This is a genomic window from Pseudomonas sp. R28(2017), from assembly GCF_002112505.1.
In the GTDB taxonomy this organism is placed as follows: Bacteria; Pseudomonadota; Gammaproteobacteria; order Pseudomonadales; family Pseudomonadaceae; genus Aquipseudomonas.
Genome location: NZ_NEHW01000001.1, coordinates 57,672 through 115,016, shown reverse-complemented (window position 1 = coordinate 115,016; position 57,345 = coordinate 57,672). Strand labels below are relative to the sequence as shown.

Here is a 57,345-nt window from a genome sequence, read left to right as displayed (position 1 = left end):
AGCAGGATGGCCAGCAGGCAGCACAGGCCGCACAGGGGGTTGCGCAGCAGCAGCACCTGGCTGAAGCCGTTGAGCAGCGCCGTGGCCCAGTCGGGGCACGGGTTGACGAAATTTTTGGTGTACATCGGGGCAGTCAGCAAGGTTGATGGAAGAGCGGTGGGCCTCTTTGGGCCTCGGTTTTCCGCCGTTACGGGGCGCGGCACCATCTCTGTGGGAGCGGGCTTGCCCGCGAAGAGGTCAGCAGATACAACGGCGTTGACTGAGCTGACGCATTCGCGGGCAAGCCCGCTCCCACAAGAGAGATGGAGATCCTTAGACCAGGGTCTCGATCCGCAAGGTATTAGTCGAGCCCGGCTTGCCGAAAGGCACACCGGCGGTGATCAGCAGCGTGTCGCCACGGCTGGCCATGCCTTGCGCCTGGGCAATCTCCAGGGCGGTGGACACCACCTCGTCGACCTGGCGCAGGCGGTCGTTGACCACCGAGTGCACACCCCAGGCCACGCTCAGGCGACGGGCGGTGGCCAGGTTCGGCGTCAGGTTGAGGATCGGCGCACGCGGCCGCTCGCGGGCGGCACGCAGGGTCGAGGCGCCCGACTCGCTGTAGTTGACCAGCACCGCCACCGGCAGGATGCCGCTGATACGGCGGATCGCGCAGCTGATGGCATCCGACACGGTGGCCTCGGCCTTCGGCCGGCCGACGTCGAGCTGGGCCTGGTAGTCCGGGCCATTCTCCACCTGGCGGATGATCTTGCTCATCATTTGCACCGCTTCCAGCGGGTAGTCACCGGAGGCGGTTTCCGCCGACAGCATCACCGCATCGGCGCCTTCGGCCACGGCGTTGGCCACATCGGTGACTTCGGCGCGGGTCGGTGCCGGCGAGAAGCGCATCGATTCGAGCATCTGCGTGGCCACCACCACCGGTTTGCCCAGCTGGCGGCAGGTGCCGATGATGCGCTTCTGGATCTGCGGCACGCTTTCGGCCGGCACTTCCACACCCAGGTCGCCACGGGCCACCATGATCGCATCGGCCAGTTCCGCGATGGCTTGCAGTTGTTCGACGGCCGATGGCTTCTCGATCTTGGCCATCAGGTAGGCGCGGTCGCCGATCAGCTGGCGCGCCTCGACGATGTCTTCCGGGCGCTGCACGAACGACAGGGCTACCCAGTCCACGCCCAGCTCCAGGCCGAAGGCCAGGTCGCGGCGGTCTTTCTCGGTGAGCGGGGAGAGGTCGAGCACCGCTTGCGGCACATTGACGCCCTTGCGGTCGGACAGCTCGCCACCGTTGAGCACTTCGGTGTCGATGGCGTCACTGTGCTTGGCGGTTACCCGCAGGCGCAGCTTGCCGTCGTCGAGCAGCAGGTCCATGCCGGGTTCCAGCGCGGCGATGATCTCCGGGTGCGGCAGGTTGACCCGGCGGTTGTCGCCCGGGGTATTGTCCAGGTCCAGGCGCAGGGCTTGGCCGCGTTGCAGCTGGACCTTGCCTTCAGCGAAGCGGCCGACGCGCAGCTTTGGCCCTTGCAGGTCCATGAGGATGCCCAGCGGGTAGTTGAGCTGCTGCTCGACCTCACGGATCCACTGGTAGCGCAGGGCGTGGTCGGCGTGTTCGCCGTGGCTGAAGTTGAGGCGGAAGATGTTCACCCCCGCTTCGACCAGTTGGCGGATGTCGTCGATGCCTTTGATCGCAGGGCCGAGGGTGGCGAGGATCTTTACTTTTTTATCAGGCGTCATGATTGGGCAGTCTCGAGGATCAGGATGGCGCGGAAGTCGTTGACGTTGGTGCGGGTCGGTTCGGTGACGATCAGCGCGTCGAGCGCGGCGAAGTAGCCATAGCCGTTGTTGTTGTCCAGTTCGTCGCTGGCCGACAGGCCCAGGGCTTGGGCGCGGGCGTAGCTGCCCGGGGTCATGAAGGCGCCGGCGTTCTCTTCCGAGCCGTCGATGCCGTCTGTGTCACCGGCCAGGGCATAAACGCCCGGCAGGCCCTTGAGGCTTTCGGTGAGGCTGAGCAGGAACTCGGCGTTGCGCCCGCCACGGCCATTGCCGCGCACGGTGACGGTGGTTTCACCGCCGGAGAGGATCACGCAGGGTGCCTTCAGCGGCTGGCCGTGCAGCACGATCTGCCGGGCGATGCCGGCGTGCACCTTGGCCACTTCGCGCGATTCACCTTCCAGGTCACCGAGGATCAGCGGGCTGAAGCCGGCCTGGCGGGCTTTGACTGCGGCGGCTTCGAGCGATTGCTGGGGCTTGGCGATCAGCTGGAAGTGGCTGCGGGCCAGGGCCGGGTCATCGGCCTTGACGGTTTCCGAGGCGGGGTTGTTGAGCCAGTCGATGACGGCTTGCGGCGCTTCGATGTTGTAGCGCTTGAGGATCGCCAGGGCATCGGCCGAGGTGCTCGGGTCGGCCACGGTCGGGCCGGAGGCGATGACCGTGGCCAGGTCGCCAGGCACGTCGGAAATGGCATAGGTGTAGACGGTGGCTGGCCAGCAGGCCTTGGCCAGGCGGCCGCCCTTGATCGCCGAGAGGTGCTTGCGCACGCAGTTCATCTCGCCGATGGTGGCGCCGGATTTGAGCAGCGCCTTGTTGATCTGTTGCTTGTCCGCCAGGGTCAGGCCTTCGGCTGGCAGTGCCAGCAGGGCGGACCCACCGCCAGACAGCAGGAAGATGACGCGGTCTTCTTCATTGAGGTTGCTGACCAGGTCCAGCACGCGCTTGGCCACGGCCAGGCCGGCGGCGTCGGGGACCGGGTGAGCGGCTTCGACCACCTCGATCTTCTGGCAGTTGGCGCCGTGACCGTAGCGGGTCACGACCAGGCCGCTGACTTCGCCCTGCCAGCTCTTTTCGACCACTTCGGCCATGGCGGCTGCGGCCTTGCCGGCGCCGATGACGATGACCCGGCCGCTACGGTCGGCGGGCAGGTAGGGTTCGAGGACTTGGCGCGGGTGGGCGGCGGCGATGGCTGTGTCGAACAGGTCGCGGAGAAGTTTTTGCGGATCGACCGACATGGCAGGCTCCCATTTATTGTTGTTCTGCAGAATCAAAAACGCCCCTGGAACTGCCTCCGTGCAGGCCGAACCAGGGGCGGGTGTTGCTCGGGTTCACCGTTGAACCTGTGGTCGCAGGTTCAGCGGGGTTGGCCTCATCGCGGATGAATCCGCTCCTACAAGGGGTAACGTGTAGGAGCGGATTTATCCGCCAAGGGCCAGTACAGGCTTACTTGTCGTCGCGGATCGAGAAGTTGGCCATGTGCTCCAGGCCTTTGATCAGCGCCGAGTGGTCCCAGTTGCCGCCGCCCAGGGCCTGGCAGGTGTTGAACACTTGCTGGGCATTGGAGGTGTTGGGCAGGTTGATGCCCAGTTCCTTGGCGCCTTGCAGGGCCAGGTTGAGGTCCTTCTGGTGCAGGTTGATGCGGAAGCCTGGGTCGAAGGTGCCTTTGATCATGCGCTCGGCGTGCACTTCGAGAATCTTCGACGAAGCGAAGCCGCCCATCAGCGCCTCACGTACCTTGGCCGGGTCGGCGCCGTTCTTGGCAGCGAACAGCAGGGCTTCGGCAACGGCCTGGATGTTCAGGGCGACGATGATCTGGTTGGCGACCTTGGCGGTCTGGCCGTCACCGTTGCCACCGACGCGGGTGATGTTCTTGCCCATGGCTTCGAACAACGGCAGGGTGCGTTCGAAGGCTTTCGGGCAGCCACCGACCATGATGCTCAGGGTCGCGGCCTTGGCGCCGACTTCACCGCCGGACACCGGGGCGTCCAGGTAGGCGGCGCCGGTGGCCTTGATCTTCTCTGCGAAGGCTTTGGTGGCGGTAGGGGAGATCGAGCTCATGTCGATCACCACCTTGTTCGGGCCCACGCCTTCGGCGACGCCGTTCTCACCGAACAGGACGCTTTCTACCTGTGGGGTGTCCGGGACCATGACGATGATGAACTCGGCTTCCTGGGCCACTTCCTTCGGGTTGGCCAGGGCCACTGCGCCAGCAGCGATCAGGTCAGCCGGGGCGGCGTCGTGGTGGGTGGAAACGAAGATGCTGTGGCCTGCTTTCTGCAGGTTCTGCGCCATGGGCTTGCCCATGATGCCAGTGCCGAGGAATCCGATTTTAGCCATGACAATGTGCCTCTTTGTATTTGTAATGTCTTAAGCAAACCTCGGCCCCTGTGGGAGCGGGCGTGCCCGCGAAACAGGCGACTCGGTGGATGGCACCGGCTATGCCGGTGTTCGCGGGCATGCCCGCTCCCACAGGGGTTGCGAGTGTTTTCTTAGATTGCGTTATGGGTTTTCAGCCAGCCCAGGCCTGCTTCGGTGGTGGTCAGCGGCTTGTACTCCGCGCCCACCCAGCCCTGGTAGCCGATGCGGTCCAGGTGCTCGAACAGGAAGCGGTAGTTGATCTCGCCGGTGCCGGGTTCGTTGCGGCCTGGGTTGTCGGCCAACTGGATGTGGTTGATCAGTTTCAGGTTGGCTTCCATGGTGCGAGCCAGGTCACCTTCCATGATCTGCATGTGGTAGATGTCGTACTGCAGGAACAGGTTGTCGCTGCCGACTTCGGCCTGGATTTCCAGGGCCTGCTTGGTGGTGTTCAGGTAGAAGCCTGGGATGTCGCGGGTGTTGATCATTTCCATGACCAGGCGGATCCCGGCGGCTTTCAGCTTGTCGGCGGCGTAGCGCAGGTTTTCCACGAAGGTCTTGCGTACGGTGGCGCAGTCCGGGCCTTGTGGGCGAATGCCGGCCAGGGCGTTGACCTGGGTGTTGCCCAGCACCTTGGCGTATTCGATGGCCTTGTCGACACCGGCGCGGAATTCCTCGACACGGTCAGGGTGGCAGGTGATGCCGCGCTCACCTTTCGACCAATCGCCCGCCGGCAGGTTGAACAGCACCTGGGTCAGGCCGTTGGCGTCCAGCTGCTGCTTGATTTCGGCAGCGCTGAAGTCATACGGGAAGAGGTATTCGACGCCGCTGAAACCAGCGTCGGCGGCAGCCTTGAAGCGGGCCAGGAAGTCCTGTTCGGTGAACAGCATGGACAGGTTGGCAGCGAAGCGAGGCATGAGTTGTCTCCTTGCGATGAAGGCCCCCGGCGCCCTCAGGTTGGGGCGGGCGCGGGGGCGTCAGGCGATCAGTCCAGCAGCGAGATGGCGGTTGGCGCGTCGTTGCCGACCAAGGCCAGGTCTTCGAACTCGTTGACCGCGTTGATCTCGGTGCCCATGGAAATGTTGGTCACACGCTCGAGGATCACTTCGACCACGACCGGCACGCGGAACTCTTCGGCCATCTTCTGTGCCTTGAGCAGGGCAGGGGCGATCTCTGCCGGCTCGAACACACGGATGGCCTTGCAGCCCAGGCCTTCGACCACGGCGACGTGGTCGACACCGTAGGTGGCAGCGTCGGTCGAGTTGATGTTCTCGAACGCCAGTTGTACACAGTAATCCATGTCGAAGCCACGCTGTGCCTGACGGATCAGGCCCAGGTAGGCGTTGTTCACCAGCACGTGCACGTAGGGCAGGTTGAACTGCGCGCCTACGGCCAGCTCTTCGATCATGAACTGGAAGTCGTAGTCACCCGACAGCGCGACGACCTTGCGTTTCGGGTCGGCCTTGACCACACCCAGCGCAGCAGGGATGGTCCAGCCCAGCGGGCCGGCCTGGCCGCAGTTGATCCAGTGGCGTGGTTTGTACACGTGCAGGAACTGCGCGCCAGCAATCTGCGACAGGCCGATGGTGCTGACGTAGCAGGTGTCCTTGCCGAATACCTGGTTCATCTCTTCGTACACGCGCTGCGGCTTGACCGGCACGTTGTCGAAGTGGGTCTTGCGCTGCAGGGTGGCCTTGCGCTCCTGGCAGTCTTGCAGCCAGGCCTTGCGGCACTTCAGCTTGCCGGCGGCTTTCCACTCGCGGGCCACTTCGAGGAACACGTCCAGTGCCTTGCCGGCGTCGGACACGATACCCAGGTCCGGGGTGAACACGCGGCCGATCTGGGTCGGCTCGATGTCCACGTGCACGAACTTGCGGCCTTCGGTGTAGACGTCGACGGAACCGGTGTGGCGGTTGGCCCAGCGGTTACCGATACCGAACACCAGGTCGGATTTGAGCAGGGTGGCGTTGCCGTAGCGGTGCGAGGTCTGCAGGCCGACCATGCCGACCATCTGCGCGTGGTCGTCCGGGATGGTGCCCCAACCCATCAGGGTCGGGATCACCGGTACGCCGGTCAGTTCGGCGAACTCGACCAGCTTGTCGCTGGCGTCGGCGTTGATGATGCCGCCACCGGCTACCAGCAGTGGGCGTTCGGCGTCATTGAGCAGGGCCAGGGCTTTTTCGGCCTGTACGCGGGTAGCGGACGGCTTGTGCACCGGCAGCGGCTCGTAGGCGTCGATGTCGAATTCGATTTCGGCCATCTGCACGTCGAACGGCAGGTCGATCAGCACAGGGCCTGGGCGGCCGGTGCGCATTTCATAGAAGGCCTTCTGGAAGGCGTAAGGTACCTGGCCTGGTTCCAGAACGGTGGTGGCCCACTTGGTGACCGGCTTGACGATGTTGGTGATGTCGACAGCCTGGAAGTCTTCCTTGTGCAGGCGGGCACGGGGTGCCTGGCCGGTGATGCACAGGATCGGGATGGAGTCGGCCGAGGCGCTGTACAGGCCGGTGACCATGTCGGTGCCGGCTGGGCCGGAGGTGCCGATGCACACGCCGATGTTGCCTGGGTTGGCACGGGTGTAGCCCTCGGCCATGTGCGAGGCGCCTTCGACGTGGCGAGCGAGGACGTGATCGATGCCACCGACTTTCTTCAGGGCCGAGTACAACGGGTTGATGGCAGCCCCCGGGATGCCGAACGCGGTATCTACACCTTCACGGCGCATGACCAGAACGGCTGCATCGATTGCTCTCATTTTGCTCATGGTTTGTGCCTCATCGATTTTGTAATTGTATACAACTTGCTTTGTGCCAGAGTGTATTCACGGCTGGCCGCTCAGGTCAACGGGTTTTCGTCGGACAAGGTCGCTTTCGTTCGAGCGCCCGTGAAAACGGCGGTTTGCGATCTCGCATACGATCGTTTCAATTTATTGTATACAAAAATAGATTCAGTTGTGTTCTATTGGCTTATCGGTTTTTCACCTGCCCTCAGGGCTTCTCACAACAAGAAGAGGACCTTTCCATGAACGCTTTGAACCTGAAAGTCGCTGTCAGCCTGGTGAACGCCGCGCTGGCGGCGGGCCGCAAGATCAACGCAGCGCCACTGACCGTGGCCGTGCTCGATGCCGGTGGGCACCTGTTGGCCTTGCAGCGCGAAGACGGCGCCAGCCTGATCCGCCCGGAAGTGGCCACCGGCAAGGCCTGGGGTGCGATCGCCCTGGGCAAGGGCTCGCGCCTGCTGGCCCTGGATGCGCAGCAGCGGCCGGCGTTTTTCGCCGCCTTGAACGGGTTGGGCGAGCGGCCGGTGGTGCCGGCGCCGGGCGGCGTGCTGATTCGTGATCAGGACGGCAAGGTGCTGGGAGCGGTGGGGATCAGCGGCGATACGTCGGATATCGACGAGCAGTGCGCGATCAGTGCGATCGAAGAGGTGGGGTTGAAGGCGGATGCGGGTGTAGCAGCTTAAATCGCTACTGACTGTTCTGGCCTATTCGCGGGCAAGCCCGCTCCCACAGGATAACCACAGGTCCGAAAGCTGTGTGAGTCCTGTGGGAGCGGGCTTGCCCGCGAATGGCCCTCAAGCCACCTCCGGCTCACAACCCTTGAGCACCATGCGGATGATGGTGTCGGCCGCAGCGTCGTAATCGCTGTCGGCCAGCTTGGCCTTGCCGGTCACTGCCGAAATCTGCCAGTCGAAGTCGGCATAGGTCTGGGTCGCAGCCCAGATGCTGAACATCAGGTGGTGGGCATCGACATGGGCGATCTGCCCGCGGTCGATCCAGCGCTGGATGCACTCGATGTTGTGCCGGGCCTGCTCGTTCAGCTGATCCACCTGGCTCGGCGACAGGTGCGGTGCGCCGTGCATGATTTCGCTGGCGAACACCTTCGAGGCATGCGGCAGGTCACGCGAGATGCGGATCTTCGAGCGGATGTAGGCACTCAACACTTCTTTCGGGTCACCGTCGGCATTGAACGGCGTCGAGGCCTGCATGATCGGCGCGATGATACTCTCCAGGACCTCGCGGTAGAGGTTGTCCTTGGATTTGAAGTAGTAATACACGTTCGGCTTGGGCAGACCGGCCTTGGCGGCGATGTCGCTGGTCTTGGTGGCGGCGAAGCCCTTGTCGGCGAATTCTTCACTGGCTGCGCGCAGGATCAGTTCCTTGTTGCGCTCGCGGATGGTGCTCATGGTTGGAACGGTCCTTTGACGCTGCAAGCGGGAATGTTAGCAAAGAACCGTAGGACAGAGCACCCGTCGTCGGATTGGCACTGTTCATGGTGGTGGCCGGGTGGTGGTGTTGGGCCGCTTGTTGAAGGCGGTGATGCAGTGAAGGCTGAATAGGATCACCACTGTGCCTAGCCAGAACCCTGTGTTGGGTATCGTGCTCCACAGCAGCCAGTCAGCCAACGCTGAAAGAATGACATTGATGAAGATGAAGGGCGTAATTTCGCTGATTTCCGCCAACGCCAGGGCTTTGGTGAGAAAAAACTGGAAGCCCAGGCCGAACACGCCAACGCCAAGCAGGAGCATGGCCTCGTAGGCTGACGGCACGGCCCAGTCGGCGCTGTAGGTCAGTGGCAGAACGAGTGTTCCGCTCAGGTAGAAGTAGAAAATCACGTTCAGCGCGGAATGCCTGCGGGTCAGTGACTTTACGCCCAGGTAGGCGAGGGCGGCGAGGGATGCGCCCAGTAAACCGGTGAGCAGGTAGGGTAACGGCAGCTGACGGGTATTGGCATCCAGCAGCACGATGCAGACTCCCAAGAAGCCACCTGCGGTGCAGAGCAGCGTCACCCATGAGGTTTTCTGCCGGTAGAGGATGAGCACGAACAGCGGGGCAAAAAGAGCCGATGTGTTGGCGAGCAGGATGGCGCTCGACAGCGGCAGGTATTTGAGGCTGTAGAACATGAACAGCATGCTCGCCAGGCCGGCACCGTTCCGCAGAAGACTGGCGCTGCGATCATGGATCCGCCAGTTGAATTTCGGCCCCCTGAGAATCAGGGGGGCTGTGAGCATCAAGCCGATGAAAAAACGGAAGAACAGCGTTTCGTCGGGCGCAATGCCCTGGTCGGAGGCCAGTTTGACCAAGCTGCTCATCATCACGATGCTGACATAGGCCATCACCATGTACAGAATGGCTTTTGGCCTGTCTTGGGCGGGTTGCGAAGGATGCTTGGCGGGAACTGAAGTCATGGAAGTCACCGTGTCAGTTGCCATGCATCAACATATGGTGAATTTCGCTGACGCTCATGCCCTCAAGAAAATCCTCGGCAAGATTTCGCCCGTTGGAAAAGAAACGGCTGCCGGTCAGCATCGATGCCAGGTCGATGAAGGCTTTCATGACGTCGGACTGATACCGGGCATGCTGGCCAAGGCTGTACCAGGGTAGCATCACATACGGAATGTCCTGGGTGAGATAACGGGTGTTGATCGACGGCGGGCAAAGTTTCAGGGCATTGTGGACCGTGGACTGGGTGAAGAAGTCATGGATACTGGTGAAGTCATACCCATAGAAACTGTTCATGTTTTCCAGGTAAGTGGGTAGTTGCAGGCCGAAGCGCTGGCCAATGCTGATCCGGTCGTTATCCAGTGCCTGGATGAGGTTTGCGGTACTGGTGCTGATGCCTTCCTTGTAAAAGTAGAATGACGCCTGGCCTTCACCAATGCGGCCGGCGTTGGTGATCATGATGGCGGGGTGGCTGATGGCGCTGGTGATATTGAGGCCAAGTTCCAGGACTGATGTGCTGGCGCTCAGCTTGCACGGGAAACTAGCCGCCAGCCTGGCCATGATGAAGGGCGTGCTGTGGCCGGGCATTGCTGCCAGTTGCATCGACTGCTTGATTTCGATGATCTCCACATGGCCGGGGCGATGCGCCCGGCAGGCGTACGGCAGTGAAGCGGTATCTGCTATATGAATGGACGGTGGGTGCGGGTGTTGCCTGAGTTCCCTGTACAAGTAAAGTGCGCTGAAGTTGCCGGCTAGCGAGACGACGATCTGGTTGTCGACCAGAAATGGCAACATCTTGCGAAACTGCGGCAAGTGCGCGTGGGTTGGCAGGGACAGATAGATGATGTCTGCGCTTCGCACGGCCAGTTCGATATCGGTGGTCAGGGCGGTGAGCGTGGTTGTTGCCTTGACCTTGCCCGTGAGCGTGATCGTGTTGGCATGGATGCCATGCAGGTCGCCGGGATGTTGTTCATCTGCATAGAGTGTGATCGAGTGGCCGAGCAAGGTGAGGTGCGCGGCCAGCGCCTGGCCGCCATGGCCGCAGCCGATGATGCTTATGTTCACTGGATTGCTCCGTTTGTCTAAGGTGAGGGCAGCGGGTTGCGCGAGTGATTCTAGGTTTGCCGGCCGAAGGCGTGATTAGGCGCAACTCTCCTGAGGTGTGGTCCCGTTCCTTTTGATCTGTAGTTCGTTTGCGGCTGGCCGCGACCGGGCGCGCTTTCGCAAACTGATCAAGGCCGGTTCGGTCAGTCAGCAGACCTTCGATACCCGGGCCTCCAGCACGCAACAGCAAGCGAGTACGCGAGCAGTGCCTGCGTGATGCCCAGGGCCGGCAGTGCCAGGGCGGTGGCTGGGCACCTTGAACGGCGCGGGGTATGCTGCGGTTTTTGAACCGTAAGGAAGCGTTATCCATGGCCGCAAGCAGTCTGCTGGTATTGATCGACGACATCGCCACGGTGCTCGACGATGTTTCGGTGATGACCAAGGTCGCGGCAAAGAAGACCGCAGGCGTGCTGGGCGACGACCTGGCGCTCAATGCCCAGCAGGTCACCGGCGTGCGCGCCGAACGCGAGATCCCGGTGGTGTGGGCGGTGGCCAAGGGGTCGCTGCTGAACAAGGCGATCCTGGTGCCCGCGGCGCTATTGATCAGCGCGTTCATCCCCTGGGCGGTGACGCCGCTGCTGATGCTCGGCGGCGCCTACCTGTGCTTCGAAGGCTTCGAGAAGCTGGCGCACAAGTTTTTGCACAGCAAGGAAGAGGACGACGTGCAGCACGAGGCGCGCAAGCAGGCCGTGGCCGATGCCACTGTCGACCTGGTGGCGTTCGAGAAAGCCAAGATCAAGGGCGCGGTGCGTACCGACTTCATCCTTTCTGCGGAAATCATCGCCATTACCTTGGGCATCGTCGCCGACTCGCCGTTGACCCAGCAGATCGTCGTGCTGTCGGGCATTGCGGTGGTCATGACCATCGGCGTGTATGGGCTGGTGGGCGGTATCGTCAAGCTCGACGACCTGGGGCTGTGGCTGACCCAGAAGTCTTCAAGCCTGGCCCGTGCGGTCGGTAACGGCATCCTGCGCGCCGCACCCTACATGATGAAGAGCCTGTCGGTGATCGGTACCGCCGCGATGTTCCTGGTCGGCGGCGGGATTCTGGTACACGGCGTGGCACCTTTACATCACGCGGTCGAAGCGTTCAGCGAAGGGCGTGGAGGGGCGCTGACCAGCGGCCTGCTCAATGGCGTGGCCGGTGTGCTGGCCGGGGCCGTGGTGCTGGCGGTGGTGGCTGCTGCGGGGAAACTGTGGCGCAGGGTGCGCCCGGCCAGCTGAGGTTTTATGGCCGGGGCTCAGCCCCGGTTCGCGGGCACGCCCGCTCCCACAGGAAACGCGTATGCCCTGACTCCGGCGCTGAGCCTGTGGGGCTTGCCCGCGAACACCGGCACAGCCGGTGCATCCATCGCGATCAGTTTTCGCTCGTGACGCTCTGCTGCTCCGGCTTCCAGGCCAGCAGGCCCTGGCTGAAGCCGTAGGCGGCGCTCTGGTAGTAGGCAATCGCCCGGCGGATCAGCGGGTTGTCACTGGCGACCGTGGTCTCGTGGCTCTTGCCTAGCGCGTCCTCATGCACACGCATGCCGCCGCGCGGGCTGAGAATGGCCAGGTTGTTGCCGTCGAACAGCCCCAGGTGCTGGTAGTTGCCGATCAGCACCCGTGGCGGCAGCTCGTCCTCCTTGAGCAGGTCGCGGCCGAAGAAGGTCGAGGTGTAGTCGAAGTTGAGCAGGCCCAGCAGGGTCGGTGCCAGGTCGATCTGGCTGGCCAGCTTGGCGTCTTCGCGAGGCTCGATCATTTTCGGTGCGTAGATCCACAGCGGGATCTGGTAGTTGTTCACCGGCAGGTCTTCGACCCCGGCGCTTCCGGCCGTGTGGTCAGCGACAAAGACGAACAGGGTGTTGTCGAACCACGGCTTGCCCCTGGCGTCATTGAGGAACTGGGCAATGGCATGGTCGGTGTACTTCACCGCGCCTTCGCGGCCATCGCCTGACGGGATGTCGATGCGGCCGTCCGGGTAGGTGTAGGGGCGGTGGTTCGAGGTGGTCATCAGTTGCAGGAAGAACGGCTTCTGCTGGGCGTGATCGGCATCGGCCAGCTTCAGGGCCTGCCGGTACAGGTCCTCGTCGGCCATGCCCCAGGCGTTCTTGAAGCTGATTTCGCTTTCGGCGACGCTGCTCTGGTCGACGATACGGTAGCCGTTGCCGCTGAAGAAAGCGTTCATGTTGTCGAAGTAACCGCGCCCGCCGTAGACGAACACGGCGTCGTAACCTTTGGCGGCCAGTTGCTGGCCTAGGCTGGCGTAACCGCTTTCGCGGCCGATGCGCTTGACGATGGAGCGGCCCGGGGTCGGCGGGATCGACAGGGTGATGGCTTCCAGGCCGCGGTCGGTACGGGTGCCGGTGGCGTAGAAGTTGTTGAAGTACAGGCTCTCGCGGCGCAGGGCGTCGAGGTTGGGCGTCAGGTTGCGCGGATCGCCATTGCTGCCCATGTACTTGGCGCTGAAGCTTTCGATGGTCACCAGGATGATGTTCGGGGTGCGCTGTTCACCGTTGGCACTGATGTGGCGGCGGATGTCCTGAGGTTCCTGGCCCTGGAAGCGGGCATTGGGTTCGGCCAGTTCCTGGTGCATCTGCGCGCCGACTTCGCCGGCGCCGAGGCTGGCGTAGAACTGGGTGTAGTCCAGCTCGTTGTTGCGGAAGGCGGCGAAGAACTGGTAAGGGCCGTTGCTGGCCAGCTCGCGCTGGTAGGCATTGCCGCCCTGGCCGCGCGGGAACTGCTGGTCGATCACCACGATGTTCAGGCCGACCAGCACCGCCAGCACGGCCAGCCCCGCCAGGCGCTGGCGCAGGGTGCTGGCGGGGCCGGTGAGGGCCTTGCCCAGTGGCTTGCGCAGCACCAGTGCGAGCAGCACCGCGGCCACCGCGATGCCGCTGAGCAGCGCCGGCAGCGGGTAGGACTCGCGGATGTTATCCAGCACTTCCTTGGAATAGACCAGGTAGTCGACAGCGATAAAGTTGAAGCGTACGCCGAATTCGTCCCAGAACAGCCACTCGGCCACGGCGACGAACAGCATCACGAACAGGCTGACCACGAGCAGGCCGCCAAGCAGCCAGTGGTGGGCACGCGAGCGCCACAAGCTGTTCGGGCACAGCACCAGGTACACACCCAATGGCAGGGCTGTGTAGATGAGGAAGCTGAGGTCGTAGATGGCCCCGTCGAAGAAGATCGAGAAGTAGTTGCCACTGACCTCATAGAGGTGAGTCACCAGCAATATGAAACGTGTCAGCAGGAAGATGCCGAACCAGGTTGAGCAAAGTAGCAGCAGATAGCGCCATGGCGCGGCGAGTGGAGTACGCATCAAGTTGGCCTGTTATGTTTCTTGGGTTGTGCGAGGTCAACTAGTCTATTCGAAAAATTGCAAAAAAATGTCAAAAATTTGCGATGCGTGCGGCAAGTGTATTTATAGTCATGGCTTGCCAACTCAGACTTGATCGGGAGGAGCATCCCCCATGTTCGGTGTACTGACTTACGACGCTTACCACCTCGCTCTCTACTTGCTCACGGCGCTGGCCTGGGGGGCGTTGGGCTTTGGCTTCCTGCTGCGCGGCGCCGACGCGCAGGCCCTTTACAAGTGCTGTGCGATGTTCGGCCTGGCACTGGCAATCAATGGGGGAGTGCTGGTGCTGGATATCTTCCGGGTCATCCCGCATTACGAAGTAGAGTTCATATTGCTGGTGTTTGGCATGTTGGTGCCGGCGGGGATGTTTTTGACTTTTAAGGCAGCTTTATTTTTAAGTAAGAAAAGTCTGAAAGGGCTGTAATCTTAAGCTTACAAACTAAAAAAGTGACGGCGCCGTCAGATAACGGCGCTGTCACGTTTCAGCCGATCAGAAGTGCACTTTCACCAGGAAACTCATGGTGTTCTGGTCGGTGGTGAAGGCATCGCTGTCCTTGATGCCGTACTTGTTCTTCCAGTAGTCGTACTCGACACCCACATACAGCTGCTTCTCGCCCAGGTGCAACGCCTTGCCGAGGTCGTACTTGATCTGTGGGTTGAAGTGCAGGTTGGCGTGGTAGGTGCCGTGACGGTTCTCGTCGTTGTCGACTACCCAGTCCATGAAACCATCGATCAGCACGTCGGAGTCGCCGACAGGAATGGTGTAGGACCATACCGGGGTGATCTGCCAGACGTTGTCGCCGGCGCGGCTGCCATCGGTGGTGCGGTTATAGAAGTTCAACTGGAAGTAGTCGAAGCCTGGGATGTTCAGGTCGAAGCCTGGGCCGATCAGGTACGACTCGGTGTCACCCTCGCCAAACTCGTAGGTCATGGCCAGCAGCACGTCCTTGACCGGGCCGAACTCGACTTTCTGGTCGAAGATCTTGTTGAACGACAGGCGCGGGCTGATCTCGCCGTAGTAGGTGTTCGGGCCGTTGCCGGCGTCTTTCTGGCCCTGGTAGAAGATCTTGTCGACGAAGAGGAAGTTGTCGCCGTACTTCCAGCCATCGGCGTGCTCGAAGGTGACCGTCTGCTGGATCGCCGGGTTGACCTTGAAGTTCTTGCCCCACAGGTAGGTCAGGCTGTTGTTCTGCCACTGCAGCAGGTCGCCGGCGAAGGTGGTGCCGCAGGCCAGCAGGCCGCCCGCGAGAATCAGGCTATTGATGGTACGCATTGCGAGTGTCGCTCCCTTGATTGATCTGTTGTCAGCGCTCGTACAGGCGCTTTTTTGTCTTTTGAGTCAGCTTTTTTCGATTGGCCACAGTTGTTTGGCAAGAGCTGCGCCAACTTTTCGGGGTTAGCTGCTACCTTCCTGCTCGACTCGTTCTGAACGGATGAAAATGGGTGTTTCAGGCTGGCAACACGTTGGCCAACCGCCCGAATTCATTGACTGAGCGGTCAGTAAACGCAGGCAGAATCCATCCTGCCCTGATCGAGGGGGCGCGCAGATTACTGGCTTGCGCGCCGCGCCTCAAGTGCTCCGTCCTGGAGCACAGTGATTCAAACCTGGGCGTTCGATCAGGTTTTCAGAAATGTACCTTGATCAGCGCGCTGGCGACACTCTGGTTGCTCTCCAGGTTGCCGCGGCTGTCGATGCCGTACTTGTCCTTCCAGTAGCTGTACTCGAAGCCGACGTAGAGCTGCTTGGCACCGAGGTTGAGGGCCTTGCCCAGGTCGTACTTGACCTGCGGGTTGAAGTGCAGGTTGGCATGGTAGGTGCCCCGGCTGTTCTGGTCGTTGTCCGGGACCCAGTCCATGTAACCGTCGATCAGAATGTCGGATTTGCCGACCGGGATGGTGTAGGACCAGCCGGGGGTGATCTGCCAGACATTGTCACCGGGGCGGCTGCCTTCGGTGTTGCGCACGTAGAAGTTGAGGGTGAAGTAGTTGAAGCCGGGGATGTCCAGGTCGAAGCCGGGGCCGATCAGGTAGGCCTCGTTGTCGCCTTCGCCACGTTCGTAGGTCATGGCCAGGAGCACGTCCTTGACCGGGCCGAAGGCGAGCTTCTGGTCGAAGATCTTGCCGAACGACAGGCGTGGGCTGAATTCACCGTAATAGGTGGTCACGCCTTTGCCGGGGTCGGGCTTGCCGTTGTAGAAGATCTTGTCGACGAACAGGAAGGTGTCGCCGTACTTCCATTTGTTGGCGTGCTCGAACGTGATGGTCTGCTGGATGTCGGGGTTGACCTTGAAGTCCTTGCCGTACAAGTAGGTCAGGCTTTCGCCATGCCACAGCAGCCATTCGCCTGCATGGACGGGGAGGGTGGCCAGCAGGCTGCTGCCCAGCAGCAGGGACGAGGTGATGCGCTTCATGTTGTGATTCCCGGACTTATTGTTTTTGTTGGCGGTTTTTTCGGCGCGCAGGCGCCCCGAACGGCCCATTCCGGCGGGCCGACGGTGAAGCGGTTACTGCGGAAAGTGAGCAGGGGCGGCCAACTGCGCCGCCCCGCCCAGGGCTCAATGCTGGTGGCAGGCGTCGTTATGCACGGCGCGCTCGGCACCACCAAGGATGTTGAACAGCACGTTGAGCACCAGGGCACTGACCGTGGCCATGGCGATACCGCTGTGGGTGATGGGTTCCATCCACTGCGGCATCTGCGCGAAGAACTCCGGCTTGACCACAGGGATCAGGCCAAAGCCGACGCTCACCGCCACCAGCAGCTGGTTGCGGCGGTCGCCGATGTCGGCTTCCTGGAGGATCTTGATCCCGGTGGCGGTGACCATGCCGAACATGGCGATGGACGCGCCGCCCAGTACCGCGGGCGGGATCGAGGCGATCAGGAAGGCCGCCTTGGGCAGCAGGCTGAGGACGATCAGCAGTGCACCCGCCATTACCGTGACGTAACGGCAACGTACGCCAGTCATCTGCACCAGGCCGATGTTCTGGGCGAACGAGGAGTGGGTGAAGGTATTGAAGAAACCGGCGATGAACGACGCACCGGCATCGCACAACAGGCCGCGACGCAGCATCCCGGGGGTTACCTCGCGATCAGTCACCTTGCCCAGGGCGAGGAACATGCCCGTGGACTCGACGAAGATGATCACCACCACCAGGCACATCGACAGGATCGGTGCCAGGCTGAAGGTCGGCATGCCGAAGTGCAGTGGGGTGACCACTTGCAGCCACGGCGTGTCGCTCAGGCCAGACAGGTCGACCATGCCGATGGAACCGGCCAGGATGTAGCCCAGGCCCATGCCCACCAGGACCGAAACGTTGACCCAGAAGCCGCGCATGAAGCGGTTGATCAGCAGGATGACCGCCAGCACCAGACCGGCCACCAGCAGGTAGATCGGCGAACCGAAGCTTTCTGCGTCCTGGCCGCCACCGGCCCAGTTGACGGCCACCGGGAACAGCGACAGGCCAATCGAGGTGATCACCGTACCGGTGACCAGCGGCGGGAAGAACCGTACGACCTTGGACATGAACGGCGCGATCAGCATGCCGAAGAACCCGGCAGCGATGGTCGCGCCGAAGATCCCCTGCAGGCCTACGCCCGGCATGCCGGCCATGGCCACCATGCTGCCGACGGCAGCGAAGCTGGCACCCATCATCACTGGCATGCGGATCCCGACCGGGCCGATACCGAACGACTGGATGATGGTGGCGACGCCGGCGACCAGCAGGTCGGCGTTGATCAGGAAAGCGACTTCTTCACGGGACAGACCGGCGGCCTGGCCGATGATCAGAGGGACGGCGATCGCACCCCCGTACATCAGCAGCACATGTTGCAGGCCAACCAGGATCAGTTGGAACAGGGGCAGAGGCTGTCGCGGCGGCGCAACTGGGATGTACGCCTTGCGTGACTCGGACATGCAGCACCTCGAGTTTTGTTTTTATTCTCGGATCCAAGCGCCAGTCGCACGCGGCAGGCCCGCTGAAGGCAGCCTGGGGTTCCCGCACGCAGTCGAACGCTCGATGCTTGCTTGTTGCATGAATCTATAAGGGCGAGGCCGGGGGTACCGGCCTCTTCGCGGCGCAAGGCCGCCCCCGCCAGGGCGCGCGGACGCCCTGGCAGGAGAGGGTGGATCAGTTGACTTGAGCGCCTTTGGCGATCCAGTCACCGACGAGCTTGCGCTCTTCGGCGGTCATCTGGGTGATGTTGCCCAGCGGCATGATCTGGCTGGCGACCGCTTGCGCCTGGATGCGCGCGGCCTGGGCCTGGATCTGCTGCGGGGTGTCGAACATCACGCCGGCAGGTGCGGCGCTGAACAGCGGGCTGGTCGGCTTCGACGAGTGGCACACGCTGCAGCGTTCCTGGATGACTTTGTGGATCTTGTCGAAGTCACCACCTGCAGCCTGTGCGGTCGCCTGGGCCGGGGCCTCGGCTGGCGCGGCTGGGGCTTCGGCGGCCTTGGTGGCTTCCTCGGCGCGCAGCTCGGCGGCGGTCTTGCCACCGACGGCGGTGGCTGGCAGTGGCTGGTACTCGACCTTCGCTGCCGCCTGCTCAGGGCTTACCGCCATCGGCTTGGGACCGGTGACATAGGCCAGGCAGATCATCGCCAGGGCGCCGACCGGCAGGGTCCAGGCGTACTTGTTGCTGTCGTGGCGGGTGTTGAAGTAGTGGCGGATCAGAACCGCGGCTACTGCGATACCGGCCAGGATCAGCCAGTTGTACTGGCTACCGTAGGTGCTCGGGAAGTGGTTGCTGATCATGATGAACAGCACCGGCAGGGTGAAGTAGTTGTTGTGACGCGAGCGCAGCAGGCCTTTGGCCGGCAGTACCGGGTCCGGCGTCTGGTTGTTCTCGATCGCGGCCACCAGCTGGCGCTGGGCCGGCATGATGATGCGGAACACGTTACCGACCATGATGGTGCCGATGATCGCGCCGGTGTGCAGGTACGCACCACGGCCGCTGAACACCAGGCTGAAGCCGAAGCAGGCAGCGATGATCAGGACGAACAGCACGGCACCGAGCAGGGCAGGGTGCTTGCCCAGCGGCGAGTCGCACAGGAAGTCGTAGATGAACCAGCCGGCGACCAGCGAACCGATGCCGATGGCCACGCCTTCGGCACCACTCAGGGTGCTGCCGGGTGCCAGCAGGTACAGGCTCGGGTTCCAGTAGAACACCACGCACAGCAGGGCGATACCGGACATCCAGGTGAAGTAGGCTTCCCATTTGAACCAGTGCAGGTTCTCGGGCATTTTCGGGGGTGCGAGCTTGTATTTCTCCAGGTGGTAGATACCACCGCCGTGAATCGCCCAGAGATCACCCGACAACCCATCGCGCGGGTTGCTTCGGTTCAGGTGGTTCTCCAGCCAGACGAAGTAGAACGATGCACCGATCCAGGCGACACCGGTGATCATGTGAACCCAGCGAATGCTCAGGTTCAGCCATTCGTGAAGGTGTGCTTCCACAGTATGTACCTCTGCCGATCACCGTGAACGATGACCGACCTTTTCTTATTGGTGGGGATTGAGGATCAGCATCTGTTCCTCGGTGAAGTAATGCTCATCGCAGTTGTTGCCAGAACCACTGCGATCAACCACCAGGAAATCATCCCGCTTTTCGATCGTCAGCACCGGGTGGTGCCAGACGCCGCGATGGTAATTGACGCCCTGCCTGCCATTACTGCGGAAGGCTCGGACCAAGCCTGATACAGGTGCATCGCCAACCGGCGCGACCACGATCAGAAAGGGGTTGCCGAGCAGCGGGATGAAAGCCTGGCTGCCCAGCGGATGGCGTTCCAGCATGCGCACGGTCAGCGGCATGTCCTGCGCGTCGGCGCGGAAGATGCTGATGATCGCCTTGTCTTCAGGCTCGGCGGTCTCGACCGTGGCGAGCTTGTGAAAGCGCATGGTCGAGCCGTTGTTGATCATGAAGTGGTCGCTGCCATCGGTTTCGATCACGTCTCCGAATTCGGCGAAGGCTTCTTTGGTCAGGGGCTCGATCATCAGGGTGCGCATGCGGTTATCTCTTCTATTGTTCGTTTTTCTGAATGAGTTTCGGCTGTTGCTTACAGCTGCAGCAGGCGGAACAGGGCGATCAGGTTGATCTGCGCCAGGGCTTCCTTGAATTCGGCATCGGCATCGTTGTGGATGCGTTTTTCGAAGGAGGCGAGGATCTGGTGCCGGTTGCTACCTTTTACCGCCATGATGAACGGGAACTGGAACTTGGCCTTGTAGGCATCGTTCAGCTCGGTGAAACGGGCGAACTCTTCGGCGGTGCACTGGTGGATGCCGGCGCCGGCCTGCTCGTTGGTGCTCGATTCGGTTAGCTCGCCCTGGATCGCGGCCTTGCCGGCGAGGTCCGGGTGAGCGTTGATCAGCGCCAGTTGGTCGGCGTGGTTGGCGCTGAGCAGGATGTCGCTCATGCGCTGGTGCAGCGCCTCGATCTCGTCCAGTTCACCCAGCTGGCCCAGGTCGTAGGCTTTTTCGGCAACCCACGGCGAGTGCTCGTAGATGTCGGCGAACACCTTGACGAAGGCGTCACGGTCCAGGGTGGAGGGCTTGAGGGTGTTGAAGGCGGTCATCAGGCGTTCTCTTTCTTGTACGGGTGGGTGGCGTGCCAGTGGCGGGCGATGTCCACGCGACGGGCGAACCAGACCTGCTCGTGGCTCTTGGCGTAATCGACGAAGCGCTTGAGCGCGGCCAGGCGCGCCGGGCGGCCGACCAGGCGGCAGTGCAGGCCGATGGACAGCATCTTGGGCGCTTCGGCGCCTTCGGCGTACAGCACGTCGAACGCGTCTTTGAGGTACTGGAAGAACTGCTCGCCGCAGTTGAAGCCCTGCACCTGGGTGAAGCGCATGTCGTTGGTGTCCAGGGTGTACGGGATCACCAGGTGCGGCTTGCCGGTCGGGTTGTTCGGTTCCCAGTAGGGCAGGTCGTCGTCGTAGGTGTCGCTGTCATAGAGGAAGCCACCTTCCTCCATCACCAGGCGGCGGGTGTTCGGGCCGGTGCGGCCGGTGTACCAGCCCAGCGGGCGCTCGCCGGTGAGTTCGGTGAGGATGCGGATGGCTTCGAGCATGTGCTCGCGCTCCTGGGCCTCGTCCATGTTCTGGTAATCGATCCAGCGGTAGCCGTGGCTGCAGATCTCGTGGCCGGCTTCGGCCATGGCGCGGATCACGTCGGGGTGGCGCTGGGCGGCCATGGCCACGGCGAAGATGGTCAGCGGGATGCCGCTGTCCTTGAACAGCTTGAGCAGGCGCCAGACGCCGGCGCGGCTGCCGTACTCGTACAGCGATTCCATGCTCATGTTGCGCTGGCCCTGCAGCGGCTGGGCAGCGACCATCTCGGACAGGAAGGCTTCGGACTCTTTGTCACCGTGCAGGATGTTCCGTTCGCCGCCTTCCTCGTAGTTGAGGACGAAAGACAGCGCGATGCGAGCGTTGCCCGGCCATTGCGGGTGAGGAGGGTTGTTGCCGTAACCGATCAGGTCGCGAGGGTAGTCAGCGCTCACTGCAGTCTTCCTTCTTGTGTGTTGGTGCGGGGTGGGCGGGCCGCGTCGGGATGTCGCACCACCGGATGGGCTGATTGTATACAACTTCTGAAATCTTTTGTAAGCCTGTTTTTCCGCATTTCTTCCCTTTTGTCGCATGAGAATGCGTTGCAAGAAACCTGCCTGTTTGGTCAATTAATGATGTTGGGCTCTGCACGGGGCCTGTATTTGCGACTGGTGGCCGGTTTGCCGGGGCTGCGACGGAAGGGATTAAAAAATTGTGTACAATCTGGTGGTGAAATGTCTTAATGGCGTCATTCCCGCACATCGCAGGCCCTATGCCGGGGCATTGGCTGTGTATTTTTTGCCCATAGATTGAACAAGAGGCGACAAGCAGATGGGACGTTTGACCACACACGTACTGGATGCCGCGCATGGCTGCCCAGGCAGCTCGATCAAGGTCGAGCTGTACCGCGTCGAAGGCCAGCAGCTGGAGCTGGTGAACACTGCCCTGACCAACAGCGATGGCCGCGTAGACGCGCCGCTGCTGCAGGGCGACGACTACCGTACCGGTGTCTACCAGCTGCAGTTCAGCGCTGGCGCCTATTACCGTGCCCGCGGCGTGCAGCTGCCGGAGCCGGCATTTCTTGATGTTGTCGTGTTGCGTTTCGGCATCGATGAAAAGCAGGAGCACTACCACGTGCCGCTGCTGATCTCGCCGTACAGCTATTCGACCTACCGCGGAAGCTAGTTGGTCGCTAGAAGAATCTTCGTAGGTCCTTTGGCCCGCTCTCACACTGGCGGGCTTTTTTTCGTCTGCAGTTTTTGTATCGCCTGCACCAGCCTCTTCGCGGGCTTGCCCGCTCCCACAGGTACGGCACCGACTTTGAAGGCTGTGGTGATCCTGTGGGAGCGGGCACGCCCGCGAAGAGGCCGGTACAGGCTGTAGCAATAAAGAAAGGGCGCCGAGGCGCCCTTGGTGGGTGCAGTGTGGGTCAGAGGAACACGAACTTGGCAATGAAGATCGCGCACAGCACCCACAGGCTGGCGGAGATTTCCTTGTACTTGCCGGTACCCGCCTTCAACGCCACATAGCTGATGAAACCCAGGGCAATACCGTCGGCGACCGAGAAGGTCAGTGGCATCATGATCACCGTGACGATCGCCGGAATGCTGTCGGTGGCTTCGTCCCAATGAATGTGCGCCATGCTGCCCATCATCAACATCGCCACGTAGATGAGCGCGCCGGCGGTTGCGTAAGCCGGGATCATCCCGGCCAATGGCGCGAAGAACATCGCGGCGACGAACAGAATGCCCACTACCACGGCTGTGAGGCCAGTACGACCACCCGCGGCGACACCGGCGGCACTTTCCACGTAGCTGGTAACCGGTGGCACGCCGACCACGGCGCCAAACACGCTCGACGCACTGTCGGCCTTCAATGCCCGCGACAGGTTTTCGATACGCCCGTCCGGCGCCACCAGGTTGGCCCGCTGGGCCACGCCCATCAGAGTGCCCGCGGTGTCGAACATGTGCACGAACAGGAACGCCAGCACCACGCTGATCATGCTGACGTTGAACACGCCCGCCACGTCCATGGCCATCCAGGTGGGTGCCAGGCTCGGCGGCATCGACATGACCCCGCCGAACTTGACCAGGCCCAGGCCCCAGCCGGCGAGGGTGACGCCGATGATGCTGATCAGGATCGCACCGAACACGCGTTTGTAGCTGAGGATGGCGATCAGCAGGAAGCACAGTGCCGCCAGCAGTGGCCCTGGCTCATGCAGCGAACCCAGCTTGATCAGGGTGGCCGGGCTGTCGACGATGATGCCGGCGGTCTTCAGGCCGATCAGCCCGAGAAACAATCCGACGCCGGCCCCCATGGCATGGCGCAGGCTCACCGGGATGCTGTTGAGCAACCACTCGCGCACGCGTGACAGGGTCAGGAACATGAACAGTACGCCGGAGACGAACACGGCCCCCAGCGCGGTTTCCCAGTTGTAGCCCATGGTGCCGACCACGGTGTAGGTAAAGAAGGCATTCAGCCCCATGCCCGGCGCCAGGCCCACCGGCCAGTTGGCGTACAGGCCCATCAGCAGGCAGCCCAGCGCGGCGGCGATGCAGGTGGCGACGAAGGCGGCACCATGGTCGATGCCGGCGTCGGCCATGATGTTGGGGTTGACGAAGATGATGTACGCCATGGTGATGAAGGTGGTCACCCCGGCGATCAGTTCGGTTTTGACGGTGCTGCCGTGTTGCTTGAGTTTGAAAATCCGCTCCAGCCAACTCGTTTCGAGCGGTGGCGCGAGATCCAGCGTAGGGGCTTCGGATTTGCGGCTTTCCACAGCGAGTACTCCTCAAGTCTTTCTTGTTGTTGTTGGAGCCAGAATCCTGAGCAATGCACTTGGTGGCTCCACGAGGGAAGGCAGACGTCTGACGCGTTTGTTGACTCACGGGTCAAGAAGTTGCTCGGTGGATTATGCTTTTGTGTACAAAGAATGCAAATAATGTTTTATGTTTTGTGTGCGCAATGCGTCGTATAACGGCTATATAGGTAAAACGCACCCTGCGGAATCGCCTCAGCCTGTGTACAATGGCGCCATACTTTCTCTTCGTGCCTCGAGAGCCCATGAACGAACAGCTGCAACCTCTGAAAAAACCTGCGCGCACTGGCAAGGCCGGCCGCAGTGGTACCCAGGACGACATCGTCTACGCGCATATCTTCGAGGCCATCCTCGAGCAGCGATTGGCGCCGGGCACCAAGTTGAGCGAGGAAGCGCTGGGCGAGATCTTTGGCGTCAGCCGCACCATCATCCGCCGCGCCCTGTCGCGCCTGGCCCATGAAAGCGTGGTGCTGCTGCGGCCCAATCGTGGTGCGGTGGTGGCCAGCCCGACGGTGGAAGAAGCGCGCCAGGTGTTCTTCTCGCGGCGCATGGTCGAACGTGCCATCACCGAGCTGGCCGTGCAGCATGCCACCCTGGAGCAGCTCAACGAACTGCGCCAGATGGTGCGCGAGGAGCGCGACAGCTTCTCCCGTGGCGACCGCGGCGCCGGTATCCGTCTTTCTGGCGAATTCCACCTCAAGCTGGCCGAAGCCGCAGGCAATGCACCGCTGGTCAGCTTCCAGCGCAGCCTGGTGTCGCAGACGTCGCTGATCATCGCCCAGTACGAAAGCGGCACTCGTTCGCATTGCTCCTATGACGAGCACATGCAACTGATCGATGCCATCGAGGCGCGCGATGCTGAGCAGGCCGTGAGCCTGATGATGCATCACATGGACCATATCGACAGCAAGCTGAACCTGGACGACGAAAGTGCCTCGGACGACCTGCACGCCGTGTTCTCGCACTTGCTGAAAAAGCCCAAGGCGTCCGTCAAGGGTTGATCGTTTGCCTGGGTGATTGAAGGGCCGCTTCGCGCCCCATCGCCGGCGATGGGGCGCGAAGCGGCCCTGTTCTGTTACTGGCCAACAGCCAAACGTCTGCTAAATTCTTGTGAGCAAACCTTCATCAAGCAGTTGGGCTTGCGCATCCATTGCGTTCCACTACTTGAGGAAAGGTCGATGACCATGTCTCTGGGTACACGGATGGGGGCCGAGCTGATCGGCACCTTCTGGTTGGTTCTTGGTGGTTGTGGCAGTGCCGTGCTTGCAGCCAGTTCTCCCGTCGGCATAGGCGTGCTAGGTGTCGCTTTCGCCTTCGGCCTCACCGTGCTGACCATGGCTTTCGCCATCGGTCATATCTCCGGTTGCCATCTCAACCCCGCCGTGTCGTTCGGGCTGGTGGTAGGTGGGCGCTTCCCGGCCAAGGAGCTGCTGCCCTACGTCATCGCCCAAGTCATCGGCGCGATCCTGGCTGCTGCCGTGATCTACTTCATCGCCAGCGGCAAGGCAGGTTTCGAGTTGTCAGCGGGCCTGGCTTCGAACGGCTACGCCGATCACTCGCCCGGCGGCTATTCGCTGGGGGCGGGCTTCGTCAGTGAAGTGGTGATGACGGCGATGTTCCTGGTGGTGATCATGGGCGCCACCGATGCCCGTGCCCCGGCAGGCTTTGCGCCGATTGCCATTGGCCTGGCCCTGACGCTGATCCACCTGATCTCGATCCCGGTAACCAATACCTCGGTCAACCCCGCGCGCAGCACGGGGCCGGCCCTGTTCGTCGGTGGCTGGGCCCTGCAGCAGCTATGGCTGTTCTGGCTGGCGCCGCTGATCGGGGCTGCGATCGGCGGCGCGCTGTACCGGGGGCTGGCGAAAGCGCCTTAGCGTTGGTGCACGCAACGCCCGGCGGCGTAGGTTTCACGCACGGTGCGGTCGTCACCCAAGGTGGTGAGCACGAACAGGGTTTCTTCGATGCTGCTGGACTGCTGAATGCGGTAGTCCAGCAGCGGCGTGGCCTTGTAGTCGAGCACCACGAAATCGGCATCGTTGCCTGGGCGCAGGCTGCCGATGCGGTCGTCCAGGCGCAATGCGCGAGCGCCGCCGAGGGTGGCCAGATACAGCGATTTGTAAGGGTGCAGGCGTGCGCCCTGTAGCTGCATCACCTTGTACGCCTCGTTCAGGGTATTGAGCAGCGAGAAGCTGGTGCCAGCGCCGACGTCGGTACCCAGGCCCACGTTGACCTTGAACTTCTCCGCTTGTGGCAAGTTGAACAGGCCGCTGCCGAGGAACAGGTTGGAGGTCGGGCAGAACGCCACGGCCGAGCCGGTTTCGGCCAGGCGCTGGCATTCGTCGTCGCACAGGTGCACGCCGTGGGCGAACACCGAGCGCTCGCTGAGCAGCTCGAAGTGGTCGTAGACGTCCAGATAACCTTTCTGCTCGGGGAACAGCGCCTTCACCCAGTCGATTTCCTTGAGGTTCTCGGACAGGTGGGTGTGCATGTACAGCCCTGGGTATTCCTTCAGCAGCTGACCGGCCAGGGTCAGTTGTTCCGGCGTGCTGGTCGGGGCGAAGCGAGGGGTCACCGCGTAGTGCAGGCGGCCCTTGCCGTGCCAGCGCTCGATCAGCTGCTTGCTCTCGGTGTAGCCGGACTCGGCGGTGTCGGTCAGGTAGTCCGGGGCATTGCGGTCCATCATCACCTTGCCGGCAATCATCCGCAGGTCCAGGCGCTCGGCTTCTTCGAACAGGGCATTGACCGACTGCGGGTGCACGCTGCCGAACACCAGGGCTGTGGTGGTGCCGTTGCGCAGCAGTTCCTTGAGGAAGATCTTCGCCACCTTGTCGGCGTGATCCTTGTCGGCAAACTGCTTCTCGCAGGGGAAGGTGTAGGTGTTCAGCCAATCCAGCAACTGCTCGCCGTAGGAGCCGATCATGCCGGTCTGCGGGAAGTGGATGTGGGTGTCGATGAAGCCCGGGGTGATCAGCGCGTCCTGGTAGTGCACCACGTCGATGTCGGCGGCCAGGGTCGGCAGCAGTTCGCTGGCCGGGCCGACGGCACTGATGCGGCCCTCGTCGATCACCAGCAGGCCGTCTTCGAAGTACTCATGGGAAGCGTCCAGGCCTACCTCGGCCGGGTCGGCGATGCTGTGCAGGATGGCGGCACGGTAGGCTTTGCGGGTAACGGTCATAACACACTCGTCAAATGGCTTGGCTGCGCCGGGAGGGCGGCAGCAACTGGGCAATGGGGCCGGCGTTGGCGGCAGCGTCGTGCTGGCCGAAGCAGGCGTTGTAGGTGGCAATGATTTCGCCGGCGATGGACACGGCAATCTCGATCGGCAGCTTGCCCTTGACCTCGGGCAGGCCCATCGGGCAGCGCATGCGTGCCAGCAGGGCATCGTCGTAGCCGCGCTCGCGCAGGCGGTGCTCGAACTTGACCCGTTTGGTCTTCGAACCGATCAGGCCGAACCAGGTGAAATCGTTGCGCTTGAGAATGGCGGCGGTCAGTTCCAGGTCGAGCTGGTGGTTGTGGGTCATGACGATGCAGTAGCTGCCTGGCGGCAGGTCTGCGACTTCGTCGACCGGTTCCTCACTGACGATCTTGCTCACCCCGTTGGGGATGAATTCGGGGAATTCCTGTTCACGCGAGTCGATCCAGCGCACCCGGCAGGGCAGCGCGGCGAGCAAGGGTACCAGAGCACGGCCGACATGGCCCGCGCCGAACACGGCGATCTGCGCCTGCACCGCAGCCATCGGCTCGAACAGCAGCACGGTGGCGCCGCCGCAGCACTGGCCGAGGCTGGCACCGAGGCTGAAGCGCTCCAGGTGCGGGGTGCTGCGGTGCTCCTCGAGCATCTGCCGGGCGATGTGCAGGGCCTTGTACTCCAGATGGCCGCCGCCGATGGTGTCGAACAGGCCGGTGGCACTGACGACCATCTTCGAGCCGGCGTTGCGCGGGGTCGAGCCGCGTTCCTCGATGATGGTCACCAGCACGCAGGCTTCGCCACGGGACTGGTGGTCGGCGAGGGCGTTGATCCATTGGTGCATGATGCAACCTCTCTATGTCGCGCCGCAGACTCTGTAGGAGCGGGCTTGCCCGCGAACACCGGCAGAGCCGGTGCCATTCACGGTGTCGCCTTCTTCGCGGGCAAGCCCGCTCCCACAGGGTTCCTCGCTGTCAGTGGGTGACGGGTTCCAGTTCTGGCTCGGCAGGCTGTGCTGCAGCCACCGCCTTGCGCATCTGCTCGCAACCCCACAACACCCGCTCCGGTGTCGCCGGCGCGTCTATGTTCGGCTGCACGCGGTAGTCGGCGATGCTGGCCACGGCGTCCTTGAGCGCACACCAGGCGGCGATGCCGAGCATGAACGGCGGCTCGCCCACGGCCTTGGAATGGAACACGGTGTCTTCCGGGTTCTTGCGGTTCTCCACCAGCTTTACCCGCATGTCCAGCGGCATGTCGGCCACCGCCGGGATCTTGTAGCTGGCCGGGCCGTTGGTCATCAGCTTGCCCTTGGCGTTCCACACCAGCTCTTCGGTGGTCAGCCAGCCCATGCCCTGGATGAAACCGCCTTCGACCTGGCCGATGTCGATGGCCGGGTTCAGCGAGTCACCCACGTCATGCAGGATGTCGGCGCGCAGCATCTTGTACTCGCCGGTCAGGGTGTCGACGATCACTTCCACGCAGGCAGCGCCGAAGGCGAAGTAATAGAACGGCCGGCCGCGCGCCTGGCAGCGGTCGTAGTAGATCTTCGGCGTGCGGTAGAAACCGGTGGTCGACAGCGATACCTGGGCGAAGTAGGCCTGCTGCACCAGCTGCTCGAAGCTGACGATCTGGTCGCGTACGCGCACATGGCCGTTGCGGAACTCGACGTCTTCTTCGGTCACCTGGTAGTGCCGCGCGGCAAACTCGGTGAGGCGCTTCTTGAGGATTTCGGCGGCATTCTGGGCAGCCTTGCCGTTCAGGTCGGCACCGCTGGATGCCGCAGTCGGCGAGGTGTTGGGCACCTTGTCGGTATTGGTGGCGGTGATCTGGATGCGGCTGAAATCGACCTGGAAGACCTGCGCCACCACCTGTGCCACCTTGGTGTTCAGGCCCTGGCCCATCTCGGTGCCGCCGTGGTTCAGGTGGATACTGCCGTCGGTGTAGATGTGGATCAGCGCACCGGCCTGGTTGAGGAAGGTGGCGGTGAACGAAATGCCGAACTTGACCGGCGTCAGTGCCAGGCCCTTCTTCAGCACCGGGCTGTTGGCGTTGAAGCGGCGGATCGACTCGCGGCGCTCGGCGTAGTCGCTGCTGGCTTCGAGCTCGGCGGTCATTTCCTCGAGCATGTTGTGCTCGACGGTCTGGTAGTAGTGGGTGACGTTGCGTTCGGTCTTGCCGTAATAGTTGGCCTTGCGCACGGCCAGCGGGTCGCGGCCCAGATGGCGGGCGATGTGGTCCATCACCTGTTCGATGGCGACCATCCCCTGCGGGCCACCGAAGCCGCGGTAGGCGGTGTTGGAGGCGGTGTTGGTCTTGCAGCGGTGGCCGTGCACGGTGGCATCGCCCAGGTAATAGGCATTGTCGGAGTGGAACATGGCGCGGTCGACGATCGAGCCGGACAGGTCGGGCGAGTAGCCGCAGTTGCCGGCCAGGTCGAGGTTGATGCCGTGCAGGCGGCCGTCGTCATCGAAGCCGACGTCGTACTCCACGTAGAACGGGTGGCGCTTGCCGGTCATGGTCATGTCTTCGACCCGTGGCAGGCGCATCTTGGTCGGCTGGCCGGTCAGGCGCGCTACCACCGCGCACAGGCAGGCCGGGCTTGCCGCCTGGGTTTCCTTGCCGCCGAAGCCGCCGCCCATGCGGCGCATGTCCAGTACCACCTTGTTCATCGGCACATCGAGCACTTCGGCAACCAGCTTCTGCACTTCGGTGGGGTTCTGGGTGGAGCAGTAGACGATCATGCCGCCGTCCTCGGTGGGCATCACCGAGGAAATCTGGGTTTCCAGGTAGAAGTGCTCCTGGCCGCCGATGTGCAGGGTACCTTGCAGGCGGTGCGGGGCGCTGGCCAGGGCGGCGGCCGAATCGCCGCGCTGGTGGGTGTGGCTGTCGAGCACGAAGTGCTTCTTGCGCAGCGCATCGACCACGTCCAGCACCGGCTCCAGGTCTTCGTACTCGACGATGGCGGCCATGGCTGCACGGCGTGCGGTATCCAGGTCGCGGGCCGCCACGGCGAGCACCGGCTGGCCGAAGAACTCGACCTTGTCGATGGCCAGCAGCGGGTCGCCGGCGACCACCGGGCCGATGTCCTTCAGGCCCGGGATGTCTTCGTGGGTGATGGCGATGCGCACGCCCTCGAAGGCGTAGCACGGCGTGGTATCGATGCGCAGGATGCGCGCATGGGCGCGGTCTGCGGTGCGCGCATAGACGTGCAGCTGGTTGGGGAATTCCAGGCGATCGTCGATGTACAGCGCTTCGCCCGACACATGCTTGTCGGCGCTGTCGTGCTTGACGCTGCGGCCGACCCCGGTGGTCAGGTCCTGGCTGAACAGTTCGGCCATCTCGGCCTGGCTCTTGGCTACGTGATGGTTAGACATAGTCGGTCACCCGGGTCTCGATGTAGGGCGTTTGCTGTTCGATGAAGTACTTGCGCAGCAGGTTCTGCGCGGTCAGCAGGCGGTACTCCTTGCTGGCGCGGAAGTCGCTGAGCGGGGTGAAGTCTTCGGCCAGGGCCTGGCAGGCACGCTCGATGCTGGCCTGGTTCCACGGCTTGCCGCGCAAGGCCGCTTCGCAGGCGCGGGCGCGTTTGGGGATGGCCGCCATGCCGCCGAAGGCGATCCGCACGCCGCTGACCACACCGTCTTCGATGCTCAGGTTGAAGGCCGCGCACACGGCAGAGATATCGTCGTCCAGGCGCTTGGACACTTTATAGGCGCGGAAGGCCCAGTCGTTGCTGGCGCGTGGCACGATGATCTTCTCGATGAACTCGCTGTCCTGGCGGGCGGTGATGCGGTAGTCGATGAAGTAGTCTTCCAGCGGCATCACCCGCTGGCGCTCGCCCTGGCGCAGCACCACCTGGGCATCCAGGGCGATCAGCAGGGGTGGCGAGTCACCGATCGGCGAGGCGTTGCCGATGTTGCCGCCGAGGGTGCCCTGGTTGCGGATCTGCAGCGAGGCGAAGCGGTGCAGCAGGTCGCCGAAGTCCGGGTACTCCTCGTTGAGCGCGCCGTAGCAGTCGGTGAGCGGGGTGGCGGCGCCGATTTCCAGGTGGCTGGCGGTCTTGTCGATGCGCTTGAGTTCGGCAACGTGGCCGACGTAGATCATCACCGGCAAGGTCTTGTGGAACTGCGTGACCTCCAGGGCCAGGTCGGTACCACCGGCCAGCAGGCGGGCTTCAGGGTGCGAGCTGTACAGGTCGGCCAGGTCGGCCACGGTCAGTGGCACCAGGCAGCGCTTGTCGCCGCTGTTGAGTTCGCCGGTCTGGGTGGGGGCGATGGCCTTGAGGCGGGCGATGGTCTGCGCCTGCTGGGCGTCGAACTGGTCGCGGCAAGGCTGGCGGCAGCTCTGCTCGGCGGCGTCGAGGATCGGGCGGTAACCGGTGCAACGGCACAGGTTGCCGGCCAGGGCTTCCTGGGCCTTATGCAGGTCGGCACCCTGGCTGTTCTTCTGCAGGGCGAACAGCGACATGACGAAGCCGGGGGTGCAGAAGCCGCATTGCGAACCATGGCAGTCGGCCATGGCCTGTTGCACGCTGTGCAGCTGCCCGTTGTGCTTGAGGCCTTCGACGCTGATCAGTTGCTTGCCGTGCAGGGAGGAGACGAAGGTCAGGCACGAGTTCAGGCTGCGGTAGCGCAGGCTGTCCTCGCCGTGTTCGTTCTGGACAAGCTCGCCTACGACCACGGTGCAGGCGCCGCAGTCGCCACTGGCGCAGCCTTCCTTGGTGCCGGGTTTGCCCAGGTGCTCGCGCAGGTACTGCAGCACCGTCATGTTCGGGTCCAGGGCATGCTCACTACGCAGCGCCTGGTTGACGAGAAACTGGATCACGGGGATGGCCTCGCAATGGTTTTATTGTTGTTGGGCGGACAATAAGCAGACCTGTCGCAGCGGTCAATAATTTTCTGACTCAAAGGTCAGGAAATTGCCCGTGTCGGCGCCCAGCCGAACGCAGTACCCATATCACAAGCATAGATCGCGCCGCCTGGCAGGCTTGCTGGCAGGCCAAATAAAGCGCCGCGCCCCTCTGCGCGAGCGCCGGGCAAGTGCGCTACAATCGCTCCCTTGTGCCCAGTTCAATGATTTTGAAGGAAAACCATGACGTTCAAGGCGCCGGACAGCCTCTCCGAGCAGATTGCCGACTACCTGGCCGAACGCATCATTCGCGGCGAACTTGCGCCCGGTGAGCGGATCCAGGAGCAGAAGGTCACCCAGGCCCTCAGTGTCAGCCGCGGCTCGGTGCGCGAAGCGTTGTTGATCCTCGAACGTCGCCATCTGGTAGCGATCCTGCCGCGACGTGGCGCCCATGTCACCGAACTGGACGAGCGCAGCGTGCGCAGCCTGTGCACCCTGATGAGCGAGTTCTACATCCTGCTGGGCAATGCGGTGGCGCAGAAATGGCGCACCGAGGGCGACCTGCGCCCGTTTCTGGACATCCAGCAGCGCCTGCGCCAGGCCCGTGAGCAGCAGGACATCAAGGTGTTCGTCGCCGAGAGTTTCGCGGTGATGCGCGCCGCCTATCGCTTCGCCGACAACCCTTACCTGCAGGAAACCGTGGAAAACCTGCAGCCGGCCATGAGCCGTGCCTACTACCTGGCCCTGGACCAGCGCCAGGCCAACATGGACGACTACCTCGACCTGTTCGCCCGCCTGCTCGAAGCCGTGGTTGCCCGTGACCTGCCGCGCATTCGCGAGGTGCTCACCGCCTATGGCCAGCGCAGCTGCGAACTGGTGCTGGCGGCGCTGGCCCGGGGCTGACCGATGCGCCTGAAGTGCATTCGCCTGGCCGGGTTCAAGTCGTTCGTCGACCCGACCACGGTCAACTTCCCCAGCAACATGGCGGCCGTGGTCGGCCCCAACGGCTGCGGCAAGTCCAACATCATCGATGCGGTGCGCTGGGTGATGGGCGAAAGTTCAGCGAAAAACCTGCGCGGCGAGTCGATGACCGATGTCATCTTCAACGGCTCCACCAGCCGCAAGCCGGTGAGCCAGGCGAGCATCGAGCTGGTGTTCGACAACAGCGAAACCACCTTGCTCGGCGAGTATGCCGCCTACGCCGAGATTTCCATCCGCCGCAAGGTCACCCGCGACGGGCAGAACAGCTACTACCTGAACGGCACCAAGTGCCGCCGCCGGGACATTACCGACATCTTCCTCGGCACCGGCCTGGGCCCGCGCAGCTACTCGATCATCGAGCAGGGCATGATCTCCAAGCTGATCGAGGCCAAGCCCGAAGAGCTGCGCAACTTCATCGAAGAGGCGGCCGGCATCTCCAAGTACAAGGAGCGCCGCCGCGAAACCGAAAGCCGCATCCGCCGCACCCAGGAGAACCTGGCGCGGCTGACCGACCTGCGCGAAGAACTGGAGCGCCAACTCGAGCGGCTGCACCGCCAGGCCCAGGCTGCCGAGAAATACCGCGAATACAAGGCCCAGGAACGCCAGCTCAAGGCACGTTTGTCGGCCCTGCGCTGGCGCGACCTGGACGAGCGCGTGCGCCAGCGCGAGGCGGTGATCGGTGATCAGGATGTCGCCCACGAGGCGCTGGTCGCCGAGCAGCGCAATGCCGACGCCAGCATTGAACGCCTGCGTGACGGCCACCATGAGTTGTCCGAGCGTTTCAATCAGGTCCAGGGTCGCTTCTATTCGGTGGCCGGTGATATCGCCCGGGTGGAACAGAGCATCCAGCACGGCCAGCAGCGCCTGCGCCAGTTGCAGGATGACTTCAAGGAAGCCGAGCGCACCCGCCAGGAAACCGAATCGCACCTGGGCCATGACCGCACCCTGCTGGCCACCCTGGGTGAAGAGCTGGCCATGCTCGAGCCAGAGCAGGAAATGACCCTGGCCGCAGCCGAGGAGGCTGCCGCCACCCTCGAAGAGGCCGAAATGGGCATGCACGGCTGGCAGGAGCAATGGGACGGCTTCAACACCCGCTCTGCCGAGCCGCGGCGCCAGGCCGAAGTGCAGCAGGCGCGCCTGCAGCAGCTGGAAGCCAGCCTGGAACGCCTGGCCGAGCGCCAACGCAAGCTGGTCGAGGAAGGTGAGCAGTTGGGTGTGGATCCACAGGACGCTTCCCTGCTCGAGCTCTCCGAGCAACTGGCCGGCAGCGAGATGCTGCTCGAAGAATTGCAGTTGTCGGAAGAGCAGGTGGTCGAGCGCCTGGAGAGCGTGCGCGAGCAACTGCAGCAAGCAACGCAGGCCCAGCAACAGCAGCAGGGCGACCTGCAGCGCCTCGGCGGCCGCCTGGCCTCGCTGGAGGCGTTGCAGCAGGCTGCGCTGGAGCCGGGTGCAGGCGCCGCCGACTGGCTGCGCGAACAAGGCCTGGAGCAGCGTCCGCGGCTGGCCGAAGGCCTGCGCGTAGAGCCGGGTTGGGAGCTGGCGGTGGAAACCGTGCTGGGTGCCGACTTGCAGGCCGTGTTGCTGGACGATTTTGCCGGGCTGGATTTCAACGGCCTGGAGCAGGGCGAACTGCGCCTGTTGCTGTCGGTGGCGGGCAGCCAGCGTCAGCCCGGCAGCCTGCTCGACAAGGTCGAAGGGCGTATCGACCTGGCCCCGTGGCTGGGCCGGGTGCAGCCGGTGGAAGACCTCTCCGAGGCCCTGGCTCGGCGCGCAACGCTGGGCGAAGGGCAGAGCCTGGTAAGCCGTGATGGATACTGGGTTGGCCGCCATTTCCTGCGCGTCAGCCGGGGTGGCGAGGCCCAGGGTGGAGTGCTGGCCCGTGGCCAGGAAATCGACCGCCTGGGGCAGGAGCAGCTGGAACTTGAGGCCGCGCTGGAGCAGCTGGAGCAGCAGCTTCAGGTAATCCGTGAGCAGCAGCTTGAGCTGGAAGAGCAGCGGGAGCAACTGCGCCGCCGCACCCAGGAAGAAAGCCGCCAGCATGGTGAGCTGAAGGCCAGCCTCTCGGCCGGGCGAGCCCGTGCCGAGCAGGTGGAGCTGCGTCGCCGCCGCCTGCAGGAAGAGCTGGCCGAGCTTCAGGAGCAGCGCGCCCTGGAGCAGGAGCAATTGGGCGAGGCGCGCCTGGTGCTGCAGGATGCGCTGGACCTGATGGCTCAGGACACCGAGCAGCGCGAACAGCTGATGGCGCGCCGCGACACCTTGCGCGAAGGCCTCGATCGCATCCGCCAGGAAGCCCGCCAGCACAAGGACCACGCCCACCAGTTGGCCGTGCGCCTGGGTTCGCTGCGCGCTCAGCACGACTCCACCCGCCAGGCCCTGGAACGCCTGGAGCAGCAGGCCGCACGCCTGAGCGAGCGCCAGGAGCAGCTGAGCCTGAACCTGGAAGAGGGGGAGGCGCCGCTTGAAGAGCTGCGCCTTAAGCTCGAAGAGCTGCTGGAGCGGCGCATGAGCGTCGACGAGGAAATGCGCCTGGCGCGGCTGCACATGGACGAAGCCGACCGTGCACTGCGCGATGCCGAAAAACGCCGCACCCAGGCCGAGCAGCAAGCCCAGTTGCTGCGCGGCCAGCTGGAGCAGATGCGCCTGGAAAACCAGGGCCTGGACATCCGCCGCAAGACCTTGCAGGAACAATTGCTGGCCGACGGCTACGATTTGCAGGGCGTGCTCGCCACCGTCGAAGCCGACGCCAGCGAGCAGGGTACCGAGCAGGAGCTGGAGCAGATCGAAGGCCGCATCCAGCGCCTGGGTGCGATCAACCTGGCGGCGATCGAAGAATACGAGCAGCAGTCCGAGCGCAAGCGCTATCTGGATGCCCAGGACGCCGACCTGGTCGAGGCCCTGGAGACCCTGGAAAACGTCATCCGCAAGATCGACAAGGAAACCCGCAACCGCTTCAAGGATACCTTTGATCAGATAAATGCCGGATTACAGGCACTTTTCCCAAAAGTTTTCGGGGGTGGCAGCGCTTATCTGGAACTGACGGGCGAAGATCTACTCGATACAGGGGTGACGATCATGGCGCGTCCGCCGGGCAAGAAGAACAGCACCATCCACCTGCTGTCCGGCGGCGAGAAGGCACTGACCGCTTTGGCGCTGGTGTTTGCCATCTTCAAGTTGAACCCCGCACCGTTCTGCATGCTCGACGAGGTCGATGCGCCGCTGGACGATGCCAACGTCGGGCGGTACGCCCGGCTGGTCAAGGAAATGAGTGAAAGCGTGCAGTTCATCTACATCACCCATAACAAGATTGCCATGGAGATGGCGGATCAATTGATGGGGGTGACCATGCACGAGCCCGGTTGTTCACGTCTGGTTGCAGTCGATGTGGAGGAGGCCCTGGCCATGGTGGACGCCTGATGAGCGAAGATAGGGCGAAAACCGTAGGCAAATGCCCCCGTCATGTGCGACAGACGGTGTAAAGTTGTCTTTGGTCGTGCTAGCTTAATGTCACTCGTTTTTTGCGTGGGTAAAACGCCTGTCAGAACATAGAGTTGGCGCCACGTGTTAAAGGGCTTTGAACCCTTTGTTTTCAAGCATATTTTTATAGAGGCACGGGATTACATGGAAATCGGTCTGCGCGAGTGGCTGATCGTCATCGGCGTCATAGTCATCGCCGGTATTCTTTTCGACGGCTGGCGCCGCATGCGCGGCGGAAAAGGCAAGCTGAAATTCCGTCTGGATCGCAGTTACTCCAACCTGCCGGACGAGGAGGGCAGCGCTGAAGTGCTCGGCCCGTCGCGGGTGCTGGAAACCCAGAAGGAGCCTGAACTGGACGAAACCGACCTGCCGTCGGTCAGTGCGCCAGCGCGTGAGCGCGAACGTGAGCGTGAAGCGAAGCCGGCCAAGGCCAGCAAGCGCGGTAAACGTGCGGCCGAAGCGCAGCAGCAGGGCGACCTGAACCTGGCTGCCGAACCGCGCGAGCCCGACCTGTTCGCCGATGCCGACGAAGATTTCGCCGCCGACAACACCCGTAACAACGGCTTTGCTGCCAGCGGCAACGCAGCCAAGGAGCTGCCACCAGTCGAAGAAGTACTGGTGATCAGCGTCATTTCCCGCGACGAGGGCGGCTTCAAAGGGCCGGCCCTGCTGCAGAACATCCTTGAAAGCGGCCTGCGTTTCGGCGAAATGGATATCTTCCATCGCCACGAAAGCATGGCCGGTCACGGTGAAGTGCTGTTCTCCATGGCCAACGCGGTCAAGCCGGGCATCTTCGACCTGGACGACATCGACCACTTCAGCACCCGTGCCGTGAGCTTCTTCCTCGGCCTGCCAGGCCCGCGTCATCCGAAGCAGGCCTTCGACGTGATGGTGGCGGCGGCGCGCAAGCTGGCCCACGAGCTCAATGGCGAACTGAAGGACGACCAGCGCAGCGTGCTGACCGCCCAGACCATCGAGCACTACCGCCAGCGTATCGTCGAGTTCGAGCGCCGTGCGCTGACCCAGAAACGCTGATAGATCCAGACGAAAGAGCAGCCTGTGGGCATGCTGGCCGGTTCAAGACTCGTTGTCGTCTGTGCCGGCCCTTTCGCGGGCAAGCCCGCTCCCACAGGTACGCCACAAGCCTCAAGGGCAGTGGTGTACCTGTGGGAGCGGGCTTGCCCGCGAAAGGGCCGGTACAGGTAGTCAGACTCTTTAGCCCCATGCACCCCTCCAGGCTGCTCTTTTTGCTTTGCAAGAGACCCTGAACCATGACTGCCGAAACCCGAATCCACGAACTGCGCGCCGAGCTCGACCAGCACAACTACCGCTACTACGTGCTCGACGAGCCGAGCGTGCCTGATGCTGAATACGACCGCCTGTTCAATGAGCTCAAGGCACTTGAAGCCGAGCACCCGCACCTGGTCACCCCCGATTCGCCCACCCAGCGTGTCGGCGGCGCGGCCTTGGCCGCCTTCAGTCAGGTGCGTCATGAAGTGCCGATGCTCAGCCTGGGCAACGCCTTCGAGGAGGCCGACCTGCGCGAGTTCGGCCGCCGCGTGGTCGATGGCCTCGATCAGCCCGGGGAGGTGGACTTCAGCTGCGAGCCGAAGCTCGATGGCCTGGCGGTGAGCTTGCTCTACCGTGACGGCCAGTTGGTGCAGGGCGCCACCCGTGGCGACGGCACCACCGGCGAAGACATCAGCGCCAACGTGCGTACCGTGCGCAACATCCCGCTGAAGCTGCAGGGCGAAGGCTGGCCAGCAGTGCTTGAGGTACGGGGCGAGGTGTACATGAGCAAGGCCGGTTTCGACCGCCTCAACGCCGCCCAGGCCGAGGCCGGTGGCAAGACCTTCGCCAACCCGCGCAACGCCGCTGCCGGCAGCCTGCGCCAGCTGGATTCGAAGATCACCGCCAGCCGCCCGCTGGAATTCTGCTGCTACGGCGTTGGGCAGGTCTCCGAAAGCATCGGTGAAAGCCATATCGGCATCCTCGAGCAGCTCAAGCAGTGGGGCCTGCCGATCAGCCGCGAGCTCAAGCATGCGGCCGGTATCGAAGAGTGCCTGGCCTACTACCGCGATATTGGCGAGCGGCGCAACAGCCTGCCGTACGAGATCGATGGCGTGGTGTTCAAGGTCAACAGCCTGGCTGCCCAGCGTGAGCTGGGTTTCCGCGCACGTGAGCCACGCTGGGCCATTGCCCACAAGTTCCCGGCCATGGAAGAGCTCACCGAAGTGCTGGACGTGGAATTTCAGGTCGGCCGTACCGGTGCGGTCACGCCCGTGGCGCGCCTGAAGCCGGTCAAGGTGGCCGGCGTGACGGTGTCCAATGCCACCCTGCACAACATGGACGAAATCGCCCGGCTGGGGCTGCGTATCGGTGACACGGTGATCATCCGCCGTGCCGGTGACGTGATCCCACAGGTCATGCAGGTGGTGCTCGAGCGCCGCCCCGAAGATGCCCGCCCGGTGCAGGTGCCGAGCGCATGCCCGGTCTGTGGCTCGCAGGTCGAGCGTACCCAGTTGGTCAAACGCAGCAAAGGCAAGGAAACCACCAGCGAAGGTGCGGTGTACCGCTGCGTCGGCCGCCTGGCCTGCGCTGCCCAGCTCAAGCAGGCGATCATTCACTATGTTTCGCGCCGCGCCATGGACATCGATGGCCTGGGCGAGAAGAGCGTCGAGCAGCTGGTGGATGAAGGGCTGATCAGCTCGCCGGCAGACTTGTACAAGCTGGAGTTCGATCAGATCGTCGGTCTGGAGGGCTTTGCCGAGGTCTCCAGCAAGAAGCTGCTGGACGCCATCGAGGCCAGCAAGCGCCCGAGCCTGGCGCGCTTCATCTATGCCTTGGGCATTCCGGATGTCGGCGAGGAGACCGCCAAGGTCCTGGCCCGCTCGCTGGGCAGCCTGGCCCGTGTGCAGCAGGCGCTGCCGCAGGTGCTGACCTACCTGCCGGACATCGGCCTGGAAGTCGCCTACGAGATCCACAACTTCTTCGAGGACGAGCACAACCGCAAGGTCATCGAGCAGTTGCTGGCCAGTGGCATGCAGTTGCAGGATGAAGGTGAACTGGCGGCAGAGTTCGCCGCCAGCACGACCCTTGCCGGCATGATCGCCAAGCTGGATATCCCCTCGGTCGGCCCGACCGGTGCCGAGAAGCTGGTGGCCAAGCTCGACAGCCTGGACAAGATCATTGCCGCTGACGGCATCGACCTGCGCCAGGCGCTGGCGGCAAAACAGGCCGAAGCCGTGCGTGAGTTCTTCAAGGATGAGGCCAACCAACAGCTGGCCCGTGCTATCGAGGCGCAGCTGTTGGCCTTCGGCATGCACTGGAGCAGCGAGAAGAAGGTCGCTGAAGGCCTGCCACTCGCCGGCCAGACCTGGGTGCTGACAGGGTCCCTGGAGCGCTTCAGCCGTGACATCGCCAAGGAGAAGCTGGAAGGGCTGGGCGCCAAGGTGGCCGGTTCGGTCTCTGGCAAGACCCACTGTGTGGTGGCTGGCCCTGGCGCCGGCTCGAAGCTGGCCAAGGCCAGTGAGCTTGGTGTGAAGGTGCTGGATGAGGAAGCCTTCGTCACCTTCCTGGCAGGGCATGGCCTCACTGTCTGATCCTACATGAGCCCTGTGCCAGGGCCCGATCAGCCTGACCCCGGACAAGTCATTGAGAAATGATGACTTTTTCTTGCACAGAGGTTGTATCTTCGCCCCAGACCGGTACAATGGCGCGGCTCGCTGCTTGGCGAGCCGCGTAGTGGTGGCCCCATCGGTCCCCCCGCATTGATTACCCGTTAACCTGGTCAGGCCCGGAAGGGAGCAGCCATAGCGGGAACATCGAGTGCCGGGGTGTGGCTGGTGGGGCCGCCTCCATTTCCGGGGTATGAAAATCCCGCGTCTTGTCTGTCCCAAACTCATCACCCGTGAAAATCCCACGCATTGAAGGATGCGATGCGGCATGAGCGCTTGTGTTCAGGCCGAGAAGCTTTTCTCACAGGCAGCGACGAGCGCGCCTACATCTACCTGGCTCTGACAAAAATAGAGTGGTGCCTGCTGATCTTGGAGAGCAGGCATGAAAATGAGCAGGCGCGATTTGACCGTTGGCCTTCTGGTGACGGTCCTGTGGGGGGGCAACTACGGTGTCATCGAGCTGGGCTTGCGCGAGCTTGATCCCTATTTGTTGACGTTGTTACGCTTCACCTTCTGTGCGGTGCCGCTGGTGTTTTTCATCAGGCGTCCGGCAGGTGTTTCAGTGGCTGCCATGGCGGTCTATGGCGTGCTGTTCGCCGTGGGTATCTGGTGGGTGGTCAATCTTGCCATGCACCAAGGCTTGAGCCCGGGCATGTCCTCGGTGTTCCTGCAGTTCAGTGCATTTTTCACCATCCTGCTGAGTGCCGTCTTTCTGCGCGAACGTATCACTGCGGCTCATGCCTGGGGCATGGTTTTCGCGGCATGCGGGCTGGGCGTGATGCTGTTGGCGAGCAGCCAGTCGTCAACGGTGGGCGGTCTGCTGCTGGTGCTGCTTGCCGCGCTCGCCTGGGCGTTGTGCAACCTGTTGATCAAGCTCAAGCGCCCTGGCCAGATGACGGCCTTCATCGTCTGGTCCAGTTTGTACTCGCTGCCGGTCATTGTGATCCTCACGCTTGCCTCGCAAGGATGGGCGGCATTCGAGACCCTTGCCGGTGGCCTGGCGTGGCAAACCGTGTTTTCCGTGCTGTTCCAGAGCCTGGTCACGACCATTCTGGGTTATCGCGTGTGGAACAACCTGATGAAGAAATACCCGGCGACCCACGTCGCGCCCTTGTCGTTGCTGATACCGGTATCGGGCCTTGCCACTTCCTGGCTTTTCTTTGACGAGCGGATGAGCACCGGGCAATGGCTGGCCATCTGCCTGATTTTGACCGGCATCATGATTTTCTTCTGCGGCCACTGGCTGCGGGGCCTGCCGCGAGGTCGAGAGGCAGCAGCGCTTGCCAGGGAGACTCGCTCCTGATTTTCCTTGTGCGATAGCGAGCACGCCTGTGCAGCAAATATTGTTCTGTTCCTGTTGGGGAAAGGGTTCGCTTCGGATGTTGTCGTCTCGGTGGCTTTAAATTTCCGGTATTTCAAGGGCTGTGGCGTGCGCCTGGAATACTCCTTCAATAAGAAGAGAAATCTCCTACGCGCATTTATTTGTCGAAGAATTATCCTACGCAACCTGTCGCCACCCGTCTGATTGTCCCTGGGAAGCCCGCCCTTTAGCCTTTTGTGGTCGCTGTCGGTTCAGCGATCGGGTGTGGAAGCCCAGCGGTGTGGCGGATGTCGTTATGACAGTTGTGCGCGGGAGGCTCTCAAGCCTGCCGGGCTCGCCGTACCCTGGTCTTCCACCCCGCGTACAACTGTCACCCTTTCGCGTGGAAGCGAAAAGGGGGCATCAACTCGGTACGGTGACCTATGAAAAAGATTGTTCCAGATCCACCCTTCAACCTCGATCCGCAGCCAGGCAAGGTCCTGTCTCGCGCCATCAGCGAGGGCATCGTCCCTATGGATTACGTGCTGATGAACGTCTCCCATTATCTGATGTTCGCCTACAGCGATAGTCGACGGGCGCTGGAGCGGATCGAAGATGAAGAGACGAGGCAATTGCTTCAGCATGGCCTGCGGGCGATGCAGATTGCCTGTGGGCAGGCGGATGCGCTGGTGGCGGCTATGGAGCAGAAGTGATTGTGTGAGGGCCGCCAAGTGCTTGCCACAACAACAGCTTGCGGCCTTCTCGCATTCCCCAGTCAGCCCTTTCTAGCCCCGCCTCAAGGCCGAACCCCTAATACCTCTCCCGAATACCCCGTCGCCCCATACCGCCGCACTATCCGCTCAATCTCCCCTGACTGCTTCATCCGCACCAGGGCGCGCAAAACCCCTTGGGTCGGTATCGCCGGATCATTCCTCACCATGCACCCCAGCGCCTGTTCCTCCAGCACTGCCTGCACTTGCAGCCGTTGCCCGGCTGGCAATCCTTGATTGAACCACTGCAGCGACAGCTCATTGCTCACTGCGTGCTGGTAGCGCCCGATCTGCAGCTTCTGCAGCGCCAATTCCTGGCTGCGGCTGTCCTCCCGCAGCAAGCGACCTTGGGCAAACAACGGCTCAAGCGTACCGTAGGCATACCCCAGCACCGTGCCGATCGCCTGGGGTGGCAGCTGCTCGGGCCGGGTAGGGGCGCTGTCGCCAGGGCGCCCGACCAGCACGTCGCGCTGCTGAATCAGTGGAATGCTCCAGACGAAATTCCCCGGCCGATCATTGAACCACTGGCTGCTCACATAGCAGCGCACATCGATATCGCCAGCGTCCATTGCCTGTTGCAGGCGCAGGCGGGCCATCACGTGGTATTCCGGGCGCACGCCGGCTTCTCGCGCCAGTTCCTCGATAAGGTCGAATACCAGGCCCTCCACCGGCTGGTCGCCTTCGAGCCGCACCAGCGGCATGCTCCAGCTCTCGGCAACGGAAAAACGCAGCACCGGTTGCTCCGCCAGGCTGTGGGTGGTCCAGAGCAATAGCAGGGCCAACAGTCTTCGCAATGCACATCCTCCTTGAACAGCGCGCCAGTTGCTTAGCTTAGACGAAGCGTGCAGGGTGCAATTTTGCCCCCGCTCCGCTAGCATTAGCGATCTTCCGCTCGATCAGGCTGCGATGGTTTTTCGATGAGTTATCAGGTTCTTGCACGTAAATGGCGTCCGCGCTCGTTCCGCGAAATGGTCGGCCAGACCCATGTGCTCAAGGCCTTGATCAATGCCTTGGACAACCAGCGCCTGCACCACGCCTACCTGTTCACAGGTACCCGGGGTGTGGGCAAGACTACCATTGCGCGAATCATCGCCAAATGCCTCAACTGCGAAACCGGCATTACCTCCACGCCCTGTGGTACCTGCTCGGTGTGCCGGGAGATCGACGAAGGCCGTTTCGTCGACCTGATCGAGATCGACGCCGCCAGCCGCACCAAGGTCGAGGACACCCGCGAACTGCTCGACAACGTGCAGTACGCGCCGAGCCGTGGGCGCTTCAAGGTCTACCTGATCGACGAAGTGCACATGCTCTCCACCCACTCGTTCAACGCCTTGCTCAAGACGCTGGAAGAGCCGCCGCCCTACGTCAAGTTCATCCTTGCCACCACCGACCCGCAGAAGCTGCCGGCCACCATCCTCTCGCGCTGCCTGCAGTTCTCGCTGAAGAACATGAGCCCGGAGCGGGTAGTCGAGCACCTGAGCCATGTGCTGCAGGCCGAAAACGTGCCGTTCGAGGCGGATGCCCTGTGGCTGCTCGGCCGTGCTGCCGATGGTTCGATGCGTGACGCCATGAGCCTCACCGACCAGGCCATCGCCTTTGGCGAGGGCAAGGTATTGGCAGCCGATGTGCGGGCCATGCTCGGCAGCCTCGATCACGGCCAGGTTTATGGCGTGCTGCAGGCGCTGCTCGAAGGGGATGCGCGGGCGCTGCTCGAAGCCGTGCGCAACCTGGCCGAGCAGGGGCCGGACTGGAGCGGTGTGCTGGCCGAAATGCTCAATGTGCTGCACCGCGTGGCCATCGCCCAGGCGCTGCCCGAGGCGGTGGACAACGGCCAGGGCGATCGCGACCGGGTGCTGGCGCTGGCCTCGGCATTGCCGGCCGAAGACGTGCAGTTCTATTACCAGATGGGCCTGATCGGCCGTCGCGACCTGCCGTTGGCGCCGGACCCGCGGGGCGGGTTCGAAATGGTCCTGTTGCGGATGCTGGCGTTCCGCCCGGCAGATACCGACGATGCGCCGAAGCCGGTGCTAAAGCCAGTGGGGATCAGCCAGGCCACAGCTGATCCGGCAACCCCGGTGGCAGCGCCAGCCGTTGTGGTCGAGGCGCCTGTCGTTGCGGTGGCGCAGCCTGAGGCGCTGGTGCCTGCCCCGCAGGCCGAGGTCGAAGCGGTTGTGGAGGCGGCCCCGGCACCGCAGCCAGAACCTGAACCTGAACCTGCGCCCGAAGTCGTCGCGCCTGAGCCGGCGGTGGTGGAAGAGGTCATCGACCTGCCCTGGGAGGAGCGCGCTGCGGCGCCTGCGTCCGAGCCCGAGCCCGAGCCTGTGCTGGCTCCAGCCCCGGTTGCCGTTTCGCAGAAAGCCCCGCCAGCCTACGACGAGCCGCCCTTCGACCCGTCCGCCTACGCTGCCGCGGGCATGGACCGCGACGACGAGCCGCCCATGGATGAAGACTATTACGGTGGTGAAAGCGACCCGGTAGGCTTCAGCTATCTCGACGAGCTCGCAGAGCACGTCCAGGAAGAAAAGCCGGTCGCCGCGCCCCAGCCGTTGCCGGCTGCCAAGCCTGCGACAGGGCTGGCTCTGCAATGGCTGGAATTATTCCCACAGTTGCCTGTAACTGGGATGACAGGCAACATCGCAGCAAACTGTACGCTGATCGCGGCTGATGGTGACGACTGGCTGCTGCACCTGGACCCGGGCCAGGGCGCGCTGTTCAACACCACCCAGCAACGCCGGCTGAACGAGGCCCTCAATCAGCACCTGGGGCGCACGCTGAACCTGCGCATCGAGCTGGTCCTGCCGGAGCAGGAAACCCCGGCGCAGGCCGCTGCGCGCAAACGTGCCGAGCGTCAGCAGGATGCCGTGACCGCCATCGAGCAGGATCCGCTCATCCAGCAGATGATCAAGCAGTTCGGTGCCAAGGTGCGACAGGATACTATTGAGCCTGTAGACGCTCTGGTCAGCCAGGGCCAATAACCGATAACCATGCGGCCGGCCCCGTGCAGGGCCGCATCACATGACCCAATCGAGGTATACCCCCATGATGAAAGGTGGCATGGCCGGCCTGATGAAGCAGGCCCAGCAGATGCAGGAAAAGATGCAGAAGATGCAGGAAGAGCTGGCCAACGCCGAAGTCACCGGCCAGTCCGGTGGCGGCCTGGTGAGCGTGGTGATGACCGGTCGTCACGACGTCAAGCGTGTCAGCATCGACCAGAGCCTGATGTCGACCGATGAGGACGACAAGGAAGTGCTGGAAGACCTGATCGCCGCTGCGCTGAACGACGCCGTGCGCAAGATCGAGCAGAACAGCCAGGAAAAAATGGGCGGCATGACCGCTGGCATGCAGCTGCCACCAGGCTTCAAGATGCCGTTCTGATCGGTCTTCGCTTCAAAATGGGGAGTAACGGCCATGCGGTCGTTGCTCCCTTGTTCATTGTGTTTCCTGAATTTGCAGGCCTGTATACATGAGCTTCAGCCCCCTGATCCGCCAATTGATCGATGCCTTGCGCATCTTGCCCGGCGTCGGCCAGAAAACCGCCCAGCGCATGGCCCTGCAACTGCTGGAGCGTGACCGCAGCGGCGGCACCCGCCTGGCTCAGGCCCTGAGCCAGGCCATGGAGGGCGTTGGCCATTGCCGCCAGTGCCGTACCCTGACCGAGCAGGAGCTGTGCCCGCAGTGCAGCGACCCGCGTCGTGACGACACGCAGCTGTGCGTGGTGGAAGGGCCGATGGACGTGTATGCGGTGGAGCAGACCGGCTACCGCGGGCGCTACTTCGTGCTCAAGGGGCACTTGTCGCCGCTCGATGGCCTGGGGCCTGAGGCGATCGGCGTGCCGCAGCTGATGGCGCGGATCGAGGAGCAGGGCAGTATCACCGAAGTGATACTGGCGACCAACCCGACCGTGGAAGGGGAGGCCACGGCGCATTACATCGCCCAGTTGCTGGCCGAAAAAGGCGTGGTGGCGTCGCGGATCGCCCATGGCGTGCCGCTGGGTGGGGAGCTGGAGCTGGTCGATGGCGGCACTTTGGCTCATGCTTTTGCCGGGCGCAAGCCAATCTCTCTGTAATTTCGCGGGGCTGCGTCGCAGCCCATTCGCGGGCACGCCCGCTCCCACAGGTACAGTGTTGCCCTCAGGCCTGCGGTAATCCTGTGGGAGCGGGCGTGCCCGCGAATGGGGCGCAAAGCGCCCCCGGCAGCAATCAGTATTCGCTCAGGGAAAACTCGGTCAGGCAGAAGGTCGGCACCCCGGCCGCCTGCAGCCGGCGCGAGCCATCCAGCTCGGGCAGGTCGATGATCGCCGCCGCTTCGAACACCTGTGCCCCGGTGCGACGCACCAGGTTGGCTGCGGCCAGCAGGGTGCCACCGGTGGCAATCAGGTCATCGAAGATCAGCACCGAATCGCCTTCGCACAGGCTGTCGGCATGCACTTCCAGGAAGGCCTCGCCGTATTCGGTCTGGTAACCCTCGCTCAATACGTCAGCCGGCAGCTTGCCTTGTTTGCGGAACAGGATCAGCGGCTTGTTCAGCTGGTGGGCGATGATCGAGCCGATCAGGAAACCACGCGCGTCCATGGCGCCGATGTGGCTGAACTCAGCCTCGACGTAGCGCTCGATGAACTGGTCGGCCACATAGCGCAGCCCGCGCGGCGACTGGAACAGCGGGGTGATGTCGCGGAAGATCACGCCGGGCTTGGGGAAGTCCACTACCGGGCGGATCAGGGCTTTGAGGTCGAAGGCGTCGCTGTGCATTGTTGCGGGTATCCTGGGAAAACGAATGCCCAAGTATACCCGCTAAACGCTGGCCTCAGGCCTCGATTGCACCGCCGGCCAGCGCGCACAGCTGGATCGGGTCGAGGATATGCACTTCCTTGCCTTCGGCGCGGATCAGGCCGTTTTGCTGGAAGCGGGTGAACACCCGCGACACGGTCTCCACCGCCAGCCCCAGGTAGTTGCCGATCTCGTTGCGCGACATGCTCAGGCGGAACTGGTTGGCCGAGTAGCCGCGGGCGCGAAAGCGCGCGGACAGGTTGACCAGGAAGGTGGCGATGCGTTCGTCGGCGGTCTTCTTCGACAGCAGCAGCATCATCTGCTGGTCGTCGCGGATTTCCCGGCTCATCACCCGCATCAGCTGGCGACGCAGCTGTGGCAGCTGTACCGAGAGCTCATCGAGGCGCTCGAAGGGGATTTCACAGACCGAGGTGGTTTCCTGGGCCTGGGCCGACACCGGGTAGGCCTCGGTGTCCATGCCGGACAGGCCGACCAGCTCGCTGGGCAGGTGGAAGCCGGTGATCTGTTCTTCGCCGCTGTCGCTCAGGCTGAAGGTCTTGAGGGCGCCGGAACGTACGGCGTAAACCGAGCCAAAATTGTCGCCCTGGCGGAACAGGAACTCGCCTTTCTTCAGCGGGCGCCCGCGCTTGACGATTTCATCCAGTGCATCCATGTCTTCCAGGTTGAGCGAAAGAGGCAGGCACAGGGGGGCCAGGCTGCAGTCCTTGCAATGGGCCTGGTTGTGAGCGCGCAGTTTGACTGGCTCGGACATTTGAATCGATCCTTGTGGGAAAGCACACATAAGTCGTAAGGGTAACTCACGACAGCGGGTGTAGGCCAGTGTCCGCTAGGATGGTGCGAACTGGCGTAACCCCGGCAGGGTCAGTGCCGGGAGTCCTTGTGTGCCCATAGTGTGCCTGGCAGGCAGGGTTGTCCATGCGGTTGATCGACTCGCCGTTCAGATCACCCGGGAGAAACGCTGGCGGTTGTGCATCGCCAGGTAGGCGTCGAACACCATGCACACCGAACGCGCCAGCAAGCGCCCTGCCGGCAGGATGCGGATGCCCTTGTGGTCGAGGCTGATCAGGCCGTCGCGCTGCATGCGCTGCAATTCTGGCCAGAGATCGTTGAAATACCCACGGAAATCGATGGTAAAGGCCTCCTCGATCGGCTCGAAGTCCAGTTCGAAATGGCAGATCAGTTGCTGGATCACTGCCCGGCGCAGGCGGTCGTCCTGGTTGCAGACCAGCCCGCGCTGGGTTGCCAGCTGGGCGTTGGACAAGGTGTCCTGGTAGGTATTGAGGTCGCTGCTGTTCTGGCAGTACAGGTCGCCGATCTGGCTGATCGCCGATACCCCCAGGCCGATCAGGTCGCAATGGCCGTGGGTGGTGTAGCCCTGGAAGTTGCGCTGCAGGGTGCCTTCCTCCTGGGCGATCGCCAGCTCGTCGTCGGGCAGGGCGAAATGGTCCATGCCGATGTAGCGGTAGCCGGCGGCGGTCAGTTGCTCGATGGTGTTATGCAACATCTCCAGCTTTACCGCCGGGGCCGGCAGCTCGTTGCTGTCGATGCGCCGCTGCGGCATGAAGCGCTCGGGCAGGTGGGCGTAGTTGAACACCGAGAGGCGGTCGGGTTGCAGGCGGATCACTTCGTCGACAGTGCGGGCGAAGCCTTCCACGGTCTGTCTGGGCAGGCCGTAGATCAGGTCGAGGTTGACCGAGCGAAATTGCAGGGTGCGTGCTGCCTCGATCAAGGTGCGCGTCTGCTCCAGGCTCTGCAGGCGGTTGACTGCACGCTGCACGGCCGGGTCGAGGTCCTGCACGCCGAGGCTGACGCGGTTGAAGCCCAGTTCGCGGAGCAGGCCCATGGTCGACCAGTCGGCTTCGCGCGGGTCGATCTCGATGCCGTAGTCACCGGAGTCGTCCTCCAGCAGGTTGAAGTGCTGGCGCAGGGTGGCCATCAGCTGGCGCAGTTCCACGTGGCTGAGGAAAGTCGGCGTACCGCCGCCGAAATGCAGTTGCTCAACACGCTGTTTAGGGTCCAGGTGGCAGGCGATCAGCTGAACCTCCTGCTCCAGGCGCTGCAGGTAAGGCGCGGCGCGGCCGCGGTCCTTGGTGATGACCTTGTTGCAGGCGCAGTAGTAGCAGATGTTGGCGCAAAACGGCACGTGCACGTACAGCGACAGCGGGCGCACGGCCCGGCGGCTCTCGCGCAGTGCGTGGAGCAGGTCGAACGAGCCTACCTCGCTGTGCAGTTGCACGGCGGTCGGGTAGGAGGTGTAGCGCGGGCCGGCGAGATCGTAGCGGCGGATCAGGTCGGCATCCCAACGTAGGTCGTCGAGCATGTGGGCGGTCCCCGGATAATGCAGCAGTGTCCGGAGTCTATGGTCGTCTGTAGGAAACTGTGTTGATTTGTATCAAGGCAGGCAGGGGCTGCTTTGCAGCCCATTCGCGGGCAAGCCCGCTCCCACAGGGTCGTCACAGGCCGCAACGCGGCCCCATCAATGGCCCATGAGCCAGTGCTGGTGAGGGCCAGGCAAGGTCCAGATACCAAACAGGATCACCAGTACACCACCGGCCATGCGCACACTGCGCCGCCTCAACAAGGCGTTTACCCGCTCCGCCGCCAGCCCCGTGGCCAGCAGTATCGGCCAGGTACCCAGCCCGAACGCCAGCATCAACGTTGCGCTGTAGCCGGCGTTGCCCTGGCTGGCGGCCCACAGCAAGGTGCTGTACACCAGGCCGCACGGCAACCAGCCCCACAGCGCCCCCAGCAGCAGGGCGCGGGGCATGCTGGACACCGGCATCAGGCGCGAGGCCACGGGCTGGATATGCCGCCACAGCCCGCGGCCCAGTGCTTCGATGCGGGTCAGTCCGCTCCACCAGCCGGCCAGGTACAGGCCCATGGCAATCAGCAGCAACGCGGCCACCACGCGCAAGGCCATGGCCGCCGGGCTGCTGGCCAGCGCCCAGCCGGCCAGGCCCAGCAGCAGGCCGGCGCAGGCATAGCTGAGGATGCGCCCCAGGTTGTAGGCCAGCAGCAGGCGCAGGCGCCGGCTGCGTTGTTCCGCGGGGATGGCCAGGGTCAGCGCGCCCATCAGGCCGCCGCACATGCCCAGGCAATGGCCGCCGCCGAGCAGGCCGAGGACCAGTGCCGAGCCGAGCAGGGGAAGCAGGTCAGGCACGGGGTGGCGTTTCCTTGTCGTCTGGCGCTGGGGTCTCTTCAGGTTTGACGGCGGCCTGGTGGCGCGGATCCTGGTCATCGAACAGGATGCTGTGGGCCGGGCTTTCGAGGTCGTCGTACTGGCCGCTGTCCACCGCCCAGAAGAAGATGTAGACGGCCACGCCAACCAGCAGCAGGGCGGCCGGGATCATCACATAGAGCGCGGGCATGGCGACTTCCTTCCGTAAGCGGCTGTGTCGTTCGCGGGCAAGCCCGCTGCCGCCGGTAGGCGGGTCAGGCGCAGCGCATTGAGCACCACGATCAGCGAACTGACCGACATGCCGATCGCCGCCCACACCGGGGTGATCCAGCCAAGCGCGGCAAACGGCAACATGAGGCCATTATACAGGGTCGCCCAGAGCAGGTTCTCGAGGATGTTGCGGCGGGTGCGGCGGGCCAGGTCGAAAGCCTGTACCAGCGCCTGCAGGCGGTTGGACAGCAGCACCGCGTCGGCGCAGGTCTTAGCCAGGTCGGTGGCGCTGCCCATGGCGATGCTGATGTCGGCGGCGGCCAGCACCGGCACGTCGTTGACCCCGTCGCCAAGCATCAGGACCTTGTGCCCGGAGGCCTGCAGCACCTTGAGCCGGTCCAGCTTGTCGTCCGGGCGCAGGCCGCCGATGGCCTGGTCGATGCCCAGTTGCGCGGCCACTTCGGCGACCATCGGCGAGCTGTCGCCAGACAGCAACAAGGTGCGCCAGCCACGTGCCTGGCAAGCGGCGAGCAGGGCCGGGGCATCCTCGCGCAGGCGATCGTCGAGGCCGAACCAGGCCAGCGGGCCCTGGCGGTCGCCCAGCAGCAGCCACTGGCCGCGAGGCTCCGGCACGGCGGGGATTTCGGCGCCGCTCAGGGCACAGACGAACGTGGCCTGGCCGATGCGCAGTGGCTGGCCGTCGACCTTGCCTTCGAGCCCGAGCCCCGGGATTGTCTGGACGTCGTCAGCGGGGCTTGCGGTGCGGCCAAAGGCACGGGCGATCGGGTGTTCGGAGCGGTTCTCGAGGGCGGCGGCGAGGGCCAGGCAGCGGTCGGCAGGCAGCGCCGCCAGCGGGCGGATGCTGCGCAGGGTCAGGCGGCCTTCGGTGAGGGTGCCGGTCTTGTCGAAAATTACCGTGTCGATCTGGTTCAGGCCTTCCAGCACATGGCCGCGGGTCACCAGCAGGCCGAGCTTGTGCAGGGTGCCCGTGGCGGCGGTGAGGGCGGTCGGGGTCGCCAGGGACAGGGCGCACGGGCAGGTCGCCACCAGCATGGCCAGGACGATCCAGAAAGCCCGCACCGGGTCCAGGTGCCACCACCACAGGCCGATGGCCACGGCGGCCAGCAGCGAGAACAGCAGGAAGTACTGCGAGGCGCGGTCGGCGATCTCCGCCAGCCGCGGTTTTTCGGTCTGCGCGCGTTCCAGCAGGCGGACGATGGCCGACAGGCGCGAGTCATGGCCGAGGGCTTCGACTTCCACGTTCAGCGTGCTCTCGACGTTCAGCGTGCCGCCGGTGACACGCTCACCGGCCTGCCGTGGCTGTGGCAGGTACTCGCCGGTCAGCAGCGATTCGTCGATGCTGGAGCGGCCTTCGACGATGCGCCCGTCGGCCGGGATCACTGCGCCGGGCAGCACCTGCACGGTGTCACCGCGCTGCAGTTCGCCGAGCAGGATGCGTTCGGCCCGCCCGTAGCCGTCCAGGCGCAGGCATGAGGCTGGCAGCAGGTTGACCAGCTGCGCGGTGGCTGCGGCGGTGCGCTCACGGGCGCGGCGCTCGAGGTAGCGGCCAGTGAGCAGGAACAGGGCGAACATGCCGACGGTATCGAAGTACAGCTCGCCGCTGCCCGTCACGGCGGTCCAGATACCGGCGCCGAAGGCCAGGCCGATGGCCAGCGACACCGACACGTCCATGGTCAGGTGGCGGGTGCGCAGGTCGCGTGCGGCGCCCTTGAAGAACGGGGCGCAGCTGTAGAACACGATGGGTATGGTCAGGAACAGCGCCACCCAGCGCAGGATGGTGTGCAGCTCCGGTGACAGGTCGATGTTGAATTCCGGCCAGGTGGCCATGGTCGCCATCATCGCCTGGAACCACAGCAGCCCGGCCACGCCCAGGCGGCGCAGGGCGCTGCGGTTCTCCCTGGCGAGCTGCTCGGCGGCCTGGTCGGGCTGGTACGGGTGTGCGGCATAGCCGATCTGGCGCAGCTCGGCGAGCAGCCGGGACAGCGCAAGCTGGTGGTCGTCCCAGCTGAGCAGGAGGCGGTGGTTGGACAGGTTCAGGCGGGCTTCGGCGACGCCGGGCAGATTGCGCAGGTGCTTTTCGATCAACCAGCCGCAGGCGGCGCAGCTGATGCCCTCGACCAGCAGGGTGGTTTCGGCGAGCTCGCCGGCATGGCGGACGAAGTTCTGCTGTACATCGCTGCGGTCGTACAGGGCCAGCTCGTCCTGCAACTGCCTGGGCAGTGCTTCGGGGTTGGCGCTGCTGTCGCTGCGGTGCTGGTAGTAGTGCTCCAGGCCACCGGCGACGATGGACTCGGCCACCGCCTGGCAACCCGGGCAGCAGAACTGCCGCGGTTCGCCGAGGACCACGGCGGTGAAGCGGCTGCCGCTGGGGACGGGCAGGGCGCAGTGGTAGCAGGGAGTGGGTTCAGTCATAAGGCAAGCACGGCTGGTGGGGCAGATGAATATCCCTGTGGGAGCGGGCTTGCCCGCGAATGCGATGGTTCAGGCAATGATGTTTTCAGGTCTGACGCATTCGCGGGCAAGCCCGCTCCCACAGAGAATGATGTCGGGTTACTGTTGGTGTTCGGCACCTTGCAGCGCTTCATCGCCCAGCTGCAAGGTCACGCCATGCTCGACCTTCTCTTCCTCGAACAACCGCCACACGTGCTCATCCTGGCTGCCCAGCAGTTCAACGAAGCGACGGCCATCGACCTTGTCGTCCACTTGCCCGACATAGCGCCCGGCCTCGACCCGGCTGAGCAGCACCTTGCGGTCCTTGTCCGGCTGGGTTGGCGAGATCAGGTTCAGCTCCAGGGTCTGTGGGTCGCTGTTGCCGCTCAGGCGCACGTCCACCTCGCCGGTCAGCTCGTCCAGGTGCACGCTGGCCTTGAGGTTGAGGGTCTGGGCCAGCAGCTCACGGTCCAGCGAGCGGTTGATGCCTTTGCCGGCTTCGTAGTAGTTGTCGTTGACCAGATTGTCCGGGTTGTGCACGGCAATGCTGACCATGGTCAGGCTCAGGCACACCGAGGTGGTCAGGATGCCGATGATGATCCAGGGCCAGAGGTGCTTGTACCAGGGGCTGGCGGCGGTGGCGGCAGGCATTGTCGGTGTTCTCTCTGTCAGCGGATCTGTGGGCCGATGAAGCGGCTCTTGGCTTCGACCTTGGCAGCGCTGTCGTCGGCGCTGTTGAGGATGAAGGTGATTTCGTTGGTGGTCGAGGGCAGCTTCTCGGGGGCGATCGACAACTGCACCGGCAGGCTGACGATATCGCCGGCGGCCACGCGGATTTCGCGCTGGCCTTCCAGGCGCAGGTCGGGCAGGCCGGCGGCGTCCAGCACGTAGACGTGGTCTCGCTGGTCCTTGTTCATGACCTTGAGGCTGTACACGTTCTCGATCCGGCCCTGGGCGTTCTCGCGGTACAGCACGCGGTCCTTGCTGACGTCGAAGCCCACCAGCGAGCGGGTGGCGAATGCCGTGCCCAGGGCGATGATCATCACCAGCAGCACCACGGCATAGCCGATCAGGCGCGGGCGCAGCATGTGGGTCTTCTGCCCCGAGAGGTTGTGCTCGGTGGTGTAGCTGATCAGCCCTTTGGGGTAGTTCATCTTGTCCATGATGCTGTCGCAGGCATCGATGCACGCCGCGCAGCCGATGCACTCGATCTGCAGGCCGTCGCGGATGTCGATGCCGGTGGGGCACACCTGCACGCACATGGTGCAGTCGATGCAGTCGCCCAGGCCCTTGGCCTTGTAGTCGATGTCCTTCTTGCGCGGGCCACGGGTTTCGCCACGGCGCGGGTCGTAGGAAACGATCAGGGTGTCCTTGTCGAACATCACGCTCTGGAAGCGCGCATAGGGGCACATGTACACGCACACCTGCTCGCGCAGCCAGCCGGCGTTGCCGTAGGTGGCCAGGGTGAAGAAACCGACCCAGAAATAGGCCCAGCCATCGGCTTGGCCTGTGAAGAATTCAGTGAGCAGTTCGCGGATCGGCGAGAAGTAGCCGACGAAGGTCATGCCGGTGACGAAGCCGATCAGCAGCCACAGGCTGTGCTTGGCGAACTTGCGCAGGAACTTGTTGCCGCTCATGGGCGAGCGGTCGAGCTTCATGCGCTGGTTGCGGTCCCCCTCGGTGACTTTTTCGCACCACATGAAGATCCATGTCCACACGCTTTGCGGGCAGGTGTAGCCGCACCACACGCGGCCGGCGAACACGGTGATGAAGAACAGGCCGAAGGCGGCGACGATGAGAATGCCCGACAGCAGGATGAAGTCCTGGGGCCAGATGGTGGCGCCGAAGATGTAGAACTTGCGCTCTGGCAGGTTCCACCAGACGGCCTGATGGCCGCCCCAGTTCAGCCACACGGTACCGAAGTAGAGCAGGAACAGCACCGCCCCGCCGACCATCCGCAAGCGGCGGAAGATGCCGGTGAAGGCGCGGGTGTAGATTTTTTCGCGAGAGGCGTAGAGGTCGACGGAATCCTTCCCTTTGTTGGCAGGCGGGGTGACGTCATGTACCGGAATTTGCTTGCTCATCATCAAGTCCCACGGCAGTGGAGAAACGCCGCGGCCAGTGCATGCCGGCCGCAGTCTCGCGCATTCTGCTAGCGCTCTGCGATCCATGATACGCCGCTGGTGGCGGTATGGGATCGCGCTGCGACCTTTAGTCGCGTTGGGTTCGTGGTATGAATCGTGTTATGGCGGGTGTCAATTGATCCAGGTCAGCTTGTGCTGCTTTTGCCGGCCTCTTCGCGGGCTTGCCCGCTCCCACAGGTACAGCACAGGCCTCCAGCTGTGTGCGGTCCCTGTGGGAGCGGGCAAGCCCGCGAAGAGGCCTGGCCTGCCTTACTCGGCCTGCTGGGCCGCCTCCGGCTGGTGCGACAGGCTGTACACATAAGCCGCCAGCAAGTGCACCTTGTCATTACCCTGCAGCTGTTCTTGCGCTGGCATCTGCCCCTGGCGGCCATAGCGAATGGTCTGCTGCAACTGGGCAAAGCTCGAACCGTAGATGAACGCCTGCGGGTGGGTCAGGTTTGGCGCACCCATGGCTGGGGTGCCCTTGCCCTCGGGCCCGTGGCAGGCCACGCAGTTGGCGGCGAACAGCTTCTGGCCGTTCTCGGCATCGGCCTTGGCGCCTTCGGGCAGTGTGCGGCCATCGAGCTTGCTGGTGACGAACGCGGCGACATCGGCCACGCCCTGTTCGCCGAGCACTTCACCCCAGGCTGGCATCACGCCGTGGCGGCCGCCCATGATGGTGGTCTTGATGGTTTCCGGCTCGCCGCCCCAGCGCCAGTCCTGGTCGGTCAGGTTGGGGAAGCCGTAGGCGCCCTTGGCGTCGGAACCGTGGCACACCGAGCAGTTCGAGGCGAACAGGCGTGCGCCCATCTTCAGTGCCTGCGGGTCCTTGGCGACCTCTTCGATCGGCATCGCCGCGAACTTGGCGAAGATCGGCCCGAAGCGTGCGTTGGCCTTGGCCATTTCCTTTTCCCACTCGTGCACGCCAGTCCAGCCCGGCTGGCCGTTGGAGAACTCGGTCTGCTTGTCGTTATCCAGGTAGGAATAGCCCGGCAGAATGCCTTTCCAGTTGCCCAGGCCCGGGTACAGCACCAGGTAGCCGAGGGCGAAGATGATGGTGCCGACGAACAGCCAGAACCACCATTTCGGCAGGGGGTTGTCGTATTCCTCGATGCCATCGAAGGCATGCCCGACGGTTTCGTCGGTGACCTCTTCGCGCTGGCCCTTGCGGGTCGACAGCAGCAGCCAGGTCAGCGAGAAGATGGTGCCCAGGGTCAGGACGGTAACGTACAGACTCCAGAAGGTTGTCATTGTTGTTTGCTCCCAGAAGCTTTTGCTTGCTCGACGTGCTTGCTGGCCCCGGGATCATCCGCAAAGGGCAGTTGGGTCGCTTCGTCGAAGTCCTTCTTGCGTCGCGGGCTGAACACCCACAGCGCCAGGCCCACGAAGGCCACCATCACCACGACGGTGCCCAGGCCGCGAATCATCCCGATGTCCATCAGCGTCACCGTTTGCTTTTGATGATGGTGCCAAGACCTTGCAGGTACGCGACCAGTGCGTCCATTTCGGTCTTGCCCTTGACCGCGTCGCGGGCACCGGCGATGTCGGCGTCGCTGTACGGCGTGCCGAGGGTGCGCAGCACTTCCAGCTTCTTCGCGGTGTCCTTGCCGTCGAGCTTGTTCTCGACCAGCCACGGGTAGGCCGGCATCTTCGACTCCGGCACCACGTTGCGCGGGTTGTACAGGTGCGCGCGGTGCCAGTCATCGGAGTAGCGGCCACCGACGCGGGCCAGGTCCGGGCCGGTGCGCTTGGAGCCCCACAGGAACGGGTGGTCCCAGACGCTTTCGCCGGCGACCGAGTAGTGGCCGTAGCGCTCGGTTTCGGCGCGGAACGGGCGGATCATCTGCGAGTGGCAGCCCACGCAGCCTTCACGGATGTAGATGTCGCGGCCTTCGACTTCCAGCGCGGTGCGCGGCTTCATGCCTTCGACCGGCTTGTTGGTGACGTCCTGGAAAAACAGCGGGACGATCTGGGTCAGGCCACCGACGCTCACGGCGATGACCATGAAGAAGGCCAGCAGGCCTATGTTCTTCTCGACGGCTTCATGCTTCATCAGTGCGCTCCCACGACGACGATCTTGGCGGCTTCCTCGGCCTGTGCCGGGTTGGCGGCACGTACGGTACGGAACACGTTGTAGGCCATCAGCAGCATGCCGGTGGCGAAGAACGCACCGCCCAGGGCGCGGACGATGTAGCCCGGGTGGCTGGCCTGCAGGGCTTCGACGAAGGAGTAGGTGAGCGTGCCGTCATCGTTGATGGCGCGCCACATCAGGCCCTGGGTGATGCCGTTGACCCACATCGAGGCGATGTACAGCACGGTGCCGATGGTCGCCAGCCAGAAGTGCGCGTTGATCAGGCCGACGCTGTGCATCTGCTCGCGGCCGTAGAGTTTCGGGATCATGTGGTACACCGCGCCGATGGAGATCATCGCCACCCAGCCGAGGGCACCGGCGTGCACGTGGCCGATGGTCCAGTCGGTGTAGTGCGACAGCGAGTTCACGGTCTTGATGGCCATCATCGGGCCTTCGAAGGTGGACATGCCGTAGAACGCCAGCGATACCACCAAAAAGCGCAGGATCGGGTCGGTGCGCAGTTTGTGCCAGGCCCCCGAGAGGGTCATCATGCCGTTGATCATGCCGCCCCAGCTCGGTGCCAGGAGGATGATCGACATCACCATGCCCAGCGACTGCGCCCAGTCCGGCAGTGCGGTGTAGTGCAGGTG

50 protein-coding genes and 1 other RNA gene (2 of these 51 running past the window's edge) are annotated in these 57,345 nt (G+C 63.4%); 16 read left to right on the top strand and 35 right to left on the bottom strand.

Annotated elements, in window-relative coordinates:
* The 6 genes from CAF78_RS00490 to gcl all read right to left on the bottom strand — a co-directional run.
* Positions 1-125: the 5' portion of an urea transporter gene (locus tag CAF78_RS00490; protein ID WP_085677882.1), read on the bottom strand. It extends 751 nt beyond the left edge of the window; 125 of the gene's 876 nt are visible here — the first part of the coding sequence; its start codon is at positions 123-125; the stop codon falls past the left edge of the window.
* A 187-nt stretch (positions 126-312) separates the two neighbouring features.
* Positions 313-1,728 carry a pyruvate kinase gene (gene pyk, locus CAF78_RS00485; protein WP_085677840.1) on the bottom strand — a complete coding sequence of 472 codons (1,416 nt, stop codon included), beginning with the start codon at positions 1,726-1,728 and terminating at the stop codon, positions 313-315.
* Positions 1,725-2,999 carry a glycerate kinase gene (locus CAF78_RS00480; protein WP_085677841.1) on the bottom strand — a complete coding sequence of 425 codons (1,275 nt, stop codon included), beginning with the start codon at positions 2,997-2,999 and terminating at the stop codon, positions 1,725-1,727. The genes pyk and CAF78_RS00480 overlap by 4 nt, the downstream gene beginning before the upstream one ends.
* Before the next feature lie 208 nt (positions 3,000-3,207).
* On the bottom strand, positions 3,208-4,101 hold the full coding sequence (locus CAF78_RS00475) for a 2-hydroxy-3-oxopropionate reductase (protein WP_008091658.1): 894 nt from the start codon (positions 4,099-4,101) through the stop codon (positions 3,208-3,210).
* Positions 4,102-4,253: 152 nt separating this feature from the next.
* On the bottom strand, positions 4,254-5,036 hold the full coding sequence (hyi, locus tag CAF78_RS00470) for a hydroxypyruvate isomerase (RefSeq protein WP_085625472.1): 783 nt from the start codon (positions 5,034-5,036) through the stop codon (positions 4,254-4,256).
* A gap of 68 nt (positions 5,037-5,104) precedes the next feature.
* On the bottom strand, positions 5,105-6,880 hold the full coding sequence (gcl, locus tag CAF78_RS00465; protein ID WP_085601235.1) for a glyoxylate carboligase: 1,776 nt from the start codon (positions 6,878-6,880) through the stop codon (positions 5,105-5,107).
* Positions 6,881-7,137: 257 nt separating this feature from the next.
* Between gcl and CAF78_RS00460 the strand changes: the two genes are divergently transcribed.
* Positions 7,138-7,578, top strand: a complete 441-nt coding sequence (locus CAF78_RS00460; RefSeq protein ID WP_008091653.1) for a heme-binding protein — start codon at positions 7,138-7,140, stop codon at positions 7,576-7,578.
* 111 nt (positions 7,579-7,689) lie between these two features.
* Here the strand turns inward: CAF78_RS00460 and CAF78_RS00455 are convergent, their stop codons facing one another.
* From CAF78_RS00455 to CAF78_RS00445, 3 genes are all read right to left on the bottom strand, one after another.
* Positions 7,690-8,301, bottom strand: a complete 612-nt coding sequence (locus CAF78_RS00455) for a TetR/AcrR family transcriptional regulator (RefSeq protein WP_085677842.1) — start codon at positions 8,299-8,301, stop codon at positions 7,690-7,692.
* Positions 8,302-8,385: 84 nt separating this feature from the next.
* Positions 8,386-9,303 (bottom strand): DMT family transporter, encoded by a 918-nt coding sequence (locus tag CAF78_RS00450; RefSeq protein ID WP_158090036.1) that lies wholly within the window; start codon positions 9,301-9,303, stop codon positions 8,386-8,388.
* 13 nt (positions 9,304-9,316) lie between these two features.
* On the bottom strand, positions 9,317-10,402 hold the full coding sequence (locus CAF78_RS00445; protein ID WP_085677844.1) for an NAD/NADP-dependent octopine/nopaline dehydrogenase family protein: 1,086 nt from the start codon (positions 10,400-10,402) through the stop codon (positions 9,317-9,319).
* A gap of 347 nt (positions 10,403-10,749) precedes the next feature.
* On the opposite strand from CAF78_RS00445, the gene CAF78_RS00440 reads away from it, so the two are divergent.
* Positions 10,750-11,664 carry a DUF808 domain-containing protein gene (locus tag CAF78_RS00440; protein ID WP_085677845.1) on the top strand — a complete coding sequence of 305 codons (915 nt, stop codon included), beginning with the start codon at positions 10,750-10,752 and terminating at the stop codon, positions 11,662-11,664.
* 133 nt (positions 11,665-11,797) lie between these two features.
* Here the strand turns inward: CAF78_RS00440 and CAF78_RS00435 are convergent, their stop codons facing one another.
* Positions 11,798-13,741: an LTA synthase family protein gene (locus tag CAF78_RS00435; RefSeq protein ID WP_085677846.1), complete on the bottom strand. Its 1,944-nt coding sequence runs from the start codon at positions 13,739-13,741 to the stop codon at positions 11,798-11,800.
* A gap of 151 nt (positions 13,742-13,892) precedes the next feature.
* On the opposite strand from CAF78_RS00435, the gene CAF78_RS00430 reads away from it, so the two are divergent.
* The gene (locus tag CAF78_RS00430) at positions 13,893-14,204 is read left to right on the top strand and encodes a hypothetical protein (RefSeq protein ID WP_085677847.1); all 312 of its coding nucleotides are present in this window, start codon (positions 13,893-13,895) and stop codon (positions 14,202-14,204) included.
* Positions 14,205-14,270: 66 nt separating this feature from the next.
* Here the strand turns inward: CAF78_RS00430 and CAF78_RS00425 are convergent, their stop codons facing one another.
* From CAF78_RS00425 to puuE, 7 genes are all read right to left on the bottom strand, one after another.
* Positions 14,271-15,053 carry an outer membrane protein OmpK gene (locus CAF78_RS00425; protein ID WP_085677848.1) on the bottom strand — a complete coding sequence of 261 codons (783 nt, stop codon included), beginning with the start codon at positions 15,051-15,053 and terminating at the stop codon, positions 14,271-14,273.
* Positions 15,054-15,405: 352 nt separating this feature from the next.
* On the bottom strand, positions 15,406-16,191 hold the full coding sequence (locus CAF78_RS00420; protein WP_085677883.1) for an outer membrane protein OmpK: 786 nt from the start codon (positions 16,189-16,191) through the stop codon (positions 15,406-15,408).
* Between the two features lie 144 nt (positions 16,192-16,335).
* Positions 16,336-17,691, bottom strand: coding sequence for a nucleobase:cation symporter-2 family protein (locus tag CAF78_RS00415; protein ID WP_085677849.1), 1,356 nt, complete (start codon positions 17,689-17,691; stop codon positions 16,336-16,338).
* A 214-nt stretch (positions 17,692-17,905) separates the two neighbouring features.
* Entirely contained in the window at positions 17,906-19,234 is a 1,329-nt protein-coding gene (locus CAF78_RS00410; RefSeq protein ID WP_085677850.1) for a urate hydroxylase PuuD, read from the bottom strand.
* 45 nt (positions 19,235-19,279) lie between these two features.
* Entirely contained in the window at positions 19,280-19,783 is a 504-nt protein-coding gene (locus CAF78_RS00405) for an ureidoglycolate lyase (protein WP_054884133.1), read from the bottom strand.
* A gap of 50 nt (positions 19,784-19,833) precedes the next feature.
* Positions 19,834-20,349 (bottom strand): 2-oxo-4-hydroxy-4-carboxy-5-ureidoimidazoline decarboxylase, encoded by a 516-nt coding sequence (gene uraD / locus CAF78_RS00400; protein WP_085677851.1) that lies wholly within the window; start codon positions 20,347-20,349, stop codon positions 19,834-19,836.
* The gene (puuE, locus tag CAF78_RS00395) at positions 20,349-21,275 is read right to left on the bottom strand and encodes an allantoinase PuuE (protein WP_085677852.1); all 927 of its coding nucleotides are present in this window, start codon (positions 21,273-21,275) and stop codon (positions 20,349-20,351) included. Before puuE ends, uraD begins: the two co-directional genes overlap by 1 nt.
* 376 nt (positions 21,276-21,651) lie before the next feature.
* Here puuE and uraH point away from each other — a divergent pair, with 376 nt between their 5' ends.
* Positions 21,652-22,005, top strand: a complete 354-nt coding sequence (gene uraH, locus CAF78_RS00390; protein WP_023381446.1) for a hydroxyisourate hydrolase — start codon at positions 21,652-21,654, stop codon at positions 22,003-22,005.
* 244 nt (positions 22,006-22,249) lie between these two features.
* Here the strand turns inward: uraH and CAF78_RS00380 are convergent, their stop codons facing one another.
* Positions 22,250-23,599, bottom strand: a complete 1,350-nt coding sequence (locus tag CAF78_RS00380) for an NCS2 family permease (protein ID WP_085677853.1) — start codon at positions 23,597-23,599, stop codon at positions 22,250-22,252.
* Positions 23,600-23,883: 284 nt separating this feature from the next.
* Between CAF78_RS00380 and CAF78_RS00375 the strand changes: the two genes are divergently transcribed.
* Positions 23,884-24,639 (top strand): GntR family transcriptional regulator, encoded by a 756-nt coding sequence (locus CAF78_RS00375; protein WP_085677854.1) that lies wholly within the window; start codon positions 23,884-23,886, stop codon positions 24,637-24,639.
* A 177-nt stretch (positions 24,640-24,816) separates the two neighbouring features.
* Complete coding sequence (gene aqpZ, locus CAF78_RS00370) at positions 24,817-25,515, top strand: aquaporin Z (protein ID WP_085677855.1); 699 nt, start codon at positions 24,817-24,819, stop codon at positions 25,513-25,515.
* On the opposite strand, the gene guaD is transcribed toward aqpZ, so the two are convergent.
* The 4 genes from guaD to xdhA all read right to left on the bottom strand — a co-directional run bounded on the left by guaD (position 25,512) and on the right by xdhA (position 31,649).
* Complete coding sequence (gene guaD / locus CAF78_RS00365; RefSeq protein ID WP_085677856.1) at positions 25,512-26,816, bottom strand: guanine deaminase; 1,305 nt, start codon at positions 26,814-26,816, stop codon at positions 25,512-25,514. The two genes, aqpZ and guaD, sit on opposite strands and share 4 nt — an antisense overlap.
* 10 nt (positions 26,817-26,826) lie before the next feature.
* On the bottom strand, positions 26,827-27,672 hold the full coding sequence (xdhC, locus tag CAF78_RS00360; RefSeq protein WP_085677857.1) for a xanthine dehydrogenase accessory protein XdhC: 846 nt from the start codon (positions 27,670-27,672) through the stop codon (positions 26,827-26,829).
* 130 nt (positions 27,673-27,802) lie between these two features.
* The gene (xdhB, locus tag CAF78_RS00355) at positions 27,803-30,202 is read right to left on the bottom strand and encodes a xanthine dehydrogenase molybdopterin binding subunit (RefSeq protein WP_085677858.1); all 2,400 of its coding nucleotides are present in this window, start codon (positions 30,200-30,202) and stop codon (positions 27,803-27,805) included.
* Complete coding sequence (xdhA, locus tag CAF78_RS00350) at positions 30,195-31,649, bottom strand: xanthine dehydrogenase small subunit (protein WP_085677859.1); 1,455 nt, start codon at positions 31,647-31,649, stop codon at positions 30,195-30,197. Before xdhA ends, xdhB begins: the two co-directional genes overlap by 8 nt.
* A gap of 267 nt (positions 31,650-31,916) precedes the next feature.
* Between xdhA and CAF78_RS00345 the strand changes: the two genes are divergently transcribed.
* From CAF78_RS00345 to CAF78_RS00315, 7 genes are all read left to right on the top strand, one after another.
* Entirely contained in the window at positions 31,917-32,576 is a 660-nt protein-coding gene (locus CAF78_RS00345; protein WP_085677860.1) for a GntR family transcriptional regulator, read from the top strand.
* 3 nt (positions 32,577-32,579) lie between these two features.
* Positions 32,580-36,068 (top strand): chromosome segregation protein SMC, encoded by a 3,489-nt coding sequence (gene smc / locus CAF78_RS00340; RefSeq protein ID WP_085677861.1) that lies wholly within the window; start codon positions 32,580-32,582, stop codon positions 36,066-36,068.
* A 204-nt stretch (positions 36,069-36,272) separates the two neighbouring features.
* Complete coding sequence (zipA, locus tag CAF78_RS00335) at positions 36,273-37,163, top strand: cell division protein ZipA (protein ID WP_085677862.1); 891 nt, start codon at positions 36,273-36,275, stop codon at positions 37,161-37,163.
* A 236-nt stretch (positions 37,164-37,399) separates the two neighbouring features.
* Entirely contained in the window at positions 37,400-39,730 is a 2,331-nt protein-coding gene (gene ligA / locus CAF78_RS00330) for an NAD-dependent DNA ligase LigA (protein ID WP_085677863.1), read from the top strand.
* Positions 39,731-39,882: 152 nt separating this feature from the next.
* Positions 39,883-39,979: signal recognition particle sRNA small type (ffs, locus tag CAF78_RS00325), an RNA gene on the top strand.
* 208 nt (positions 39,980-40,187) lie between these two features.
* Positions 40,188-41,108: an EamA family transporter gene (locus CAF78_RS00320; protein WP_085677864.1), complete on the top strand. Its 921-nt coding sequence runs from the start codon at positions 40,188-40,190 to the stop codon at positions 41,106-41,108.
* 440 nt (positions 41,109-41,548) lie between these two features.
* A complete protein-coding gene (locus CAF78_RS00315; protein WP_085677865.1) occupies positions 41,549-41,818 on the top strand; it encodes a hypothetical protein in 270 nt (89 codons plus the stop codon).
* 83 nt (positions 41,819-41,901) lie between these two features.
* Here the strand turns inward: CAF78_RS00315 and CAF78_RS00310 are convergent, their stop codons facing one another.
* A complete protein-coding gene (locus CAF78_RS00310) occupies positions 41,902-42,669 on the bottom strand; it encodes an ABC transporter substrate-binding protein (protein WP_085677866.1) in 768 nt (255 codons plus the stop codon).
* Positions 42,670-42,792: 123 nt separating this feature from the next.
* Between CAF78_RS00310 and dnaX the strand changes: the two genes are divergently transcribed.
* The 3 genes from dnaX (at position 42,793) to recR (ending at position 45,941) form a co-directional block, all read left to right on the top strand.
* The gene (gene dnaX / locus CAF78_RS00305; protein WP_085677867.1) at positions 42,793-44,850 is read left to right on the top strand and encodes a DNA polymerase III subunit gamma/tau; all 2,058 of its coding nucleotides are present in this window, start codon (positions 42,793-42,795) and stop codon (positions 44,848-44,850) included.
* Between the two features lie 64 nt (positions 44,851-44,914).
* Positions 44,915-45,250, top strand: a complete 336-nt coding sequence (locus CAF78_RS00300; RefSeq protein WP_056801432.1) for a YbaB/EbfC family nucleoid-associated protein — start codon at positions 44,915-44,917, stop codon at positions 45,248-45,250.
* 88 nt (positions 45,251-45,338) lie between these two features.
* Entirely contained in the window at positions 45,339-45,941 is a 603-nt protein-coding gene (gene recR / locus CAF78_RS00295; RefSeq protein ID WP_085677868.1) for a recombination mediator RecR, read from the top strand.
* Positions 45,942-46,074: 133 nt separating this feature from the next.
* On the opposite strand, the gene CAF78_RS00290 is transcribed toward recR, so the two are convergent.
* The 12 genes from CAF78_RS00290 to ccoN form a co-directional block, all read right to left on the bottom strand.
* Positions 46,075-46,623, bottom strand: a complete 549-nt coding sequence (locus tag CAF78_RS00290) for an adenine phosphoribosyltransferase (protein WP_009683910.1) — start codon at positions 46,621-46,623, stop codon at positions 46,075-46,077.
* 55 nt (positions 46,624-46,678) lie between these two features.
* Entirely contained in the window at positions 46,679-47,413 is a 735-nt protein-coding gene (gene fnrA, locus CAF78_RS00285; protein WP_060508220.1) for a Crp/Fnr family transcriptional regulator FnrA, read from the bottom strand.
* Between the two features lie 186 nt (positions 47,414-47,599).
* A complete protein-coding gene (hemN, locus tag CAF78_RS00280) occupies positions 47,600-48,982 on the bottom strand; it encodes an oxygen-independent coproporphyrinogen III oxidase (protein WP_085677869.1) in 1,383 nt (460 codons plus the stop codon).
* A 156-nt stretch (positions 48,983-49,138) separates the two neighbouring features.
* Entirely contained in the window at positions 49,139-49,822 is a 684-nt protein-coding gene (locus tag CAF78_RS00275; RefSeq protein ID WP_085677870.1) for a sulfite exporter TauE/SafE family protein, read from the bottom strand.
* Positions 49,815-50,030, bottom strand: coding sequence for a cbb3-type cytochrome oxidase assembly protein CcoS (ccoS, locus tag CAF78_RS00270; RefSeq protein ID WP_085677871.1), 216 nt, complete (start codon positions 50,028-50,030; stop codon positions 49,815-49,817). The genes CAF78_RS00275 and ccoS overlap by 8 nt, the downstream gene beginning before the upstream one ends.
* A complete protein-coding gene (locus CAF78_RS00265; RefSeq protein WP_085677872.1) occupies positions 50,012-52,483 on the bottom strand; it encodes a heavy metal translocating P-type ATPase in 2,472 nt (823 codons plus the stop codon). The genes ccoS and CAF78_RS00265 overlap by 19 nt, the downstream gene beginning before the upstream one ends.
* A 138-nt stretch (positions 52,484-52,621) precedes the next feature.
* On the bottom strand, positions 52,622-53,152 hold the full coding sequence (locus CAF78_RS00260; RefSeq protein WP_085677873.1) for a FixH family protein: 531 nt from the start codon (positions 53,150-53,152) through the stop codon (positions 52,622-52,624).
* 17 nt (positions 53,153-53,169) lie between these two features.
* A complete protein-coding gene (gene ccoG / locus CAF78_RS00255) occupies positions 53,170-54,585 on the bottom strand; it encodes a cytochrome c oxidase accessory protein CcoG (RefSeq protein WP_085677874.1) in 1,416 nt (471 codons plus the stop codon).
* A 309-nt stretch (positions 54,586-54,894) separates the two neighbouring features.
* Positions 54,895-55,875, bottom strand: coding sequence for a cytochrome-c oxidase, cbb3-type subunit III (gene ccoP, locus CAF78_RS00245; protein WP_085677875.1), 981 nt, complete (start codon positions 55,873-55,875; stop codon positions 54,895-54,897).
* A complete protein-coding gene (locus tag CAF78_RS00240) occupies positions 55,872-56,063 on the bottom strand; it encodes a cbb3-type cytochrome c oxidase subunit 3 (protein ID WP_085677876.1) in 192 nt (63 codons plus the stop codon). The genes ccoP and CAF78_RS00240 overlap by 4 nt, the downstream gene beginning before the upstream one ends.
* Positions 56,064-56,068: 5 nt before the next feature.
* Entirely contained in the window at positions 56,069-56,677 is a 609-nt protein-coding gene (ccoO, locus tag CAF78_RS00235; protein WP_054884105.1) for a cytochrome-c oxidase, cbb3-type subunit II, read from the bottom strand.
* Positions 56,677-57,345, bottom strand: the final stretch of a protein-coding gene (gene ccoN / locus CAF78_RS00230; RefSeq protein WP_085677877.1) for a cytochrome-c oxidase, cbb3-type subunit I. The gene runs 774 nt beyond the window's last position; the window shows 669 of its 1,443 coding nt (coding positions 775-1,443); its start codon lies beyond the right edge, outside the window; it ends in the stop codon at positions 56,677-56,679. Before ccoN ends, ccoO begins: the two co-directional genes overlap by 1 nt.

Bases quoted from the DNA above. Each gene is read 5' to 3' on its own strand.
- pyk (WP_085677840.1), bottom strand. From the start codon at position 1,728: ATGACGCCTGATAAAAAAGTAAAGATCCTCGCCACCCTCGGCCCTGCG.
- CAF78_RS00480 (WP_085677841.1), bottom strand. From the start codon at position 2,999: ATGTCGGTCGATCCGCAAAAACTTCTCCGCGACCTGTTCGACACAGCC.
- CAF78_RS00475 (WP_008091658.1), bottom strand. From the start codon at position 4,101: ATGGCTAAAATCGGATTCCTCGGCACTGGCATCATGGGCAAGCCCATG.
- hyi (WP_085625472.1), bottom strand. From the start codon at position 5,036: ATGCCTCGCTTCGCTGCCAACCTGTCCATGCTGTTCACCGAACAGGAC.
- gcl (WP_085601235.1), bottom strand. From the start codon at position 6,880: ATGAGCAAAATGAGAGCAATCGATGCAGCCGTTCTGGTCATGCGCCGT.
- CAF78_RS00460 (WP_008091653.1), top strand. From the start codon at position 7,138: ATGAACGCTTTGAACCTGAAAGTCGCTGTCAGCCTGGTGAACGCCGCG.
- CAF78_RS00455 (WP_085677842.1), bottom strand. From the start codon at position 8,301: ATGAGCACCATCCGCGAGCGCAACAAGGAACTGATCCTGCGCGCAGCC.
- CAF78_RS00450 (WP_158090036.1), bottom strand. From the start codon at position 9,303: ATGACTTCAGTTCCCGCCAAGCATCCTTCGCAACCCGCCCAAGACAGG.
- CAF78_RS00440 (WP_085677845.1), top strand. From the start codon at position 10,750: ATGGCCGCAAGCAGTCTGCTGGTATTGATCGACGACATCGCCACGGTG.
- CAF78_RS00435 (WP_085677846.1), bottom strand. From the start codon at position 13,741: ATGCGTACTCCACTCGCCGCGCCATGGCGCTATCTGCTGCTACTTTGC.
- CAF78_RS00430 (WP_085677847.1), top strand. From the start codon at position 13,893: ATGTTCGGTGTACTGACTTACGACGCTTACCACCTCGCTCTCTACTTG.
- CAF78_RS00425 (WP_085677848.1), bottom strand. From the start codon at position 15,053: ATGCGTACCATCAATAGCCTGATTCTCGCGGGCGGCCTGCTGGCCTGC.
- CAF78_RS00420 (WP_085677883.1), bottom strand. From the start codon at position 16,191: ATGAAGCGCATCACCTCGTCCCTGCTGCTGGGCAGCAGCCTGCTGGCC.
- CAF78_RS00415 (WP_085677849.1), bottom strand. From the start codon at position 17,691: ATGTCCGAGTCACGCAAGGCGTACATCCCAGTTGCGCCGCCGCGACAG.
- CAF78_RS00405 (WP_054884133.1), bottom strand. From the start codon at position 19,783: ATGCGCACCCTGATGATCGAGCCCCTGACCAAAGAAGCCTTCGCCGAA.
- uraD (WP_085677851.1), bottom strand. From the start codon at position 20,349: ATGACCGCCTTCAACACCCTCAAGCCCTCCACCCTGGACCGTGACGCC.
- uraH (WP_023381446.1), top strand. From the start codon at position 21,652: ATGGGACGTTTGACCACACACGTACTGGATGCCGCGCATGGCTGCCCA.
- CAF78_RS00375 (WP_085677854.1), top strand. From the start codon at position 23,884: ATGAACGAACAGCTGCAACCTCTGAAAAAACCTGCGCGCACTGGCAAG.
- aqpZ (WP_085677855.1), top strand. From the start codon at position 24,817: ATGACCATGTCTCTGGGTACACGGATGGGGGCCGAGCTGATCGGCACC.
- guaD (WP_085677856.1), bottom strand. From the start codon at position 26,816: ATGACCGTTACCCGCAAAGCCTACCGTGCCGCCATCCTGCACAGCATC.
- xdhC (WP_085677857.1), bottom strand. From the start codon at position 27,672: ATGCACCAATGGATCAACGCCCTCGCCGACCACCAGTCCCGTGGCGAA.
- xdhB (WP_085677858.1), bottom strand. From the start codon at position 30,202: ATGTCTAACCATCACGTAGCCAAGAGCCAGGCCGAGATGGCCGAACTG.
- CAF78_RS00345 (WP_085677860.1), top strand. From the start codon at position 31,917: ATGACGTTCAAGGCGCCGGACAGCCTCTCCGAGCAGATTGCCGACTAC.
- smc (WP_085677861.1), top strand. From the start codon at position 32,580: ATGCGCCTGAAGTGCATTCGCCTGGCCGGGTTCAAGTCGTTCGTCGAC.
- zipA (WP_085677862.1), top strand. From the start codon at position 36,273: ATGGAAATCGGTCTGCGCGAGTGGCTGATCGTCATCGGCGTCATAGTC.
- ligA (WP_085677863.1), top strand. From the start codon at position 37,400: ATGACTGCCGAAACCCGAATCCACGAACTGCGCGCCGAGCTCGACCAG.
- CAF78_RS00320 (WP_085677864.1), top strand. From the start codon at position 40,188: ATGAAAATGAGCAGGCGCGATTTGACCGTTGGCCTTCTGGTGACGGTC.
- CAF78_RS00315 (WP_085677865.1), top strand. From the start codon at position 41,549: ATGAAAAAGATTGTTCCAGATCCACCCTTCAACCTCGATCCGCAGCCA.
- dnaX (WP_085677867.1), top strand. From the start codon at position 42,793: ATGAGTTATCAGGTTCTTGCACGTAAATGGCGTCCGCGCTCGTTCCGC.
- CAF78_RS00300 (WP_056801432.1), top strand. From the start codon at position 44,915: ATGATGAAAGGTGGCATGGCCGGCCTGATGAAGCAGGCCCAGCAGATG.
- recR (WP_085677868.1), top strand. From the start codon at position 45,339: ATGAGCTTCAGCCCCCTGATCCGCCAATTGATCGATGCCTTGCGCATC.
- CAF78_RS00290 (WP_009683910.1), bottom strand. From the start codon at position 46,623: ATGCACAGCGACGCCTTCGACCTCAAAGCCCTGATCCGCCCGGTAGTG.
- fnrA (WP_060508220.1), bottom strand. From the start codon at position 47,413: ATGTCCGAGCCAGTCAAACTGCGCGCTCACAACCAGGCCCATTGCAAG.
- hemN (WP_085677869.1), bottom strand. From the start codon at position 48,982: ATGCTCGACGACCTACGTTGGGATGCCGACCTGATCCGCCGCTACGAT.
- ccoS (WP_085677871.1), bottom strand. From the start codon at position 50,030: ATGCCCGCGCTCTATGTGATGATCCCGGCCGCCCTGCTGCTGGTTGGC.
- CAF78_RS00265 (WP_085677872.1), bottom strand. From the start codon at position 52,483: ATGACTGAACCCACTCCCTGCTACCACTGCGCCCTGCCCGTCCCCAGC.
- CAF78_RS00260 (WP_085677873.1), bottom strand. From the start codon at position 53,152: ATGCCTGCCGCCACCGCCGCCAGCCCCTGGTACAAGCACCTCTGGCCC.
- ccoG (WP_085677874.1), bottom strand. From the start codon at position 54,585: ATGAGCAAGCAAATTCCGGTACATGACGTCACCCCGCCTGCCAACAAA.
- ccoP (WP_085677875.1), bottom strand. From the start codon at position 55,875: ATGACAACCTTCTGGAGTCTGTACGTTACCGTCCTGACCCTGGGCACC.
- CAF78_RS00240 (WP_085677876.1), bottom strand. From the start codon at position 56,063: ATGGACATCGGGATGATTCGCGGCCTGGGCACCGTCGTGGTGATGGTG.
- ccoO (WP_054884105.1), bottom strand. From the start codon at position 56,677: ATGAAGCATGAAGCCGTCGAGAAGAACATAGGCCTGCTGGCCTTCTTC.